General features: G+C 69.7%; 53 protein-coding genes and 1 tRNA gene (2 of these 54 only partly in view). 23 read left to right on the forward strand and 31 right to left on the reverse strand.

Annotated elements, in window-relative coordinates; translation table 11 throughout:
* Positions 1–111, forward strand: partial view of an MFS transporter gene (locus AB5J53_RS36815; protein ID WP_369252679.1) — the 3' end only. It extends 1,224 nt beyond the left edge of the window; the window shows 111 of its 1,335 coding nt (coding positions 1,225–1,335); its start codon lies beyond the left edge, outside the window; the stop codon is at positions 109–111.
* Here the strand turns inward: AB5J53_RS36815 and glgX are convergent.
* A complete protein-coding gene (glgX, locus tag AB5J53_RS36820) occupies positions 108–2,216 on the reverse strand; it encodes a glycogen debranching protein GlgX (protein WP_369249920.1) in 2,109 nt (702 codons plus the stop codon). The two genes, AB5J53_RS36815 and glgX, sit on opposite strands and share 4 nt — an antisense overlap.
* A 178-nt stretch (positions 2,217–2,394) precedes the next feature.
* On the opposite strand from glgX, the gene AB5J53_RS36825 reads away from it, so the two are divergent.
* The 4 genes from AB5J53_RS36825 to AB5J53_RS36840 all read left to right on the forward strand — a co-directional run bounded on the left by AB5J53_RS36825 (position 2,395) and on the right by AB5J53_RS36840 (position 6,780).
* Positions 2,395–3,204 (forward strand): Tat pathway signal sequence domain protein, encoded by an 810-nt coding sequence (locus AB5J53_RS36825; protein ID WP_369249921.1) that lies wholly within the window; start codon positions 2,395–2,397, stop codon positions 3,202–3,204.
* A 56-nt stretch (positions 3,205–3,260) separates the two neighbouring features.
* Positions 3,261–4,598, forward strand: a complete 1,338-nt coding sequence (locus tag AB5J53_RS36830; protein WP_369249922.1) for a copper amine oxidase — start codon at positions 3,261–3,263, stop codon at positions 4,596–4,598.
* 115 nt (positions 4,599–4,713) lie between these two features.
* Positions 4,714–5,952, forward strand: a complete 1,239-nt coding sequence (locus AB5J53_RS36835; RefSeq protein ID WP_369249923.1) for an SAV2148 family HEPN domain-containing protein — start codon at positions 4,714–4,716, stop codon at positions 5,950–5,952.
* 105 nt (positions 5,953–6,057) lie between these two features.
* A complete protein-coding gene (locus AB5J53_RS36840) occupies positions 6,058–6,780 on the forward strand; it encodes a 3'-5' exonuclease (protein ID WP_369249924.1) in 723 nt (240 codons plus the stop codon).
* A 61-nt stretch (positions 6,781–6,841) separates the two neighbouring features.
* Here the strand turns inward: AB5J53_RS36840 and AB5J53_RS36845 are convergent, their stop codons facing one another.
* Positions 6,842–7,705, reverse strand: a complete 864-nt coding sequence (locus AB5J53_RS36845; RefSeq protein ID WP_369249925.1) for a phosphotransferase enzyme family protein — start codon at positions 7,703–7,705, stop codon at positions 6,842–6,844.
* Between the two features lie 213 nt (positions 7,706–7,918).
* Between AB5J53_RS36845 and AB5J53_RS36850 the strand changes: the two genes are divergently transcribed.
* The 4 genes from AB5J53_RS36850 (at position 7,919) to AB5J53_RS36865 (ending at position 11,138) form a co-directional block, all read left to right on the forward strand.
* A complete protein-coding gene (locus AB5J53_RS36850; RefSeq protein ID WP_369249926.1) occupies positions 7,919–8,854 on the forward strand; it encodes a carbohydrate ABC transporter permease in 936 nt (311 codons plus the stop codon).
* Positions 8,851–9,684 carry a carbohydrate ABC transporter permease gene (locus AB5J53_RS36855; protein ID WP_369249927.1) on the forward strand — a complete coding sequence of 278 codons (834 nt, stop codon included), beginning with the start codon at positions 8,851–8,853 and terminating at the stop codon, positions 9,682–9,684. The genes AB5J53_RS36850 and AB5J53_RS36855 overlap by 4 nt, the downstream gene beginning before the upstream one ends.
* Positions 9,684–10,964 carry an ABC transporter substrate-binding protein gene (locus AB5J53_RS36860; protein WP_369249928.1) on the forward strand — a complete coding sequence of 427 codons (1,281 nt, stop codon included), beginning with the start codon at positions 9,684–9,686 and terminating at the stop codon, positions 10,962–10,964. The genes AB5J53_RS36855 and AB5J53_RS36860 overlap by 1 nt, the downstream gene beginning before the upstream one ends.
* Before the next feature lie 101 nt (positions 10,965–11,065).
* Positions 11,066–11,138, forward strand: a tRNA-Arg gene (locus AB5J53_RS36865).
* Positions 11,139–11,196: 58 nt separating this feature from the next.
* Here the strand turns inward: AB5J53_RS36865 and AB5J53_RS36870 are convergent.
* Together AB5J53_RS36870 and AB5J53_RS36875 are read right to left on the reverse strand one after the other, a co-directional pair.
* Positions 11,197–11,637 carry a hypothetical protein gene (locus AB5J53_RS36870; protein WP_369249929.1) on the reverse strand — a complete coding sequence of 147 codons (441 nt, stop codon included), beginning with the start codon at positions 11,635–11,637 and terminating at the stop codon, positions 11,197–11,199.
* Between the two features lie 52 nt (positions 11,638–11,689).
* Complete coding sequence (locus tag AB5J53_RS36875; RefSeq protein ID WP_369249930.1) at positions 11,690–11,815, reverse strand: hypothetical protein; 126 nt, start codon at positions 11,813–11,815, stop codon at positions 11,690–11,692.
* 186 nt (positions 11,816–12,001) lie between these two features.
* On the opposite strand from AB5J53_RS36875, the gene mgt reads away from it, so the two are divergent.
* On the forward strand, positions 12,002–13,201 hold the full coding sequence (mgt, locus tag AB5J53_RS36880; protein WP_369249931.1) for a macrolide-inactivating glycosyltransferase: 1,200 nt from the start codon (positions 12,002–12,004) through the stop codon (positions 13,199–13,201).
* A 127-nt stretch (positions 13,202–13,328) separates the two neighbouring features.
* Here mgt and AB5J53_RS36885 read toward each other — a convergent pair whose 3' ends face one another.
* Positions 13,329–15,575: an MMPL family transporter gene (locus AB5J53_RS36885; protein WP_369249932.1), complete on the reverse strand. Its 2,247-nt coding sequence runs from the start codon at positions 15,573–15,575 to the stop codon at positions 13,329–13,331.
* 396 nt (positions 15,576–15,971) lie between these two features.
* On the opposite strand from AB5J53_RS36885, the gene AB5J53_RS36890 reads away from it, so the two are divergent.
* Entirely contained in the window at positions 15,972–16,520 is a 549-nt protein-coding gene (locus tag AB5J53_RS36890; protein WP_369249933.1) for a DUF1697 domain-containing protein, read from the forward strand.
* Positions 16,513–16,887: a DUF4440 domain-containing protein gene (locus tag AB5J53_RS36895; RefSeq protein ID WP_369249934.1), complete on the forward strand. Its 375-nt coding sequence runs from the start codon at positions 16,513–16,515 to the stop codon at positions 16,885–16,887. Before AB5J53_RS36890 ends, AB5J53_RS36895 begins: the two co-directional genes overlap by 8 nt.
* Here the strand turns inward: AB5J53_RS36895 and AB5J53_RS36900 are convergent.
* Entirely contained in the window at positions 16,823–17,719 is an 897-nt protein-coding gene (locus AB5J53_RS36900) for a transglutaminase-like domain-containing protein (protein WP_369249935.1), read from the reverse strand. The two genes, AB5J53_RS36895 and AB5J53_RS36900, sit on opposite strands and share 65 nt — an antisense overlap.
* Before the next feature lie 34 nt (positions 17,720–17,753).
* Positions 17,754–18,218, reverse strand: a complete 465-nt coding sequence (locus AB5J53_RS36905; RefSeq protein WP_369249936.1) for a hypothetical protein — start codon at positions 18,216–18,218, stop codon at positions 17,754–17,756.
* A 108-nt stretch (positions 18,219–18,326) separates the two neighbouring features.
* Here AB5J53_RS36905 and AB5J53_RS36910 point away from each other — a divergent pair, with 108 nt between their 5' ends.
* The 4 genes from AB5J53_RS36910 to AB5J53_RS36925 all read left to right on the forward strand — a co-directional run bounded on the left by AB5J53_RS36910 (position 18,327) and on the right by AB5J53_RS36925 (position 23,460).
* Positions 18,327–19,364 carry a ketopantoate reductase family protein gene (locus AB5J53_RS36910; RefSeq protein ID WP_369249937.1) on the forward strand — a complete coding sequence of 346 codons (1,038 nt, stop codon included), beginning with the start codon at positions 18,327–18,329 and terminating at the stop codon, positions 19,362–19,364.
* Between the two features lie 66 nt (positions 19,365–19,430).
* Positions 19,431–20,030, forward strand: coding sequence for a TIGR03086 family metal-binding protein (locus AB5J53_RS36915; RefSeq protein ID WP_369249938.1), 600 nt, complete (start codon positions 19,431–19,433; stop codon positions 20,028–20,030).
* Positions 20,031–20,085: 55 nt separating this feature from the next.
* Positions 20,086–20,703: a DsbA family protein gene (locus AB5J53_RS36920; RefSeq protein WP_369249939.1), complete on the forward strand. Its 618-nt coding sequence runs from the start codon at positions 20,086–20,088 to the stop codon at positions 20,701–20,703.
* A 156-nt stretch (positions 20,704–20,859) separates the two neighbouring features.
* Positions 20,860–23,460 carry a fibronectin type III domain-containing protein gene (locus AB5J53_RS36925; protein ID WP_369249940.1) on the forward strand — a complete coding sequence of 867 codons (2,601 nt, stop codon included), beginning with the start codon at positions 20,860–20,862 and terminating at the stop codon, positions 23,458–23,460.
* A gap of 32 nt (positions 23,461–23,492) precedes the next feature.
* Here AB5J53_RS36925 and AB5J53_RS36930 read toward each other — a convergent pair whose 3' ends face one another.
* The 15 genes from AB5J53_RS36930 to AB5J53_RS37000 form a co-directional block, all read right to left on the reverse strand.
* Positions 23,493–24,230: a sirohydrochlorin chelatase gene (locus AB5J53_RS36930; RefSeq protein WP_369249941.1), complete on the reverse strand. Its 738-nt coding sequence runs from the start codon at positions 24,228–24,230 to the stop codon at positions 23,493–23,495.
* A 7-nt stretch (positions 24,231–24,237) separates the two neighbouring features.
* The gene (locus AB5J53_RS36935) at positions 24,238–25,140 is read right to left on the reverse strand and encodes an ABC transporter permease (RefSeq protein WP_369249942.1); all 903 of its coding nucleotides are present in this window, start codon (positions 25,138–25,140) and stop codon (positions 24,238–24,240) included.
* Positions 25,127–25,915, reverse strand: coding sequence for an ABC transporter ATP-binding protein (locus tag AB5J53_RS36940; protein WP_369249943.1), 789 nt, complete (start codon positions 25,913–25,915; stop codon positions 25,127–25,129). Before AB5J53_RS36940 ends, AB5J53_RS36935 begins: the two co-directional genes overlap by 14 nt.
* Before the next feature lie 36 nt (positions 25,916–25,951).
* The gene (locus tag AB5J53_RS36945; protein ID WP_369249944.1) at positions 25,952–27,067 is read right to left on the reverse strand and encodes an aliphatic sulfonate ABC transporter substrate-binding protein; all 1,116 of its coding nucleotides are present in this window, start codon (positions 27,065–27,067) and stop codon (positions 25,952–25,954) included.
* Positions 27,068–27,296: 229 nt separating this feature from the next.
* On the reverse strand, positions 27,297–28,652 hold the full coding sequence (locus AB5J53_RS36950) for a sulfate adenylyltransferase subunit 1 (protein WP_369249945.1): 1,356 nt from the start codon (positions 28,650–28,652) through the stop codon (positions 27,297–27,299).
* Between the two features lie 2 nt (positions 28,653–28,654).
* Positions 28,655–29,605, reverse strand: a complete 951-nt coding sequence (cysD, locus tag AB5J53_RS36955; protein WP_369249946.1) for a sulfate adenylyltransferase subunit CysD — start codon at positions 29,603–29,605, stop codon at positions 28,655–28,657.
* Entirely contained in the window at positions 29,602–30,174 is a 573-nt protein-coding gene (gene cysC, locus AB5J53_RS36960; protein ID WP_369249947.1) for an adenylyl-sulfate kinase, read from the reverse strand. Before cysC ends, cysD begins: the two co-directional genes overlap by 4 nt.
* On the reverse strand, positions 30,171–30,881 hold the full coding sequence (locus AB5J53_RS36965; protein ID WP_369249948.1) for a phosphoadenylyl-sulfate reductase: 711 nt from the start codon (positions 30,879–30,881) through the stop codon (positions 30,171–30,173). The genes cysC and AB5J53_RS36965 overlap by 4 nt, the downstream gene beginning before the upstream one ends.
* Complete coding sequence (locus AB5J53_RS36970) at positions 30,878–31,057, reverse strand: hypothetical protein (protein ID WP_369249949.1); 180 nt, start codon at positions 31,055–31,057, stop codon at positions 30,878–30,880. Before AB5J53_RS36970 ends, AB5J53_RS36965 begins: the two co-directional genes overlap by 4 nt.
* The gene (locus AB5J53_RS36975) at positions 31,054–32,748 is read right to left on the reverse strand and encodes a nitrite/sulfite reductase (protein ID WP_369249950.1); all 1,695 of its coding nucleotides are present in this window, start codon (positions 32,746–32,748) and stop codon (positions 31,054–31,056) included. The genes AB5J53_RS36970 and AB5J53_RS36975 overlap by 4 nt, the downstream gene beginning before the upstream one ends.
* 165 nt (positions 32,749–32,913) lie before the next feature.
* Complete coding sequence (locus AB5J53_RS36980; protein WP_310591794.1) at positions 32,914–32,997, reverse strand: putative leader peptide; 84 nt, start codon at positions 32,995–32,997, stop codon at positions 32,914–32,916.
* A gap of 139 nt (positions 32,998–33,136) precedes the next feature.
* Positions 33,137–33,709 carry a GNAT family N-acetyltransferase gene (locus tag AB5J53_RS36985; protein WP_369249951.1) on the reverse strand — a complete coding sequence of 191 codons (573 nt, stop codon included), beginning with the start codon at positions 33,707–33,709 and terminating at the stop codon, positions 33,137–33,139.
* Between the two features lie 96 nt (positions 33,710–33,805).
* Positions 33,806–35,173 (reverse strand): hypothetical protein, encoded by a 1,368-nt coding sequence (locus AB5J53_RS36990; protein WP_369249952.1) that lies wholly within the window; start codon positions 35,171–35,173, stop codon positions 33,806–33,808.
* 621 nt (positions 35,174–35,794) lie between these two features.
* Positions 35,795–37,093, reverse strand: coding sequence for a GAF domain-containing protein (locus AB5J53_RS36995; RefSeq protein WP_369249953.1), 1,299 nt, complete (start codon positions 37,091–37,093; stop codon positions 35,795–35,797).
* 263 nt (positions 37,094–37,356) lie between these two features.
* A complete protein-coding gene (locus tag AB5J53_RS37000; RefSeq protein WP_369249954.1) occupies positions 37,357–38,991 on the reverse strand; it encodes an acyl-CoA dehydrogenase family protein in 1,635 nt (544 codons plus the stop codon).
* A 17-nt stretch (positions 38,992–39,008) separates the two neighbouring features.
* Here AB5J53_RS37000 and AB5J53_RS37005 point away from each other — a divergent pair, with 17 nt between their 5' ends.
* Positions 39,009–40,178 carry a YihY/virulence factor BrkB family protein gene (locus AB5J53_RS37005; RefSeq protein ID WP_369249955.1) on the forward strand — a complete coding sequence of 390 codons (1,170 nt, stop codon included), beginning with the start codon at positions 39,009–39,011 and terminating at the stop codon, positions 40,176–40,178.
* 27 nt (positions 40,179–40,205) lie between these two features.
* Here AB5J53_RS37005 and AB5J53_RS37010 read toward each other — a convergent pair whose 3' ends face one another.
* Positions 40,206–41,048, reverse strand: a complete 843-nt coding sequence (locus tag AB5J53_RS37010; RefSeq protein ID WP_369249956.1) for an NAD(P)H-binding protein — start codon at positions 41,046–41,048, stop codon at positions 40,206–40,208.
* A gap of 104 nt (positions 41,049–41,152) precedes the next feature.
* Between AB5J53_RS37010 and AB5J53_RS37015 the strand changes: the two genes are divergently transcribed.
* A complete protein-coding gene (locus tag AB5J53_RS37015; protein WP_369249957.1) occupies positions 41,153–42,088 on the forward strand; it encodes an AraC family transcriptional regulator in 936 nt (311 codons plus the stop codon).
* 10 nt (positions 42,089–42,098) lie between these two features.
* The gene (locus tag AB5J53_RS37020) at positions 42,099–42,785 is read left to right on the forward strand and encodes a helix-turn-helix domain-containing protein (RefSeq protein ID WP_369249958.1); all 687 of its coding nucleotides are present in this window, start codon (positions 42,099–42,101) and stop codon (positions 42,783–42,785) included.
* Here the strand turns inward: AB5J53_RS37020 and AB5J53_RS37025 are convergent.
* The gene (locus AB5J53_RS37025; protein WP_369249959.1) at positions 42,768–43,169 is read right to left on the reverse strand and encodes a VOC family protein; all 402 of its coding nucleotides are present in this window, start codon (positions 43,167–43,169) and stop codon (positions 42,768–42,770) included. The genes AB5J53_RS37020 and AB5J53_RS37025 overlap by 18 nt on opposite strands.
* A 220-nt stretch (positions 43,170–43,389) precedes the next feature.
* On the opposite strand from AB5J53_RS37025, the gene AB5J53_RS37030 reads away from it, so the two are divergent.
* The gene (locus AB5J53_RS37030; protein WP_369249960.1) at positions 43,390–44,034 is read left to right on the forward strand and encodes a ThuA domain-containing protein; all 645 of its coding nucleotides are present in this window, start codon (positions 43,390–43,392) and stop codon (positions 44,032–44,034) included.
* Here AB5J53_RS37030 and AB5J53_RS37035 read toward each other — a convergent pair.
* From AB5J53_RS37035 to AB5J53_RS37065, 7 genes are all read right to left on the reverse strand, one after another.
* Positions 44,012–45,073 carry a LacI family DNA-binding transcriptional regulator gene (locus tag AB5J53_RS37035; RefSeq protein WP_369249961.1) on the reverse strand — a complete coding sequence of 354 codons (1,062 nt, stop codon included), beginning with the start codon at positions 45,071–45,073 and terminating at the stop codon, positions 44,012–44,014. The genes AB5J53_RS37030 and AB5J53_RS37035 overlap by 23 nt on opposite strands.
* 191 nt (positions 45,074–45,264) lie before the next feature.
* Positions 45,265–46,872 carry a glycoside hydrolase family 43 protein gene (locus tag AB5J53_RS37040; protein WP_369249962.1) on the reverse strand — a complete coding sequence of 536 codons (1,608 nt, stop codon included), beginning with the start codon at positions 46,870–46,872 and terminating at the stop codon, positions 45,265–45,267.
* Positions 46,869–47,783 (reverse strand): carbohydrate ABC transporter permease, encoded by a 915-nt coding sequence (locus tag AB5J53_RS37045; RefSeq protein WP_369249963.1) that lies wholly within the window; start codon positions 47,781–47,783, stop codon positions 46,869–46,871. The genes AB5J53_RS37040 and AB5J53_RS37045 overlap by 4 nt, the downstream gene beginning before the upstream one ends.
* On the reverse strand, positions 47,783–48,667 hold the full coding sequence (locus AB5J53_RS37050) for a carbohydrate ABC transporter permease (RefSeq protein ID WP_369249964.1): 885 nt from the start codon (positions 48,665–48,667) through the stop codon (positions 47,783–47,785). Before AB5J53_RS37050 ends, AB5J53_RS37045 begins: the two co-directional genes overlap by 1 nt.
* Positions 48,668–48,678: 11 nt before the next feature.
* Positions 48,679–50,013 (reverse strand): ABC transporter substrate-binding protein, encoded by a 1,335-nt coding sequence (locus tag AB5J53_RS37055; RefSeq protein WP_369249965.1) that lies wholly within the window; start codon positions 50,011–50,013, stop codon positions 48,679–48,681.
* Positions 50,014–50,288: 275 nt separating this feature from the next.
* On the reverse strand, positions 50,289–51,374 hold the full coding sequence (locus AB5J53_RS37060) for a LacI family DNA-binding transcriptional regulator (RefSeq protein ID WP_369249966.1): 1,086 nt from the start codon (positions 51,372–51,374) through the stop codon (positions 50,289–50,291).
* A 171-nt stretch (positions 51,375–51,545) separates the two neighbouring features.
* Entirely contained in the window at positions 51,546–52,559 is a 1,014-nt protein-coding gene (locus tag AB5J53_RS37065; RefSeq protein WP_369249967.1) for a hydroxyacid dehydrogenase, read from the reverse strand.
* 447 nt (positions 52,560–53,006) lie between these two features.
* Between AB5J53_RS37065 and AB5J53_RS37070 the strand changes: the two genes are divergently transcribed.
* The 3 genes in view from AB5J53_RS37070 to AB5J53_RS37080 are tightly spaced (each overlapping or abutting the next) and all read left to right on the forward strand, a layout consistent with a single transcriptional unit that may run on beyond the window.
* Positions 53,007–54,356 (forward strand): extracellular solute-binding protein, encoded by a 1,350-nt coding sequence (locus AB5J53_RS37070; protein WP_369249968.1) that lies wholly within the window; start codon positions 53,007–53,009, stop codon positions 54,354–54,356.
* The gene (locus AB5J53_RS37075; protein ID WP_369249969.1) at positions 54,353–55,354 is read left to right on the forward strand and encodes a carbohydrate ABC transporter permease; all 1,002 of its coding nucleotides are present in this window, start codon (positions 54,353–54,355) and stop codon (positions 55,352–55,354) included. Before AB5J53_RS37070 ends, AB5J53_RS37075 begins: the two co-directional genes overlap by 4 nt.
* Positions 55,351–56,043 carry the 5' portion of a carbohydrate ABC transporter permease gene (locus AB5J53_RS37080; protein WP_369249970.1) on the forward strand. It continues 189 nt past the right edge of the window, so the window shows 693 of its 882 coding nt (coding positions 1–693); the start codon lies at positions 55,351–55,353; the stop codon falls past the right edge of the window. Before AB5J53_RS37075 ends, AB5J53_RS37080 begins: the two co-directional genes overlap by 4 nt.

Below are 56,043 nucleotides of genomic sequence, written 5' to 3' on the forward strand. Positions count from 1 at the left end.
ACCGAAAACGACCCGCACGCACGCGTGCACCCGGAAGACGAGCCCCACGCACGCGTGCACCCCAAAAACGAGCCCCACGCACGCGTGCCCCAGAAGAACACGCCCGCCTAGGCAGGCCGCTGCAACACCGTCAGGCTCCGGTCGATCAGCGTCAGCCGGTCCCCGGCTTCGACCTTGGCGCCCGTCCCCGGCGCCACCCCCTCCGGGCGGGCCGTGTCGACGACGACCTGCCACTGCCGCCCGTGGTTGACCGGCACCACGAATTCCAGCGCCTTCGGCGAGGCGTTGAAGAGCAGCAGGAAGGAGTCGTCGGCGATGCGTTCCCCGCGCGGGCCCGGCTCGGAGATCGCGTTGCCGTTGAGGAAGACGGACAGCGCCCGCGCCTGCGCGGAGCCCCAGTCGCGCTGGGTCATCTCCTCGCCCTCCGGGGTGAACCACGCGATGTCGGACAGCTCGTCGTGCGTGCCCTGCACGGGCCGCCCGTGGAAGAAGCGGCGCCGCCGGAAGACGGGATGGTCGCGCCGCAGCCACACCATCGCGCGCGTGAAGTCCAGCAGCTCGTCGCCGTCCTCCGGCCAGGACACCCAGGCCAGCTCGCTGTCCTGGCAGTACGCGTTGTTGTTGCCGCCCTGGGTGCGCGCGAACTCGTCGCCGTGGCTGAGCATCGGCACGCCCTGGGAGAGCATCAGCGTCGCGATGAAGTTGCGCATCTGCCGGGCCCGCAGGGCAAGGACGGCCTCGTCGTCGGTGTCGCCCTCGGCGCCGCAGTTCCAGGACCGGTTGTGGCTCTCGCCGTCGCGGTTGTCCTCGCCGTTGGCCTCGTTGTGCTTGTTGTTGTACGAGACGAGGTCGTGCAGCGTGAAGCCGTCGTGGCAGGTCACGAAGTTGATGGAGGCGAGAGGTCGGCGGCCGTCGTCCTGGTAGAGGTCGGAGGAGCCGGTCAGCCGGGACGCGAACTCCGCCAGGGTGCGCGGCTCACCGCGCCACAGGTCCCGTACGGTGTCGCGGTACTTGCCGTTCCACTCGGTCCACAGCGGCGGGAAGTTGCCCACCTGGTAGCCGCCCTCGCCGACGTCCCACGGCTCGGCGATCAGCTTCACCTGGGAGACCACCGGGTCCTGCTGCACCAGGTCGAAGAACGACGACAGCCGGTCCACCTCGTGGAACTGCCTCGCCAGCGTGGCCGCGAGGTCGAAGCGGAACCCGTCGACGTGCATCTCTGTGACCCAGTAGCGCAGCGAGTCCATGATCAGCTGGAGGACGTGCGGGGAGCGCATCAGGAGGGAATTGCCGGTCCCCGTGGTGTCCATGTAGTAGCGGGGGTCGTCCGCCAGGCGGTAGTACGAGGCGTTGTCGAGGCCCCTGAAGGACAGCGTCGGGCCCAGGTGGTTGCCCTCGGCCGTGTGGTTGTAGACCACGTCCAGGATGACCTCGATGCCGGCCTCGTGCAGCGCGCGGACCGCCGACTTGAACTCCAGGACCTGCTGGCCGCGATCGCCCCAGGAGGCGTACGCGTTGTGCGGGGCGAAGAAGCCGATCGTGTTGTAGCCCCAGTAGTTGCTGAGGCCCATGTCCACCAGACGGTGGTCGTTCACGAACTGGTGCACGGGCATCAGTTCCAGCGCGGTGATGCCCAGTTCCGTCAGATGTTCGATGATTGCCGGGTGTGCCAGCGCCGCGTATGTGCCGCGCAGCTCGTCGGGCAGCTCGGGATGCTGCATCGTGAGGCCCTTCACATGGGCCTCGTAGAGCACCGTGTGGTGGTACTCGGTGCGCGGTCGCCGGTCGTCGCCCCAGTCGAAGTACGGGTTGACCACGACCGACGACATGGTGTGCGGCGCCGAGTCCAGGTCGTTGCGCTTGTCGGGGGCTCCGAAGGGATAGCCGTACACCTCCTCGCCCCACTTCACCGAGCCGCTGATGGCGCGCGCGTACGGGTCGAGGAGCAGCTTCGCGGAGTTGGCGCGCTGCCCGCGCCCCGGCGCGTACGGTCCGTGCACACGGAAGCCGTACCGCTGCCCGGGCATGACCCCCGGCAGATACGCGTGCCGGACGAACGCGTCGGTTTCGCGCAGCTCCACGGCCGTTTCCGAGCCGTCGTCGTGCAGCAGACACAGCTCGATACGGTCGGCGGCCTCCGAGAAGACCGCGAAGTTGGTACCGGCGCCGTCGTACGTGGCACCGAGTGGATATGCCTCTCCAGGCCAGACCTGCATGGATACGACTCTTCCAGTAGTGCCGTGCCCCTGGGGGCGACTCCGAGCCGAGTCTCCCCGAAAGTGATGGAACCTCCTATGACTTACGTCCCTCTTACCCGATGACCAGGCATACGTCGTATGCCGAACCAGTGGGGCTCAAACGACTCCTGACGACATGGGGGGAGTAGGGGGAAATGTGCGCAAGATAGTGCACCGCCATCTGGGCAAGGTGGTGGCAGGTGCGGCCATAGCGGTGGCCGGGACGGCCGTGATGGTCGGCATCACCCTGCCGGGCACGGCGGGGGCCGACGAATCGGGCGGGGGCCAGGGCGGCAACGGGACCTCGCAGCAGGCCGGGCAGCAGGGACAGTCGGACGTGCAGCCGGGTGTCGTCGAGGAGGCACCGGCCCAGGGCGACAAGGGCAAGGGCCGCGACCCGCTGACCGACGACGAGATGAAGCGCGTCGAGCGGATCGCGCGGAACCAGCAGTCGTTCGCCGCCAGTGAGAACGTCGAGGGCAAGCGCGGTCCGCAGCGCATCAGCGTCGACCTCGCCGAACCCGAGACGAACGAACTGGACGACCCGAACGCGCCCCGGCGCGCGGATGTGTCGTTCTACGACTACAAGGACGACACGCTCGTCACCAAGACCGTCAATCTCGACACCGGGAAGGTCGAGAAGACGGGCACCCAGCACGACGTCCAGCCGCCCATCAGCCGCGACGAGATGATCGAGGCCGCCAAGCTGCTGATCGCCGACCCGCTCGGCGCGGGCCTGAAGGCGGACTTCAAGGACGCCACCGGCAAGGAACTGACCTCGCCCGACCAGCTGATGCTCAACAGCATGGTCTACCGCGCGACGTCCGGCGCCCAGCCCGCCGTCCTCGACGCCTGCGGCGAGCACCGGTGCGTACGGCTCTTCCCGAAGGTCAAGAACGGGCCCTGGATCGACAGCCGTGACCTGGTGATCGACCTGAGCGCCCGCAAGGTCGGCAAGCTCGGCTGAGCGCCGTCTTCTCTCACCTCCCACCTTCACTGCTTTCCGCAAGGAGTCACTTCTTCATGCGCGTCAACAGAAACAGCCGTGCCCGCAGCCGGACGGCGGTGGGCCTTTCGGTGCTCGCCCTCGCCGCCGGTGCGACGACGGCAGCGGGACCGGCCGTCGCCCAGCCCAAGGCCGCTGCCCACCCCAAGGCCGCCTCCGCGGCGGCCGCCGACTGCAGCGCGGCGTACAAGATCGAGCAGAAGCTCTCCACCGGCACCACCTGGCGGATGTGCTGGCACTACGAGAGCGAGGCCGGGCTCGTCCTGGAGAACATCTCGTACCAGCCCCCCGGCGAGGCCCACCCGATCAAGGTCCTCAGCAGCGCGAAGCTCGCCCAGATCGACGTCCCCTACGACGACGGCTCGGTCGAGTACAGCGACCTCACGGGCGCCGGCTTCGGACAGGGCCTGATGGACATGGCGCCCGGCGAGTGCCCCGGCGGCACCATCAAGACGGTGAAGGTCCCCGAGGCCTGGGACCCGCAGCACGCCAACGTCAAGGGCCTGTGCACCACGACCCGTTCGCGTGGCCACGCCTACCGCATGCAGTCCGACTCGGGGAACAAGGTGTTCCAGAAGCAGGGCAAGGACCTGCTGATCTACACCGTCAACAAGGTCGGCTGGTACGAGTACATCACCGAGTGGCGCTTCCAGGACGACGGCACCCTCAACATGAACATCGGCGCCACCGGCAGCCTCTCGCCCGGTGACTACGACGCGGGCGACGGCCGCGGCTGGCCGCTCGGCAAGGGCGCCAAGGCCTACGCCACCAGCCACAGCCACAACGTCTTCTGGCGGCTCAACTTCGGCCTCGACGGCTCCTCCAAGGCCAAGGTCGAGCAGTACGACTCCGTGGTCAGCCCGCCCGCCCACGGCGCCGAGGCGCCGAGCAACAAGACCACGCGCACGAAGATCACCAAGGAACTCACGGGCGACGCCAAGAACATGCGCTGGTGGCGCGTCGTCAGCAACACCGGCAAGAACAAGGACGAGCACGCCCGCTCGTACGAGATCGTCCCGGGCGCGACCACCAAGTACCTCGGCCGCACCTTCACCAAGCACGACATCTACTTCACCGAGTACAACAAGTGCGAGCAGTTCGCCAGCGACAACCTGCGCAACTGCGGCGCCGGACACGGTAAGTCCGTCGACAAGTGGATCGACGGACAGACGCTCACCCACCCTGTGGTCTGGGTCAACGTGGGCTTCCACCACATCGCGCGCGACGAGGACCAGCAGCCCATGCCGGTCCACTGGCAGGGGTTCTCGATCGCCCCGCGCGACGTCACCGCTATGAATCCGCTCACTCCGCCGGAGCTCGCGGACCAGAACGGCCATGTGGAAGAAGGTCGTTGAGAAACGACCCTGTCCATCGGGCTGCATCGCCGACCGCTCCCGGAGTACCCTTCCTTGATCGTTGATAGGGGTCTGGCCCCTGGGGTGGCTCGGGGGAGCGGAAGGCGGTGCGCGGGTGGGCTCGGGAGGGCTGGAGTTGCCTCCTGGTGACGAGGGTCACGAGGGGAACTCCACAGATGTCCCACCCGGCGCGGTGTCCCTGGCACGGCCGATGGAAATGGGATCCATTGGACCGGAGTTGGACTGGGGCGCCGACGCCTGGCGCGAGGTGCGTACGCGCGCTCAGCGAGCCGGGCGTGCCTACATCTGGCTGAACCTTGTCGAACAGCGGCTGCGCGCGGTCGTGGCCGCTGTTCTCCGTCCCATCTACGAACCCGTCCACGGCGACGACTGGGTGGTCGCCGCCGCCGGGCCCGCCGGACAGGAATGGGTGCAGCGCGCGGTCGCCGTGCGCGAAGTCAGCCGCCGCAAGGGGTACTTGCTCGACCCCGCCGACGACAACGTGCTCAGCTTCCTCACGTTGCCGCAGCTGCGCGAGCTGATGGTGCAGCACTGGCCGTGCTTCGAGCCCTACTTCGACGAGCGCCGGGACGTCGAACTCGCCCTGGACGAGCTGGAAGTCACCCGGAACGTGGTCTCCCGCAACCGGGCCCTGTCCGAGGCGGTCCTCAGCCAGGCCGAGCGGGCCGCGGCGAAGCTCCTGGAGATACTCGGCGCCGGCAGTGATGTGCCCTCCGCGCGCCGACTGCCCGTGGACGCCGTCGAGGATCTGGTCGGCGACCGGTACGCGGACGTGGTCGGCGTCCACTCCGACCGCGTACGGCTGCTGCGCCAGTTCCCCGCCGAGGACCTCTTCGGCGGCGCCCGCCGCCTCGACGCCATCGGCATCGGCCTGAACCTGCTGGTGCAGAACTTCTCCGGACGGCGGCTCGTACGCCTCGCCGAGTCCGGCTGCCGGGCGCGGCTGCTGTTCCTGAACCCCGCCTCCAGCGCGGTGAAGCGGCGTGAGCGCGAACTCGGCATCAAGCGCGGGGAGTTGAGCCGCGCTGTCGAGATGAACATCCTGCACATGCGCCGGGTGCGGTCCAAGTTGCGCGACCCGGGCGCCTTCGAGATCCAGGTCTTCGACGAGACGCCCCGTTTCACGGCCTACCTCGTGGACGGGGACGGCTCGGACGGTATCGCGGTCGTGCAGTCGTATCTGCGGCGTACGCGCGGCATGGAGGCGCCGGTGCTCGTGCTGCGCGGCGGGGGCCGTGTGGTCAAACCGGATGACACCACCGAAGAGGGGCTTTTCCCGACATACCGCGAGGAGTTCGAGGTGGCCTGGGCGGATTCGCGGCCGGTGTCCTGAAATGCCGCCCCTCCCGGTAAGCGGAACGCGGTCCTCGGATTGTCAGTGGCTCATGGGATCGTGGAGACCACTGGGGGAAAGCACCACGAAGAAGGGGGGCCGCCCATGGGCTGGCACCGGGAGCTGCTGATCGGCTTCGACCTGGAGACGACCGGGACCGATCCGCGCGAGGCGCGCATCGTCACGGGTGCCGTGATCGAGGTCAGGGACGGAGAGCCGATAGGGCGCCGTGAGTGGCTGGCCGACCCGGGCGTGGAGATCCCGGCGGACGCTGTGGCGGTGCACGGGATCAGCAATGAACGGGCGGCGGCCGAGGGCAGGCCCGCCGACGAGGTCGCCGACGCGATCGCGGGCGTCCTCGTCGCGTACTGGAAGACGGGCGTCCCCGTCGTCGCGTACAACGCGGCCTTCGACCTGACCCTGCTCTCCGCCGAACTGCGGAGGTACGGACTGCCGTCGCTGCGCGATCGGCTCGGCGGCATCGACCCCGCCCCGGTCATCGACCCGTACACCATCGACCGCTCCGTGGATCGCTACCGCCGCGGCAAGCGCAACCTCGAAGCGGTCTGCACGGAGTACGGGGTTGCACTGGACTCCGCCCACGACGCCTCGGCCGACGCGCTCGCCGCGGCCCGGCTCGCCTGCGCGATAGCCGGCCGCCACCCGAAGGTCGCGGCCCTCGGCCCGGCGGAGCTGCACCGCCGCCAGATCGAGTGGTACGCGCAGTGGGCGGCCGACTTCCAGAGCTTCCTGCGCCGCAAGGGGGAGGCGGACGCGGTGGTCGACGGGACGTGGCCGCTGCGGGACCTGACGGACGAGAAGGTCTGACCGGGCCTCCGGTTCAGCGGAACGGGGGTTCGGCGCAGGGCCGCAAGGGGCCGCCGCGCGGTCAGAAGGGGTACCAGCGCACCGCCTCGTCCCCGTCCCGCAGTGATGCCACCCGGCGTTCGAACTCGGCTAGGGCCTTGGGGTTCGTCGGCGCGTGCTGGGCGACCCAGGCGCAGCTGGCGGTCTCGCGTGCTCCCCGCAGGACGGAGCAACCCTCCCACTCGCGGACATCCCAGCCGTAGGCCTCGGTGAACGAGTCGTACGCCTCGGCCGGGAGCCCGTAGCGGTCGCGGGAGAGGGCCATGACCACCAGGTCGTGCTCGCGCAGGTCGGCGGAGAAGGTCTCCAGGTCGACCAGGACCGGGCCGTCGGGGCCGACGTGGACGTTGCGGGGCAGCGCGTCGCCGTGGATCGGGCCCGGCGGCAGATGCGGGGTGAGCGCGGCCGCGGCATCCGCGAAGCCGTCGCGCCGTGCCCGCAGATACGCGGCGTCCGCGGGGTCGATCGCGTCGCCGGCCAGGCGCAGCCAGCGCTCCACACCGCCCAGCAGCTCGCGGGGCGGCAACGGGAAGGAGGGGGAGGGCAGTGCGTGCACCACCCGTAGCAGTTCGGCCAAATCCCGCGGTTCCGCGGGGCGTACGGGATCGGGCAGCCGGTGCCACACCGTCACCGGGTGCCCCTCCACCAGCAGGGCCTTGGCCTCGGCGGCCCGCACCGCGGGGACGCCCGCGTCGGCGAGCCAGGCAGCGATGTTCAGTTCCCGTCGCGCACGGTCCAGGAGTTCGGCGTCGCGCCCCACCTTGACCACCAGGTCACCGGCGGCGAACACCGCGTTCTCGCCGAGGGCGAGGAGCGTGACGTCCCGCACCGGCCCCGGCAGCACACCCGCCGCGGCCAGTACGTCCCGTGCCCGTGCCTCGTCCATCCTTCGCCTCCGCGTTCTCGCGCAGTGCTCGTGTGCGGTGCCCGCACAGTCCTCGCCTGCGGCGTCGTGTTCACGCCATTCATCGGTCAGTGTCGCATTCCCACAGGTCGGACGGCATGCGCAGTGCCTTGACGCCGTAGACCACCTTCACGACCATGGCGGGGGCCGCTCGGGCGGCCAGACCGTCACGAGCCGCCCAAAGGAGCCGATTCCATGACATTGGCGACCGCGACGAGGCGGTCGGTGAAGCAGGCACCCGGCAGGGGCGGGGACCGGCGTCCCGTCGACCACGGGGCCTGGTTCCTGGTGCTGCCCGCGCTCATCCCGATCCTGGTGCTCAGTGTGGGACCGCTGCTGTACGGGATCGCGCTGGCGTTCACCGATTCACAGTCGGGGCGGACCGCGGCGACGCAGTGGATCGGGGTCCTCAACTTCCAGGACCTGCTGCACGACACGCTGTTCTGGGACTCGTTCCGGATCGGTCTGCTGTGGGCGGTCGGGGTGACCGTGCCGCAGTTCGTGCTCGCGCTGGGGCTCGCCCTGCTGCTCAACCAGGAGCTCCGGTTCCGCTGGCTGGCGCGGGCGCTCGCGATCGTCCCCTGGGCGATGCCCGAGGTCGTCGTCGGCATGATGTGGCGGCTCGTCTACAACCCGGACGCGGGCATCCTCAACGAGACCCTGCGCGACCTCGGCCTGGGCGACGGCCGCGACTGGCTGAGCGGCCTCGGCACCGCCCTGCCCGCCGTGATCGTGGTCGGCGTCTGGGCGGGCATGCCGCAGACCACGGTCGCGCTGCTCGCCGGGCTGCAGAACACCCCGCGCGAACTCCACGAGGCGGCCGCGATGGACGGCGCGGGCGCCTGGCGCCGCTTCCTGACCGTCACCTGGCCGGCCCTGAGACCGGTCGCGCTCGCCATCACGGCGCTCAACTTCATCTGGAACTTCAATTCGTTCGCTCTGGTCTATGTGCTGACCAACGGAGGACCGGGCGGCCGTACCCGGCTCCCCATGCTCTTCGCGTACGAAGAGGCCTTCCGCTACGGGCAGTTCGGCTACGCGGCCGCGATGGGCTGTGTGATGGTCGCGGTGATCTCGGTGATCCTCGCGGTGTATCTCGTGGGCCGTCTGAGGGGAGATGAGAACGCGTGAAGACCGGCAAAGGGACCCGCACGGGCCAGTACCTCGCCCTCCTCGCCTATCTCGTCTTCCTCGCCTTCCCCTTCCTCTGGCTGATCTCCACCGCCTTCAAGCCGGCGAGCGAGCTGGCGAGCCTGCACCCCACGTGGATCCCCAAGGACCCCACCCTCGCCAACTTCCGCCAGGCCTTCGACGAGCAGCCGCTGCTGCGCGCCGCGCTCAACTCTCTGCTGGCGGCGCTCGGCGCGGCGGTCATCGCCGTACTGATCGCGACCCCGATGGCATACGTCATGGCGCGCCACCGGACGCTGCCGGCCAAGGCCGCCACCGGGTGGGTCGTGGTCAGCCAGGCGTTCCCCTTCGTGCTGGTGATCATTCCGCTGTTCCTGGTCCTCAAGAACCTCCGGCTGATCAACTCACTGCCCGGACTGACCATGGTGTACGTGGTGTGGGCGCTGCCCTTCGCGCTGTGGATGCTGGTGGGCTATGTGCGGGCCGTGCCCGCCGAGTTGGAGGAGGCCGCCGCGGTGGACGGCGCGGGCCGGATGCGGACGCTGGTCTCGATCACGGCGCCGCTGCTCGTGCCGGGCATCGTGGCAACGGCGCTGTTCACGTTCATCAGTGCGTGGAACGAGTTCTTCTTCGCGCTCGTGCTGCTCAAGACCCCGGAGAAACAGACCCTGCCGGTCGTCCTCACGCACTTCATCGGGGCGGAGGGCGCGGCGGACCTCGGGCCGCTGGCCGCGGCGGCGTTCCTGGCGACCCTGCCGTCGCTGGTCATCTTCGCGATCATCCAGAAGCGGATCACGGGCGGCATGCTCGCCGGGGCGGTGAAGAGCTGATGCGGAGGAGACTGCTGGTGGTGCTGGCCGTCTTCGGCCTCTTGCTGACCGCGTGCACGGACAGCGGCGGTGGATCGAGTGGAGTGATCACCCTCCACTTCCAGTCCCTCGCCTGGCAGCAGGAGTCCGTGGCCGCCAACAAGGAGCTGGTGAAGGAGTGGAACGCGGCGCATCCGGACGTCAAGGTCGAGTATGTCCAGGGCAGTTGGGACAGCGTCCACGACCAGCTGCTCACCTCCTTCGAGGGCGGTGAGGCGCCCGACATCATCCATGACGCCTCGGACGACCTCGCGGACTTCGCGTACGGCGGCTATCTTGCCGACCTGCGCGAGCTGCTGCCCGATCGGCTCAAGTCCGACATCCCGCAGCACAGTTGGGAGACGGCGACCTTTGGGGGAGGGGTCTATGGCGTGCCGTTCCTCCAGGAGCCGCGGGTCCTGATCGCCAACGCCAAGTGGCTGAACGAGTCGGGCGTCCGCGTCCCGACTCCCGAGCAGCCGTGGAGCTGGGACGAGTTCCGTACGATCGCCAAGCAACTGAGCGGCAAGGGCAAGTACGGCGTCGCCTGGCCGCTCAAGGAGCCGGTCTCGGCGACGCTCAACCTCTCCCTCTCCACCGGCGGGCAGATGTTCCACCGGGACGCGGACGGCAAGGTGACCGTCCGCTTCGACGCCGCCGACGAAGTGGTTCCGCGGACCGTGCACGACGAGGTGAACGCGGACGGGAGCGCGTCCAGCGCGACGCTCGGAATGGGCGGGTCCGACACCCTGCCCGGGTTTTTCGGCGGCAAGTACGCGATGGTTCCGCTCGGCTTCTCCTACCGTCAGCAGATCGCGCAGCAGGCGCCGAAGGGCTTCGACTGGCAGGTGCTGCCCGCCCCGGCCGGCGCGGACGGACTGACCCAGGGCGTCAGCCCCCAGACCCTGTCCATCGCCCAGGACAGCCCGCACAAGAAGGAGGCCGCCGAGTTCATCGACTTCCTGCTTCAGCCGAAGAACATGGTCCGGCTCGCCCTCGGCGACTGGATGCTGCCGACAGGGACACAGGCCCTGAAGGACCCCGCCCTGCACACCACCAAGGACGACTGGGCGACCGGCACCGCACTCGCCGCCCACCTCCGCTCGGCGCCCGCCCAGTCCGTACGCGGCTACCCGGAGTGGAAGGACAAGGTCGCGACGCCCGCGTTCCAGGAGTACTACAGCGGGGCGATCGGGTTGAGCGAGCTCCGCAGACGGCTGGTGAAGGACGGCAATCTGGTGCTGGCCCGCTATCAGCGCTGAGGCGACGGGCCGCACCGTGCGGCGGCCCATGGGAGCGGGCCGCCATGAATACGCTATGATTGATCTTGAGCGAACCGCCGGAACTTTCCGCGGTGAGCCCGGCGTTGGTGGTCCAAGGAAAGACGTCCCGCTTCCTGCGGGGAGATGCAGGTGCAAGGCCTGCCCGGCGCTCCACACAGCCCCGCCCCCGGTGTTTCCGGGGGCGGGGCTGGTTTTTTCTTGCGCCCTGGCGCTAAGCCCCTGCCTCCCACAGCTCCGGACCTTTCCACCAGAGAGACTCCGGGGCGGCCTCGAAGGCCCGTCGGCCGAGTCCCGCCATCTCCTCACGCACGGCCAGCCCTTCGCGGCGCCGGCCCAGCTCGAACAGGGTTCCCTGGTACCACTGCAGGGCATCCAACAGGAGCGGCGCGTACTGGGGATCGGACTCGTCCAGCCCCCGCGCCGCTTCCACGGCCTCCGTGTGCAGCACCAGCCTGGCCTCGGGCAGCTCGCGCACCGAACAGTCCCAACTGAGGCGCACCAGCGCTCTCGACAGCCGGGGCAGATACGTCGCCGGGCTCACCTGCGCGAGCACTCGGCAGGCGTCGATCTCCTGACGGGGACTCGGCCGCCCCGAGCTCAGCAGTACGTTCCGTGCTCGCAGTATCGCGTCCTGATCCACGTTCCCGTTCATGGCCCCGCCCCCAGTAACGCCCGCTCGGCCACTTGGCTCGAACGTGTATACGTCATTCGAGCCCGGGATGCGGCCCCGCCGGCACACGCGGCCGTGTGGCGAACTCGGACTCCGCCCCGAAGCGGGACTCCAGCGCGTCCGCGAGGTCGTTCAGCGCCCCCATCGGTGTACGGGGCATGCCGGGCATTGCTCCGACTTCGCGCGTGACGGCGCCCCACCAGCGCTTGGCGGACAGCGTCCCACCGGCCTGTCGCGGCAATCGTCCCGCCGGCGTACCGCGGACAGCGTCCCGCAGCCGTGCGCGTCACGCCGTGCGTGGGAAATCAGATTGCACGAGACGTCTCGTCTCGTCTAACCTCATCGCATGACCACCCGACGCGCCCATATCGCCATGTTCTCCATCGCTGCCCACGGCCATGTGAACCCGAGCATCGACGTGATCCGGGAGCTCGTGGCACGCGGGCACCGCGTCACGTACGCGATTCCGCCCGCCTTCGCCGAGAAGATCGCCGAGACCGGGGCCGAGCCGAAACCGTGGAACTCGACGCTGCCCACCGGCGACGACCCGGATGCGTGGGGGACCGAGCTGATCGACAACATCGAGCCGTTCCTGACGGACGCGCTGCAGGCCGAGCCGCAGCTCGCGGCGGCGTACGCCGGCGACGAACCGGATCTGGTGCTGTACGACATCACGGCGTACCCGGCCCGGGTCCTCGCGCACCGCTGGGGCGTCCCGATCGTGCAGCTCTCGCCGAACCTCGTGGCCTGGGAGGGGTACGAGGAGGAGGTCGGCAAGCCGATGTTCGAGCCGCTGAAGCGGACCCCGCGCGGCAAGGCGTTCTACGAGACCTTCGCCCGCTGGATCGCAGAGAACGGCATGGACCTGAGAGTCGAGGACTTCATGGGCCGACCCGACCGCTGCCTCGTCCTCATCCCCAGGGTCCTGCAGCCGAACGCGGATCGCGTCGACGAGAAGCGCTACACCTTCGTCGGCGCCTGCCAGGGCGACCGCGCCGCGCAGGGGGACTGGCGGCGGCCCGTCGACGCCGAGAAGGTGCTGCTCGTGTCGCTGGGTTCCAGTTTCACCAAGCAGCCAGGCTTCTACCGCGAGTGCGTCAAGGCCTTCGGCGATCTGCCGGGCTGGCATGTCGTGCTGCAGATCGGGAAGTTCGTCGATCCGTCAGAGCTGGGTGAGGTGCCCGGCAATGTGGAGGTGCACCCGTGGGTGCCACAGCTGTCGGTGCTGCGGCAGGCCGACGCGTTCATCACGCACGCGGGGGCGGGCGGCAGCCAGGAGGGGCTGGCCACCGGCACGCCGATGGTCGCCGTACCGCAGGCCGTCGACCAGTTCGGCAACGCCGACATGCTCCAGGCGCTCGGCGTCGCCCGCCACGTACCGATGGAGGAGGTCACCGCCGACACCCTGCGCGAGGCCGTCCTCGCCGTCGCCGACGATCCCGAGGTGGCACGCCGCCTGCACGAGATCCGGGAACAGATGGCACAGGAGGGCGGCACACGACGGGCGGCCGACCTCATCGAGGCCGAGCTGCCGACGGGGGAGTAGGACCTCATCGGGGCCCAGCTGCCGACCGGGCCGTAGGCCCCACCTCGAGGCCGGGCTGCCCCCGGAGGCATGAGGAAAGGGCCTGTTGGCCCCCGGGGGGATCCAACAGGCCCTTTCGCGGCAGGAGTTACACCCCGGCCCGCTCACCCTCCCGGGCGGCCGGCGGCAACACGGCCTCCGGCGCCTCGTCGTGCGTGAGGTCCGGCAGCCGGTTCAGCCACTTCGGCAGATACCAGTTGCGCTCGCCGAGCAGGGCCATCACGGCGGGGAGCAGCACACCCCGGATGATCGTCGCGTCGATGAGCACCGCGGCGGCCAGGCCCACACCCATCTGCTTCATGGACTGCATGGACAGCGTCCCGAAGATGGCGAACACGGCGACCATGATGACCGCGGCGCTGGTGACGACACCGGCCGTGGTCACCACCCCGTGCCGGATCGCCTCCTTGGTGCTGCGGCCGCGCAGCCGGGCCTCACGGATCCGCGAGACCACGAACACGTGGTAGTCCATCGAGAGCCCGAAGAGGATCACGAAGAGGAACAGCGGCAGCCAGGTGACGATGGCGCCCACACCCTCCGCGCCCACCAGCGACGCGCCCCAGCCGTGCTGGAAGACGGCGACGAGGATGCCGTAGGCGGCGCCCACCGACAGCAGGTTGAGTGCGATCGAGGTGATCGCGACCGTCAGAGAGCGGAACGACAGGAGCATCAGCAGGAAGGCGAAGACCACGACGAACGCGAAGACCGGGACGACGGAGCCGACCAGCTGGTCGTTGAAGTCGTGCGATCCCGCGACCTGTCCGGTGATCGGCGCCTGGACCCCGTCGACCTTGCCGAGCGTGTCGGGCCGCACCTTGTCGCGCAGCAGCCCCAGGCTCTTCTCCGCCTTGTCCTGATCGGATCCGCCGACCAGCGGCACGTACACGAAGGCGACGTTCTGCGCGTCGTGCACCTTGATGTCGACCGGACCGCGCGAGGCGCCCGAACTGATCGCCTGCTCACGGAAGTCGGCGAGCGCGGACTTCACGTCGGCGGCGTTGATGTCGTTCGCCTTGACGATCACCTCGGCCGGCTCGGAGCCGCCGGGGAAGGCGTCGTTGACGCGGTTGTACGTACCCACGATGGGCAGCGAGTTGCCGAACTCCTGGTCCAGCGTGAGGTTCTGGGTCTTCATGCCGACCGCGGGAGCCGCGATGGCGAGCAGCGCACCGGACGCGACCACGACGGAAACAACGGGCTTGGCCAGCACGCCCCGCAGGACGGCCGTCCAGAACCGGCTCTCTCCGTTGCCCTTGCGACGCCGCCGCCGGCTCAGGAACGGAATCCGCCCCTTCTCGACCCGCTCGCCGAGCAGCGAGAGCAGCGCGGGCAGGACGGTGACCGAACCGACCATGGCGACCGCCACGACCATCAGCGAGGCCAGGCCCATCGCCTCGAACTCGGCGAGCCCGGTGAAGAGCATGCCCGCCATCGCCACGCACACGGTGACACCGGAGACGATGATGGCGCGGCCACTGGTCGCGGCGGCGATCCGCAGCGCGGTACCGGCGTCCCGCCCCGCTTCGCGCTCCTCGCGCTCACGGCGCAGATAGAACAGGCAGTAGTCGACGCCGACGGCCAGACCGACCAGGAGCATCACGGAGTTGGCGGTGTCGCTCATCGGCATCACATGGCTGACGACGCCCATCAGGCCCATCGTCGCCATGATCGCGGTGATGGCCAGCGCCACCGGCAGCAGCGCGGCCACCAGCGCGCCGAAGGCGATCAGCAGAATACCGAGGGCCACCGGCACCGCAGAGAGCTCGGCCTTCTGGAAGTCGTCGCCGAACGCGTCGTCGTACTGCTTCATCATGCTGGCGCCGCCGATCTCCTCGATCCGCAGCCCCGAGTGGTCCTTCTGCACGCCCTTGACGGCGTTCAGTACGGGCTCGACCCGGTCGCCCGCGGTCTCCGAGTCGCCGCGCATGTCGAACTGCACGAGCGCGCTGCGGCCGTCCTTCGAGATCGTCTTCGTGTCGTACGGCGACGTCACGCCCGTGACCTTGCCGGTGGACTCGACCGCCTTGACGACGGCGACGACGGCGTTCTTGAACTCGGCGTCCGTGGCCTTGGTGTTCGCGTCCTTCGCCTGGATCAGGACGGTCTCACTGGCCGGTTCCTTGATGTCGGCGTCTTCGATGATCTTGGCGGCGGTGTGCGTCTCGCCCTTGAGCTGGTCGCTCTCCTTGACGTCGACGCGGCCCGCCGCCGAGCCGAGCCCCATCGCCAGGACGACGAACAGCACCCAGATTCCGACGGCCGCCCATCGGTGCCGGGCGCTCCAGCCGCCTGCCCGGGCGGCGATGCCCCGCACCCGTGTATCTCCGTTCCCCATGACGGGCCAGCCCCCTTGTGCGCGGTGACAGCCCCCTGCCGCCACCTTTCGTTATGAAGGTATGGGCCGGATAAGAGCGTCTCGTCGTGCTGCCTGGTGAACCCCCGAAGCTGCGACTCCTCCCCTCGGACCCCGGCGTCTCCGCACTGGGGAGGATGGAAGCCCCTTACACGTAACGGGACTTCTCGGGGATGTGGATCAGGGTGTCCGTTCTGTCGGGTGGAGTCCTCTTTATTATTTCGAAGGGTTGTTGATTAAGTCACAGCTCTATGTAGGTGTTGAACTGTGCGGGCCGATCGGCCAAGGTTTCGTGCCAACCCGCAGGTAACTTTCGGTGCGGGCCGCGGTCGTCGCGCCCACCCCCACGGGGCGCGACGACCGCTTTATGGTGTGCGGATGACGACGACGTACGCGGCGCTGTTGCGCGGGATCAATGTGGGCGGCGCCAAGAAGGTGCCGATGGCCGAACTGCGCACCCTGATCGAGGGACTCGGCCTCGGCGACGTACGCACGTATCTCCAAAGCGGCAACGCGGTGTTCAGCAGCGACCACGGCGACGAGGAGTCCCTCGCCGTGGAGCTCGCCCACGCCATCGAGAAGCACTTCGGCTTCACCGTCGGCGTGCTGGTGCGCGACCACGCCTACTTGAAGGCCGTACGGGAGGCATGCCCGTTCCCGGCCGCCGAACTGGAGGCCAAGCAGCTGCACGCCACCTACTTCTCCGGTCCCGTCGACGCCGAGCGCTTCGCCTCGGTCGACCAATCGGCCTTCCTCCCGGAGGAGTTCCGCCTCGGCGACCGCGTCCTGTACCTGTACGCCCCCGACGGCCTCGGACGCTCCAAGCTGGCGGAAGCCTTGTCGAAGCCGCGACTGCTGAAGGGCATCACCGCCACCACCCGCAACTGGAACACCGTCGTCAAACTGGAGGAGATGACCGGTGCTTGAGCGCGACGCCGCGGTCGAGGCCGCCATCGAGGGCGAGCTGCGTCTGCTCGACCCGGAGATCCGCCGCTCGCCCGAACTCGTCGGCGCGCTCCTGCACCCCGACTTCCATGAGTTCGGCGCTTCGGGCCGGATCTGGGACCGCGCCTCGATCATCGCCTCGCTGGCCGGCGAGAACGAATCCGGGGCCCGGCCCAGCACCACCTCGCACATGAAGGGTGTCCAGCTCGCGTCCGACCTGGTCCACCTCACCTTCGACACCGACAACAACGGCCTCCGGGCGCACCGGAGTTCACTGTGGCGGCTCACCGAGGAGGGGTGGCTGCTGTACTTCCACCAGGGGACGCCGCACGGCTCCGACGCAGCGTGACCTTTCGTACGCCGGCGTAGGTCGTGTACGAGGTGATCTCGTCCGGGACGGTGAGACGGGGGTCCTTGTACAGCTGTCGCAGCTCGTCCTCGGATCGGGTCGCCGCGACGGTGTCGGTCAGGGTGATGTCGGCCTCGGTGAGGGCCGTGTCGTCGAGGATCTCGGGGCCCCAGCCGTCCCAGGGGAGCACCTCGACGCCGCCCAGGGCGGCCAGGTCGTGCAGGACGTTGCCCCGCACGAACCACAGGCCTTTGAGGCCGAGCCAGCTGACCCCGAAGGTGGCGGGGTCGGCGCGCCCGGCCCGGCACTCCCGCCAGGCCTGACCCGCCACGACGAACCGGTCCCTGGGCACGTCCAGCGGGTCGAAGTCCACGTCGTACGGGCCGTACGCGATCTGCGCGTCCGCGAGCCGCCAACTGCCGTCCGGCAGGCGGTACTCGGTGACCCAGTGGTCCTCGTGGAAGCCCTCGGTGAAGTACGTGGCGAATCCGCAGCGCAGCCGGGCCGGTGTACCGGTCGCCCGCAGCAGCGAGCACAGCAGCAGGGAGAAGTCGCGGCAGGTCCCGACGAACCGTTCCTCCGGCTCCCGCCGCTGGTTCAGGGGCCGGTCGGCGCGCTCCCGCAGGATCCGCAGCACTTCCGTCACGTACCGTGACTCGGCGTCCTCGGCCAGTCGCGGCTCGGGGATGGCGTACGCGAAGAGGTCGCCCTCGCCCCGGTGGATGATCACATCCCTTACGACATGGGCGAGTCCGCCGAGATCCCTGGGAAGCCCGCTCACATCGAGGTCACCGGGATCGCTATACGCGCTCTGCGTCAGATAGAGGTCCATGTCCAGGACCCTCGGGTCTGCCCCAGGGGCAAGGTCAAGCCGGCCGGCCCAGCCGGGCCACGTCCTGTTCGTGAGGCGCACGACGTGCGCTGGTGACGAGGTACCCGATGACGAACAGCAGCCCCGCCGTGCCGAACACCGTCACCAGAATGTAGACGGGGTACATGTCGTCGCCCTGCGGATAGCGTTCCCCGCACATCCGGACCACGTCGGGATGCGTACGCGACGCCTCCAGGCACACCCGGTGCCCCGGCTTCGGACGGCTGAGGTCGGTGTCGAGATTCCGCACCGTGGTGTGGCGGCCCCCGTCCACCGTGTACGAGATCTCCTGCTTCTGGTACTTGGTGCCGGGGTCGGCGATCCGGGACACCACGCCGGTGACCCGTACCCCCGTGTCGTCGATCAGTTCCGCCCGCTGCCACTGAAACGCCGCCGAGCACCCTGCGAATACGGCGATCACCAGGAACAACGCACCCAGCAGCAAGGTCCATTTGCGCACGGCGGACAGCCTGACATGTGGGGCGGCAGGGGACCAGGGCCGGGACGGCGTGCGGAGTTTGCGGAATCGTCCATGGCCGCTACACCCATCTGTGCGAGGCTCGTGGGTATGCGCTACATCATCATCGGAGCAGGAGCGGTCGGCGGCGCGATCGGTGGTCGGCTGGCCGAGGCGGGGCACGAGGTCGTGCTGGTCGCGCGGGGCGCGCACTACGAGGCGTTGTGTGCGAGTGGGCTGCGGTTCATGACCCCGGAGGGGCTGTGCACGCACCGGCTGCCCGCGGTCGACGGGCCGGCGGCGCTCGGGGAGTTGCGCGCCGACGACGTGCTGGTGCTCGCCGTCAAGACGCAGGACAGCGAGGCCGCACTGGAGGCGTGGGGCCCGAGCCCGGTCGCGGGTGGCGGTACGGCGGCCGAGCGGCTGCCGCTGGTGTGCGCGCAGAACGGAGTGGAGAGCCAGCGCCTGGCGCTGCGCCGCTTCCGCCGGGTGTACGGCGTCTGCGTCTGGCTGCCCGCCACCTTCGTCGAACCGGGCGTCGTGTCGGCCGCCGGCACCCCGCTCACCGGCATCCTGCACCTCGGGCGCTATCCGCACGGCACGGACGAGACGGCCCGCCGTATCGCCGCAGACTTGGAGAAGTCCCGCTTCGAGGCGCCGGTGGTCCCCGACGTGGCCCGCTGGCAGTACGCCAAACTCCTCGGCAACCTCGCCAACTCGATCGAGGCGGTCACGGGAGTACTCACCAGCGAGGAGGGCCTGGCGCTCTTCGAGCGTGTGCGCGCGGAGGGCGAGGCCGTGCTCGACGCCGCCGGCATCGCGTACGTGGGCGAGGAGGAGCAGAAGAGGACCCGCGGCGACAAGATCCGCTTCGAGCCCTTCGACGGCTCCGAACGCAGCGCCGGTTCCTCCTGGCAGTCCCTCAACCGCGGCACCGGCACCATCGAGGCCGACTATCTCAACGGCGAGATCGCGCTCCTGGGCCGGCTGCACGGCGTACCGACCCCGCTGAACGACCTGCTCCAGCGGCTGGCGAACACGTTCGCACGCGAGCGCAGGGAGGCGGGCTCGCTGTCGGTGCCTGAGCTGGTGCGGCTCGCCGACGAGGCGGTGGCGTCGTACGACGCGGTCGTGACGACTGCTGAATGAGTCCCCGTCCGCGAGGTGTCGCGTTTCTTCAAGAGTCCTGGGCACGCCGTTCCTACCGTGAGGCGCATGAAGAACGACGACATGCACTCGTACATGAGCGAATGCGCCGCCGAGGCAGCGCGTCTCGCGCGCGGTGTCACGACGGAGCAGTTGACCGGCCCCACCCACTGCCCGGGCTGGGACGTCCGCACCCTCGTCAACCACTGGGTCCTCTACACCTCGCACGGCCTGGAGCACCGGGCACTGCGCAAGCAGCTCTCGGAAGAGCTGACCGGGCGTGACTTCACGGCCGATCCCGACTGGGCCGAGGCGTACGCGGCTCAGCTCGACCGCGCCGTCGCCGCATGGGACGACCCGGCCGTGTGGGAGGGCGAGGTCGACCTCGGGATGGCGAAGATGCCTGCCGCCGAACTCGCCCCGATGATCATCAAGGAGATGGCCGTGCACGGCTGGGACGTCGCGACCGCCACCGGTCAGGAGTTCCGCGTCTCGGACGGCGCCGCCCGGCTCGTCCTGGACGTGGTCGACACGCACGGCGAGCTCTACCGCCGGTACGACGGCTTCGCCGACCCGGTTCCGGTGTCCGACGACGCCCCTGTCTTCGAGCGCGCCCTCGCCCACAGCGGCCGGGATCCGCGTCTGGCCCAGGTCAAATTGGACCACTGACACCGGCAAGAATTGGACCGTGTTTCTGTGCCATTGAGTGGCTAGCCTCGGCGGCATGACGAACACTTCGCCCACCCGCGTCGACTTCTACTTCGATCCCGCCTGCCCCTTCGCCTGGATCACCTCCCGCTGGATGCTGGAGGTCGAGCGGAAGCGGCCGCTCGACCTCCGCTTTCACCCGATGAGCCTGTACCTGCACAACATCGGCAACGAACTCCCCGACTGGTACCGGGAGTTGGTCGACAAGTCCATCGGTCCCGTACGCGTCGCGGTGGCCGCCGCCGAGCAGCAGGGCGAGAAGGTGCTGCGTGACCTCTACACGGCCTTCGGCACCCGCATCCACGAGCGCAAGGTCGAGGACTTCGACGCCGTGGTCGCCGGCTCCCTCGCCGAACTCGGACTCCCGGACGAACTGGCCGCCGCGGCCCATGACTCCTCGTACGACGAGGCGGTGCGCCGGAGCCATGACGCGGGCAAGGAGCGCGACTCCGACGCCTATGTGGGGACACCGACCATCCATGTCGACGGAACGGTGTGGTTCGGGCCGGTGCTGCGGGCCATTCCGCGCGGCGAGAAGGCGGCGGAGCTCTTCGACAGTTTCCGCGTCCTCGCCGCGCATCCGGACTTCTTCGAGCTCAAGCGGACCCGGACGGGCGGGCTGTCGTTCGACTGAACCATGGTCCGGAATCTGAACGCTGCTCGGATGAATCAATGCCTTACGGAAGGGAGTTGCGTCGTTCTTTGCGTCATTCATTGACGGTGACGCGTCATAGATCCTACCTTTCTCGGCGTTGGGTACCGGCTGATCCCACGGGAAGGGAACATGCCCATGCGCCGAAGAGCCGTCCTGGTCACCCTGATCTCCACGCTCCTGGCCCTCGGAGTTCCGGGCGCCTCCTCCGCCGCCGAGTCCGCGTCCCCCGACCTCTACGTGTCCCCGGCCGGGGACGACCACGCGAACGGCACCGCCCGCCATCCCGTACGCACCCTGGACCGCGCCCGCGACCTGGCCCGCGCCCGCGTCGCGGACATGAAGGGCGACCTGACGGTCCACCTCGCGTCGGGCACCTATCGCCGCACCGAGCCGCTCGTCCTGAACGCCCGCGACTCGGGAACCGGCGGCCACAAGGTGATCTGGCAGGGGACCGGCCGGACGGTCATCAGCGGTGGCCGCCGGGTCTCCGGATGGCGGAAGGTCACGGGCAGGCCCGGCCTCTGGTCCGCCCCCGCGCCCCAAGGACTCACCGACACACGGCAGGTGTACGTCGACGGGGTCCGCGCCCAGCGTGCTCGCGGCGCCGTCCCCGTCGACCTCACCCAGACCGCCACCGGCTACACGGCGTCCTCCGACACACTCGCCCACTGGAAGCACCCGACCGACGCCGAGTTCGTCTACACCAGCGGCGAGGCCCTGTGGAACATCGAGCGCAACGGGCTCGGCCAGTGGACCGAGCCACGCTGCCGCATCGCCGCCGCCGAGGGCACCACCATCACGATGGTCCAGCCGTGCTGGGACAACTCCAACAAACGGGTCGAGTTCCCCGACATCCCCGGCCGGACCGTCAGCATGGTCGGCCCCGGCCATCTCACCAACAGCGGCAGGGCGACGTACATCGAGAACGCGTACGAACTCCTGGACCAGCCCGGCGAGTGGTATCTCGACCGCGCCGCGCACCGCGTCTACTACCTGCCGCGCAAGGGCGAGAACCCGGCCCGGGCGGATGTCGAGGCGGCGCAGGCCGAGAAGCTGATCGACGGACAGGGGACCGCCTCCGCTCCCGTACACGACATCGCCTTCCGGGGACTGCAGTTCAGCTATGCCACCTGGCTCACCCCGTCGAGGCCTGAGGGCTTCTCCGAGATCCAGGCGGGATACACCATCACCGGGGAGAAGGGCTGGGCGACGCAGGGGCTGTGCCAGTACGTCGAGGGCGGCACCTGCCCGTTCGCGTCCTGGACCAAGATGCCGGGCAATGTCTCCCTCACGTACGGGCAGCGCATCGAGTTCGGTGACGACGTCTTCGCCCATCTCGGGGCGTCCGGACTCGACTTGGGCACCGGTTCCACGGACTCGAGGGTCAACGGCTCCGTCTTCACCGACATCTCCGGCAACGGCCTCGAGATCGGGGGAGTCGACGGACAAACCCCCGCCTCAGGTGAGCAGGTGACGAACAATCACCTCTACGGCCTGCCCCGTGAGTTCCACGGTGGCGTCGCGATCCTCAACGGCTACACCCAGCACAACACCATCGCCCACAACCAGATCGACCACGTCGGCTACAGCGCGATCTCGCTGGGCTGGGGCGGCTGGCCCGACAAGATCGGCGACCCGGCGACCCCGAACCCCAGCCACGACAACGCCGTCCGCGACAACCTGATCTTCGACTACATGCAGATGCTCGACGACGGCGGTGGCATCTACACCCAGGGTCTCACCGGCACCTCCATGGCCGACGGCGAGAAGGTCACGGGGAATGTCATCCACGACCAGTGGGGCCTGGGCAAAAACGTCTACACCGACAACGGCTGCACCTACGAGACCGTCGAGGGCAATGTCCTCTACAACGCCTCGTACGCCAACGTCGCCTCCCGCCACACCGACTACCGTGACGACCTCGGCAACAACGACCCGACCCTCGTCAAGGACAACTGGTGGGAGGAGGGCACGTCCGACGGCGACAACAAGGGCCTGGTGACGAGCGGCAACAAGATCATGGCGGGTCTGTCCGACGTACCGTCGGAGATCCTCGACAACGCGGGACTCGAGCCCGCCTACGCCCCTCTCCTGGACCGCCGTATCGGTGCTCCCTCGGCGCCCGAGGCACCCTCCCGTGTCGGCACGAGCTCGGCGGGCGCCGACGCGCTGTACGCCACCTTCAACCCGAGCTTCGTGGACGGCGGTTCGCCGGTGACGGGGTACACGGCACGGGCCTACGACGCGTCGGGCCGGCAGGTCGGCGAACAGACCGTCACGGCGGCCGAGTTCAAGCGCACCGCGATCGTCCGCATCGGCGGACTCCCCTCGTCCGGCGGCCCGTTCACGGTCACCGTCACCGCGAGCAACGCCCATGGCGGCAGCGCCCCGTCCCTGGCCTCGCTCCCGCTGACACCGGCCGCCGTGACCGCGCTCCCGGGCGCACCCACGAGCCCCAGGCTCCGTACGGCATCCAGCGCGGCCACCGTCGCCTGGACCCCGCCCACGGCAACCGGCGACGCCAAGGTCATCGGCTACCGCGTCACCGTCTCCGACGGCCGCGATCCGATCGAGGTCATGGGCCGGGACGTCCTGGTCACCCAGCCCTCCGCCAAGGGAATGTTCCGGGTCATCGGCGGACTGAAGCCCGCCACCTCCTACACCGTCACGATCGCGGCGGTCACAGCGGCGGGCACGGGACCGACGGCCACCACGACGGCCACCACCAAGCCCTAGCCACCGACTGTGCTCGGGGGCCGCCGGTGCCGTCAGGCGCCGACGGCCGCCAGCGCCGGTACGCGCGCCTCCTCGTACCGCTCCAGCAGGACCCGCGCCACCTCCGGCGCGGAACCGAGGACATCGGCCAGTACGTCGGCCTCGGCGGCCCCCCGCGCGATGCGGTCCGGCAGGAAACCGGGTGCGAGGACATAGGGGGCGACCGCGACGCGTGCGCAGCCGAGGGCACGCAGCTCGCGTACGGCGTCCTCGGTGCGCGGAAGGGATGCGGAGGCGAACGCAGGTCGCACGGCGCACCAACCGGTGTGCCGCCACTCCCGCGCGATTTCAGCGATCACTGCGATCGCCTCCGGGTCCGTGGACCCCGCCGAGGCCAGCACGACCCCGGTCGAGGACTTGTCGGCGGGGGTCAGCCCCGCCTCGTACAAACGACGTTCCAGGGCGGCGGTCAGCAGGGGGGACGGGCCGAGCACCTCCGCCTGGCGGATGCGCAGCCGCGACGGTGCCTCCCGCAGCACCGCCGGGATGTCCGACTTCGCGTGGAAGGCGCGCGTCAGCAGCAGCGGGAGCGCCACCACGTCCCGTACGCCCTCCGCCGCCAGGGATTCCAGCACCCCCTGCACCGAGGGGATGTTGAAGTCGAGGAAGCCGGTCTCCACCCGCAGGCCGGGGCGCTGGGCCCGTACCCGCCGCACCAGGGCATCCACCGTCGCGGCATGGCGCGGATCGCGGCTGCCGTGGGCGATGACCAGAAGGACCGGCTGACTCATGACGGGCTCAGCTCTTCACCAGGAGACCGCGGCTGCGCAGCACCCACCGTTCCACCGGGGTGAAGATGAGCAGGTCGATGGCGATGCCGACGAACAGGATCAGGAAGATGGCGAGGAAGACCATCGGCATGGAGCTGGCGTTGCGGCCGTTCTCCAGCAGCTGGCCGAGGCCCACGCCCAGGTCGGGAGAGGAGGCGATGATCTCCGCCGCCATCAGGGAACGCCAGGAGAACGCCCAGCCCTGCTTCAGGCCGGCCAGGTAGCCGGGCAGCGCGGCCGGCATGACGATGTGCCAGGTCCCCCGCAGGCCCGTCGCCCCCATCGTGCGGCCCGCCCGCAGGAAGAGCGGCGGCACCTGGTCGACACCCGACACCAGGCCGTTCGCGATGGACGGGACGGCGCCGAGCAGGATCACCGCGTACATCATCGAGTTGTTCAGGCCCAGCCAGATCACGGCCGGCGGGACCCAGGCCACCGAGGGCAGGGACTGCAGGCCCGACAGGATCGGGCCGATCGCGGCGCGGACGAACTTCACCCGGGCCACCACCAGACCCAGCGGAGTGCCGATCGCCAGCGCGAACAGGAAGCCGAGCAGACCGCGCGAGATGCTCGTCCAGATGTAGTCGAGCAGCGTGCCCTGCAACCAGGCGTCCTCGACCTCGCCCCACACGTCGGACGGTGAGGGGAGCTTGGTCGGGTCGTCGACGATCTTGAAGGTGATCAGCGCCTGCCAGGCCACCAGCACCACCGCGAACGCGACGAGCGGCGGCAGCACCTTCTGCTTGAAGGTCACCCCGAAGGACCGGCGGCCCGTGACGGAGACCTCCAGCGCGTCGAGGCCCGCCTCCAGACCGCCCAGCTCGGCGTTGTCCTTGACGGCGGCGTCGGCCTTCGTCTCAGTGCTGGCCATGGCGGCGGATCTCCCCACGCAGTTGTTCGGTGATCTCGATGGACAGTTCCGCCACCGGGGCGTCTTCGATGCGGCGCGGCTGCGGAATGTCCACGGTCCACTCGCGGGCGATCCGCCCGGGACGGGAGGACAGCAGGATCACGCGCTGCGCGAGCCGCACCGCCTCGCGCACGTTGTGCGTGACGAAGAGGACGGACAGGCCCGTCTCGCTCCAGATCCGGGTCAGTTCGTCGTGCAGCATGTCCCGGGTGATGGCGTCCAGCGCCGCGAACGGCTCGTCCATCAGCAGGATCTGGCTGTCCTGCGCGAGCGCCCGGGCCATCGCGACCCGCTGGCGCATACCGCCGGACAGCTCGTGCACCCGCTTGCCGTACGCGCCCTTGAGCCGTACGAGTTCGAGCAGCTCCTCGGCCTTGCCGCGCCGCTCTGCCTTCGGAACTCCCCGGAGCTTCAGGGCGAGTTCGATGTTCTTGCCCGCGGTCAGCCACGGGAAGAGGGCGTGCTCCTGGAACATCAGGGCAGGGCGCCCGTGCGTCGTGATGTTGCCCGCGGTCGGGGCGTCGAGGCCCGCGACCAGGTTGAGCAGCGTCGACTTTCCGCAGCCCGAGGCCCCCAGGAGGGTGACGAACTCGCCGGGCGCGACATCGAGGGTGATGTCGTCGAGGACGAGCTGCTGTCCGGCGGGACCTGCGAAGGACTTCGAGACGTGCTCGATTCGCGCGGCGTACTCGACCGACGTCGTGGCGTCGGCGGCCTTGGCGAGGGCGGTTGCCATGGTCGTCACCTCCTGGGAACTCTTCGGGATCCGGGCTTACTTGACGCCGAGACCGGCGTCGTCGACCGTGCTCTCGCCCGCGGCCTTGAGGACCTTGTTCAGGAGCGTGAGGTCGTAGATGCCCGTCAGGTTGGGCTTCTCAAGGAGACCCGCCTTCACCGCGTGCTCCGCCTCGGTGTTGAGGGTGGAGGCCAGCGGGTCATTGGTGATCTGGATGGACTTCCAGGCCGGGTCGAGGACGTCGGCCGGGAGCGCCTTGCCGGAGTCCGCCTCCAGCTGCTTGTTCGCCGCCGCCTTCGCGTCGTCCGGGTTGGCGTTGATCCACTTGTTGGTGTCGACCGAGGCCTTCAGCACGGCCTCGACGGCCTTCGGGTGCTCCTTGAGGAACTTCTGCGACACGATGATGTTCGTGATCACGAACTTCTTGTCGGGCCACAGCGTCGACTCGTCGAGCAGCACCTTGCCGCCCTCGGCGACCAGCTTGGACGCGGTCGGCTCCGGCACCCAGGCGCCGTCGATGGAGCCCGACTTGTAGGCGTCCGGGGTGATCTTGTTGTCCGTGCGGACGACCGAGACGTCGCCCTTGCCGCTCTGCGCGTCGACCTTCCAGCCCTGGTCCGCGATCCAGTTGAGGAACGCGACGTCCTGCGTGTTGCCCAGCTGCGGGGTCGCGATCTTCTTGCCCTTGACGTCCTTCAGGGACTTGATCTTCTTCGGGTTGACCACGAGCTTCACACCGCCGGACGCCGAACCGCCGATGATGCGCAGGTTCTTGCCGTCGGACTTGGTGAAGCCGTTGATGGCCGGCGAGGGACCGATCCAGCCGATGTCGATGGAGCCCGAGTTCAGCGCCTCGATCTCGGAGGGCCCGGCGTTGAAGGTCTGGTACTTCGCCTCGGTGGCGCCGAGCTCCTTCTGGAAGAAGCCCTTCTGGTTGCCGACCAGCGCGGTGGCGTGCGTCAGGTTGCCGAAGTAGCCGATCTTCACGGAGTCGAGACCGTCGATCTTCTTCGACCCGGCGGCGACCTTCGCCTTGGTGTCGTCCTTCGCGTCGGAGCCGTAGCTGCAGGCGGCGAGGGCGAGGAGGGGGAGAGCGGTGACCACGGCGATGCCGCGGCGGACAAGCGTGGAGCGCGAGCGGATGGCAGGCACGGGAGGGGTTCCTCTCGTTGGCCCGGCGGTCACGATTTCAGTCGTGGCCGGGAAGGTCGGCAGGTCTTCGTCTCTTCCGGGACGGCGGGTGGGGGGACGGGGCGCGCAGGCAGTGCGCGTACGTCATCGCGCACATCGCGCCACTCCGCCCTGCCCGCTGCCGAGTGCGCCGCTGCCGACGCGGCCGCCCTCCTTCGCGAACGTGGAGTAGAAGTCGGTGGACGTCATGTCAGAAGTCCCACCCGTCGTCGTCGCCGTCGTCCTTGACCGGTTCCGGCGCCGCGAACGACTCGCCGACCATGCCCGCGGTGAGCGTGGTGCCGTCGTTCGGGTCGATCAGGATGAACGAACCGGTGCGCCGCGAGTCGGCGTAGGAGTCGACCGGCAGCGGCTCCGCGGTGCGGATCTTCACGCGGCCGATGTCGTTGGCGACGAGCTGTCCCGGGTGCGGGTGCAGGGAGAGGTCGTCGAGTGTGAGACGGGAGGGGATGTCCTTGACGATCGCCTTGACCGTGCGGGTGCCGTGCTTGAGCAGCACGCGGTGGCCGACGGTCAGCGGCTGGTCGGCCACGTGGCAGACGGTCGCCTCGATGTCCTGGGTGGTCGGCGGCGCGTCCTTGCTGGGCACGATCAGGTCGCCGCGCGAGATGTCGATGTCGTCCTCCAGGAGGACGGTGACCGACTGCGTCGTCCACGCGACGTCGACCGGCTTGCCGAGCAGATCGATGCCGGAGATCTTCGTGGAACGGCCGGACGGCAGGACCGTGATCTGCTCGCCGACCCGGAAGGTACCGGCCGCGATCTGACCGGCGTACCCACGGTAGTCGGGGTGCTCGGCGGTCTGCGGGCGGATCACGTACTGCACGGGAAGGCGGGCGTGGCAGTGCGCCAGGTCGTGGCTGACCGGCACGGTCTCCAGGTGCTCCAGGACCGTCGGACCGCCGTACCAGTCCATGTTCGCGGAGGCTTCCACCACGTTGTCACCGGCGAGCGCCGAGATCGGGATCGCGGTGATCTCGGGGACGCCCAGCTCGGAGGCGTACGCCGTGAACTCCTCGGCGATCGCGGCGAAGACGGACTCCTTGTACTCGACGAGGTCCATCTTGTTCACGGCGAGGACGACGTGGGGGACGCGCAGGAGCGCGGCGACGGCGGCGTGCCGACGGGTCTGCTCGATGACGCCGTTGCGCGCGTCCACGAGGACGACGGCCAGGTCGGCGGTGGAGGCGCCGGTGACCATGTTCCGTGTGTACTGCACGTGACCGGGGGTGTCGGCGAGGATGAAGCGGCGGCGCGCGGTGGCGAAGTAGCGGTACGCGACGTCGATGGTGATGCCCTGTTCGCGCTCGGCGCGCAGGCCGTCGGTGAGGAGGGCGAGGTCGGGGGCGTCCTGGCCGCGGCTGGCCGAGACGCGCTCGACGGCCTCCAGTTGGTCCGTCAGGACCGACTTGGAGTCGTGCAGCAGACGTCCGACGAGCGTGGATTTGCCGTCGTCGACGGAGCCTGCCGTGGCGAAGCGCAGCAGGGTGGTCGCCGACAACTGCTCGACCGACAAGGGCTCGGTGGGTTCGGTGGTGCTGGTCATGTCTAGAAGTACCCCTCGCGCTTGCGGTCTTCCATCGCGGCCTCGGACATCTTGTCGTCGGCGCGGGTGGCGCCGCGCTCGGTGAGGCGGGAGGCGGCGATCTCGGCGATGACGGCGTCCAGCGTGGTCGCGTCGGAGTCGACGGCTCCCGTGCAGGACATGTCACCGACGGTGCGGTAGCGGACGAGCCGCTTCTCGACCGTCTCGCCGTTCTTGGGGCCGCCCCAGTCACCGGCGGTCAGCCACATGCCGGACCGCTTGAAGACCTCACGGTCGTGCGCGAAGTAGATCTCGGGCAGTTCGATGCCCTCGCGGGCGATGTACTGCCATACGTCGAGTTCGGTCCAGTTGGACAGCGGGAAGACGCGGACGTGTTCGCCGGGGGCGTGGCGGCCGTTGTAGAGCTGCCACAGTTCGGGGCGCTGGCGGCGTGGGTCCCACTGGGAGAACTCGTCGCGCAGTGAGAAGACGCGTTCCTTGGCGCGGGCCTTTTCCTCGTCGCGGCGTCCGCCGCCGAAGACGGCGTCGAAGCGTTCGGACTGGATCTTCTCGGTGAGTGGCACGGTCTGCAGCGGGTTGCGGGTGCCGTCGGGGCGCTCGCGGAGTTTGCCGGCGTCGATGTAGTCCTGTACGGAGGCGACATGGAGGCGCAGGCCGTGCTTTTTGACCGTGCGGTCGCGGTATTCGAGGACTTCGGGGAAGTTGTGTCCGGTGTCCACGTGCAGCAGTGAGAAGGGGACCGCCGCGGGGGCGAAGGCCTTCAGCGCCAGGTGCAGCATGACGATGGAGTCCTTGCCGCCGGAGAAGAGGATCACCGGCCGCTCGAACTCGCCCGCGACCTCGCGGAAGATATGAACGGCCTCGGACTCCAGCGCATCCAGGTGCGACAGCGCGTACGGGCTGGACTCCTCGGAATTACCGGCTGCCTCGGAGACAGTGGCGGCGGTCGTCATGCGAGACCCCTTTCGGTGAGCAGCGCATGCAGCGCGGCCGCGGACTCCTGCACGGTCTGGGTGTGCGACTCGATCCGCAGATCGGGCGACTCGGGCTCCTCGTAGGGGTCGTCGACTCCGGTGAGTCCGGAGATCTCGCCCGCGGCCTGCTTGGCGTACAGGCCCTTCACATCGCGTACGGAGCAGACCTCGACCGGGGTGGCCACGTGGACCTCGATGTACGGCGTGCCGCCCGTCTGGTGGCGCCCGCGCACCGCCTCACGGCTGTCCGCGTAGGGCGCGATCACCGGGACGAGCGCCTTGACCCCGTTGCGCGAGAGCAGTTCGGCGAGAAAACCGATGCGCTGCACGTTCGTGTCGCGGTCCTTGCGCGAGAAGCCGAGACCCGACGAGAGGAACTCGCGGATCTCGTCGCCGTCGAGCACCTCGACGCGGTGGCCCTCCTCGCGCAGCCGGCCGGCCAGCTCGTACGCGATGGTGGTCTTGCCGGCGCTCGGCAGACCCGTGAGCCAGATGGTGGCTCCGGTCGTCACTTGCTGCTCCTGAGAAATCTGAGTGGTCGTGGTCATCCGTGCAGCCCGCACTCGGTCTTCGCGCGACCCGCCCAGCGGCCCGCGCGCGCGTCCTCGCCCTCCAGCACACGCCGGGTGCAGGGCGCGCAGCCCACGGAGGCGTAACCGTCCATCAGCAGCGGGTTGGTGAGGACCCCGTGCTCGGCGACGTACGCGTCCACGTCGTCCTGCGTCCAGCGGGCGATCGGCGAGATCTTGACCTTCTGCCGCTTCTCGTCCCAGCCGACGACCGGGGTGTTCGCCCGGGTCGGGGACTCGTCGCGGCGCAGGCCCGTCGCCCAGGCGCTGTACTTGGTGAGCCCCTCTTCGAGCGGCTTGACCTTGCGCAGCGCGCAGCACAGGTCCGGGTCGCGGTCGTGCAGCTTGGGGCCGTACTCGGCATCCTGCTCGGCCACCGTCTGACGCGGGGTGAGCGTGATGACATTGACGTCCATCACGGCCTCGACGGCGTCCCGGGTGCCGATGGTCTCCGGGAAGTGGTAGCCGGTGTCGAGGAAGACGACGTCAATGCCGGGCAGTGCGCGGGACGCGAGGTGGGCGACCACCGCGTCCTCCATGGAGGAGGTCACGCAGAAACTCTTGCCGAACGTGCTTGCGGCCCACTGGAGTATCTCCAGGGCGGACGCGTCCTCAAGGTCGCGCCCCGCCTGCTCGGCGAGGCGCTTCAGGTCCTCGGCCGTACGCTCGTCCTGAACCGTCGTCATATCTCGTCCCCTCCACCTTCGGTGCGCTGAACTCCCCGGGCGAGCAGCCCGAGGAACTTCAACTGGAAGGCTCGGTTGCACGCCGCGCATTCCCACGCGCCGTGGCCCTGCTCGCTCGGACGAAGGTCTTCGTCACCGCAGTAGGGGCAGTAGAAAGGGGCAGCCCGCTCGCTCATGACAGCGACTCCTCGCTGGCGCGCGAGGCCCAGGTGGCGAAGCGCTCGCCGTCCTCGCGCTCCTCCTGGAAGCGCTTCAGGACCCGCTCGACGTAGTCGGGCAGTTCCTCCGAAGTGACCTTCAGGCCACGCACCTTGCGGCCGAATCCGGCCTCCAGGCCGAGCGCTCCGCCCAGGTGTACCTGGAAGCCCTCGACCTGCTCGCCCTGGTCGTTGAGGACCAGCTGGCCCTTGAGACCGATGTCCGCGACCTGGATACGGGCGCAGGCGTTCGGGCAGCCGTTGATGTTGATGGTGATGGGCTCGTCGAACTCGGGGATGCGGCGCTCGAGTTCGTCGATCAGCGAAGCACCGCGCGCCTTGGTCTCGACGATCGCGAGCTTGCAGTACTCGATGCCGGTGCAGGCCATCGTGCCGCGCCGGAAGGTGGAAGGCTTGACGGTGAGGTCGAGCGCCTCCAGGCCCTCGACGAGGGAGTCGATCTGCTCCTGCTCCACGTCGAGCACGATCATCTTCTGCTCGACGGTGGTGCGTAGGCGGCCCGAGCCGTGCGCCTCGGCCAGCTCGGCGATCTTCGTGAGGGTGGCGCCGTCCACGCGGCCGACGCGCGGGGCGAAGCCGACGTAGTAGCGGCCGTCCTGCTGGCGGTGCACGCCGACGTGGTCGCGCCAGCGGGCGACGGGCTGGTCGGGGGCCGGGCCGTCGACGAGCTTCCGCTTCAGGTACTCGTCCTCAAGGACCTGGCGGAACTTCTCGACTCCCCAGTCGGCGACCAGGAACTTCAGGCGGGCGCGGGTGCGCAGCCGCCGGTAGCCGTAGTCGCGGAAGATCGACAGGACGCCGATGTGCACGTCCGCGACCTCGTCGAGCGGCACCCAGGCGCCGAGACGCTGGCCGATCTTCGGGTTGGTGGAGAGGCCGCCACCGACCCAGAGGTCGAAGCCGGGGCCGTGCTCGGGGTGGTTCACGCCGACGAAGGCGACGTCGTTGATCTCGTGCGCCACGTCCAGGAGGGGCGAGCCGGAGATCGCGGTCTTGAACTTGCGGGGCAGGTTCGAGAACTCGGGGTTGCCGATGACGCGGCGGTGGATCTCCTCGATGGCGGGCGTGCCGTCGATGATCTCGTCCTCGGCGATCCCGGCGACGGGCGAGCCGAGGATGACGCGGGGGGTGTCACCGCAGGCCTCGGTCGTCGACAGCCCGACGGCCTCCAGGCGGTCCCAGATCTCCGGGACGTCCTCGATGCGGATCCAGTGGTACTGGACGTTCTGCCGGTCGGTGAGGTCGGCGGTGCCGCGCGCGAACTCCTGCGAGATCTCGCCGATGACGCGCAGCTGCTCGGTGGTCAGCCGCCCGCCGTCGATGCGGACGCGCAGCATGAAGTACTTGTCGTCCAGCTCCTCCGGCTCCAGGATCGCGGTCTTGCCGCCGTCGATCCCGGGCTTGCGCTGGGTGTACAGCCCCCACCAGCGCATCCGGCCGCGCAGGTCGTTGGGGTCGATCGAGTCGAAGCCCCGCTTGGAGTAGATCGTCTCAATGCGTGTCCGCACATTGAGACCGTCGTCGTCCTTCTTGAACTGCTCGTTGCCGTTGAGCGGGGTGAAGTGACCCACGGCCCACTGACCCTCACCGCGGTGACGGCTCACCTTGCGGCGGGGCGCGGCGGCGGGATTCTGCGGGGTGGCGGCCATGGTTGATACGTCCTTCGGGACTGCGGGACAAGTCTGTCAGCGGCTCTGACCTGCACATACGGGCGCATACGGAGGTATGGGCGCGTCATTGCGCAAGGGTCGCGAAAGGGGAGAGAGTCGGCGTTGCGTTGCTGGACCCGTGGCCTCAGGCCACCAACGGGTGCGTCAGCGCGCCGGACAGATGGCGCTGGACATGCGGCCGAGGTCGACGTGCCGCCGACTCACCAAGGCAATTCCAGTTCCAGACATGACGGAAGCGTGTCACGGGGATCTCGGGCCAGTCCACCGTCATCCATCATGTGGACACCCTTGTCCCGGATCGCGAGACAAGGGTGTTGTCGGTCACACGGCCGGGCCTGCGGCCGTACCGAATGGGGTCATCAGCAGGTCAGACCGCCCGCGCCCCCGGCCAGGGTCCCGGTACGGCCATGTCCGCCTCCTCCTCGACCTTGGTGTCGAAGAGCTTGAAGCCGCGCCGCAGGTAGTTGTCCATCGCGTGCTCCCCGTCCTTGCTGCATGTATGCAGCCAGACCCGCTTGGTCTCGGCCCGCCCCGGCCGGCGCTCGGCGAGGTCCCAGGCCCGCGCGACGCCGTACGAGAGGAGGTGTCCGCCGATGCGGCGTCCCCGGAAGGCGGGGATCAGCCCGAAGTAGACGATCTCCACGACGCCGTCGTCCTGGGGCTCCAGCTCGACGTAGCCCGCGGGCGTCCCCCTGTCGTAGGCGACCCAGGTCTCTACGCCCGGCTGCTCCAGCGCCTCCTGCCACTGCGCGTACGTCCAGCCGAGCCGGTCCGTCCAGCGGATGTCCCCGCCGACCGATGTGTACAGGAAGCGGCTGAACTCGGGCGAGGGGACCTCGGCGCGCACGATCCGGACGTCCCCGTCGGGAGCGATCGCGGGGAGCAGGTCGGTCGGGGCCGTCTGCTCCAGGGACCAGGTGGTCACGGTGAGGTTGCTCATGCGGGCCAGGGAACCACGGGGGCGGGTGCGCCTCCAAAAACGGCTCCCGGGGGCTCGCCGGGTGCCCTTCCCGGACAGCCCGCGGGAGCCGGGCGTCTACCCCAGCGAGCCGTCGACCGAGGACAGCGGGACCGCGTACAGCACGCGCTCAGCCCCCGCGTCGGTCCCGGCCCCGGTCAGCGTCCACAACTCGCCCGTCTCCTGCCAGTAGGAGAGGGACTCGGCGCCCAGACCCCAGCATGCGTGCGACCGGTCCGCGGTGCAGGTGGCCGCCTTGGCGCCGTGCTCGGTCTGCCGCCAGAGGGTGTCGTGCTGGGTGCCGCTGTCGGCTGTGTGGCCGACGTACCAGTCGGCCTTGTGCGCGCCGCTCGGCGTGTGCGACAGGGCGCCGGACACTCCGGCGGCCCTGGTCTCGTAGGCCTCGACGGCGTCGACGTACCCCTGGGAGTCGGCGAGCAGGCCCGTGCGGTAGGCGGCGGTGCTGTAGGAGTACCGCCAGACACGGGCCCGCTCCGCGCCGTCGGACGTGGACCGCTCGGTCGCGACCAGGCTGTCCGGCGTCGACGTGCGGTCCAGGGAGAGGGAGCCGAAGCAGGGGACCGCGCGGTCGCCCGCGCCGGCGCCGCATGCGCCGCCGCGCATGTCGTACGAGCCGATGGCCGGGAGCACGTACTGGTTGCCGTCCGCCGAGTAGCCGCCGCTCACCCTGCCGACGGCGCCGCTGTTCACGTCGGCCTTCAGGATGCGGTGCATGTCGAAGACGAGCAGGCCCGCGCCGTCCGCTGCGGTGACGATGAGCTTGTCCTGGTACCAGACCATGCCGCCCAGGTCGGAGGGGAGCGCCCTGAAGTCCTTGCCGCCGTCGCGCGGGGCGACCAGCAGGACCCAGTCGTACGTGAGGGCGTGCGGGTCGGTCGCGTCGACGAAGGCGATCCGGGCCAGGCCCTCGTCCCGGGTCGGCGCGGCGGCCTGGTCGTCGTGGTGGGTCCAGCCGGCCAGGATCACCCGGTGTTCCCCCCACTGGCCGTCGTCGTCGGCGTCGCCCGAGGTGGTGACGGACCGCGGCTGCCACTGCCGGGTCTTCGCGTCACCGCTCTCCCAGCAGTACGCGCGCGTGGCCGTCGGCTCGACGGGCAGCGCGGCGCGCTCGCCGGCGGCGCAGTCCGCCTCGTCGCGCATCGAGCGGTCGGCGCTCCTGAGGACGCCGTCGACGCCGACGTTCCCGCCCATGTCCTTGGTGAGCGTGTCGAGGGTGTCCCGGGCGACCAGGTTCTCGTGGAGGCGCAGCGTGCCGGTCGCGGCCGCCGAGGTGAGCGGGGTCAGGCCGCCCGGCGTGCCGCTGCTCGTGGCCTGGGAGGTGCTGATCAGGGTGGCGGCCGCGGTGAGCGCGAGGGCGGTTCCGGCCAAGGTGGCGCGCAGCGCCTGTCCCCTTCTACGACGACGGTGCCTGCCGCGGTGCTTCATGCGTCCTCCCGACGAAGGCCAACTGCCTCTCACGCTCCGGGCGTTGACGGAGAGACGGGTGGGGTGGCCTGTGAGGGGATGCTACGGCAGAGACCCGCGGGCCTGGTCGAAGACCCCGGAAGATGCTCACGAAATACGCACGCGAGGGCACTCGTTGGGTACCGGGAGGATTCCTTCGCCCCCGCCGCCCGTGCCCGTCCCCTCCTTCCGGGGCTGCGCTCCAGACCCTGCCAGGGGGCGCTGTCCCCTGAACCCCTGCCCGGGGTTGCGCTGCAGGCCCTGTCCGGGGTTGCGCTGCAGGCCCTGCCTGGGGTTGCGGCCCAGGCCCCGCCTGGGGTTGCGGCGCAGACCCTGCCCGGGGCTGCGCCCCAGACCCTGCCCGGGGCTGCGCCCCAGACCCCGCCCGGGGCTGCGCCCCAGACCCTGCCCGGGCTGCGCCCCAGACCCCGCCCGGGGGGCCCGCTGAACCCCTGCCCGGGGCTGCGCCCCTGGACCCGCCGGGGGGCTCCGCCTCCTGGGCCCCTGCCCGGGCCCCTCGCCCTGGACCCTTGTCCGAGGCTCCGCCCCCAGGCCCCCCGTTCGGCCCAACAAGCCCCCCGTTCGGCCCACCCGGCCCCATCCTCAAATGCCGCCCGTGCCGCAGGCCCCCGCCCGTGCCCCCACCACCGCCGGTGCCGTCGAATGCGGCAGCAGGTCCAGTGGGTCGTTCGGCAGCAGGACCTCGACCTCGACCTCTTCGCGGTAGCGGTACGGACGGTGGTCGAGGAGGCCTGTGAGGCGGCGGCGCAGGCGGGAGAGTTCGGCGCGGACGGTCACCGTACGGGTCGGGTCGTCGAAGAGGTCGACCGCGAGCTGGGCCGCGCTGCGGCCGTGGCGTTGCACGGCGAGGACGTACAGCAGCTCGGCGTGGCGCGGGGTCAGGTCCTGTGTCCAACTGCCCGCCGCGCCGGTGATGGTGGCGCGGGGCCGACGGGACTCGCTCAGGTCCACCACCACACGGCTCGCGTACCCGGAGGTGTCGGTCTCAGTGACCCGTAGCAGCCAGCCGCCGGGCATCGGCTCCGCGACACACGTCCCGAGGGACGGAAGCCAGACCCGGCCCGCGCCGAGAGAGCTGGGCAGCGCGACCCGGTCGACGGGCGGCATCCCCGTGACGGCCGCGAGCCAGCCGTTCGCGTCCACCACCAGTGCCTTGCCGCCCAGCCGGCACAGGATGGGCGCGGCCACGGCGCGCAGCCGCTCGATGGCCGTCAGATGCCTGCTGCGCAGCTCGCTTTCGGCCAGCTGGGACACCGAGTCGACCAGGGCGAGCGTGGCCGGGTGAAAGGTGTTGTCCGGGCCGCTGACGTCGATGATGCCGAGCAGCCGCCCGTCGCGCGGGTCGTGCACGGGCGCGGCGGCGCAGGTCCAGTCGTGCAGCGTGCGCACGAAGTGCTCGGCCGAGTGCACCTGGACCGGCGCGCCCGCCGTCAACGCCGTACCGATCGCGTTGGTGCCCGTCGTGTCCTCGCTCCAGGCGGCCCCCTCCTCCAGGCAGATGGTGTCGGCCCGGCGCAGCACCCCCGCGTTGCCCTCGCGCCACAGCACCCGGCCCTCCGGATCGGTGACCACCATGATCTGCAGGGACGCGTCGGCGACCGAGCCCAGCCCGCCGCTCAGGACCGGCATCACGTCGGCGAGGGCGGTGGATGTACGGCGATGTTCGAGTTCGTCCGTCTGCAACAGCTCGCTGTCCGTGCTTTGTTCGGGATCGACTCCGAAACGTTTCACTCGTTGCCATGACTGACCGATGACCGGCCGGGGAGCGATCGGGGAGCGTTCACCTCTGAGCGTCGCGGCCCAGGTCTCCTGGAGGTGCCGGACCGTCTCGGACGCGTCCGGCGGAGCGAAACGGGCGGGGTTGAACGAGGTGGTCTTCACAGGGCACTCCCCAAACCAGTACCGCGTACGAGCTGTGACGCCGCCGTCACCCCACATCGTGCCTGCTCTCGGCCCGGGACGCCGGAAGTTCGCACAAGGAGCACAAACGAATGCAACGGTCTGCAACTCTCGCCAACGGTCACAAGGTTCCTTGAAACTGACAACGACGTCGCCCGCGCGGCGTCCGAGCTCCTCAAACGGGGCCAGAAAGCGGGGGTGGTGCCGTGTCGGCGCAGCACCACCCCCGTCTCGGCCCAGGCCTGTCACGACACGGGCCGCGCCCGCTCCACCACCGTGGCCAGATCCAGACTGTGCGGCAGCGTGCCGAAGGCCGAGCCCCAGTCCCCGCCCAGCCGTGAGGCGCAGAACGCGTCGGCGACCTCCGGGGGAGCGAACTGGACGAGCAGCGACCCCTGCAGCACCGTCGCGATGCGCTCGACGAGCCGGCGGGCGCGCCCCTCGATGCCGTCCAGGTCGGCGAGTTCGGCCAGCAGGTTCTTGATGGCCCCGTCGAGGCGGTGGTCGGCGCCCCGGGCCCGGCCCACCTCCCGCAGATACGCGTCCAGGGCCCCCGGCTCCCGCTGCAGCGCGCGCAGCACGTCCAGTGCCTGCACATTGCCCGCGCCCTCCCAGATGGAGTTGAGCGGCGACTCGCGCAGCAGCCGGGGCATGCCGGACTCCTCGACGTACCCGTTGCCGCCCAGGCACTCCAGCGCCTCCACCGCCACCGGTGTACACCGCTTGGTCACCCAGTACTTGGCGGCCGGCACCGCGAGCCGCAGGAAGGCCCGCTCCTGCTCGCTGCCGTCGTCGTACGCGGCGGCCAGCCGCAGCGCGAGCGTCGTCGCCGCCTCCGACTCCAGTGCCAGGTCCGCCAGTACGTTCCTCATCAGCGGCTTGTCGATGAGCTTGCCGCCGAACGCCTCGCGGTAGGTGCTGTGGTGGACGGCCTGCGCGACGGCCTGCCGCATCAGTGAGGCGGAGCCGAGGACACAGTCCAGGCGGGTCGCCGCGACCATCTCGATGATGGTCCGCACCCCGCGGCCCTCGTCCCCGACCCGGCGCGCCCAGGTCCCGTCGAACTCGACCTCGCTCGACGCGTTCGACTTGTTGCCGAGCTTGTCCTTGAGCCGCTGGATGCGGAATACGTTCCGGGTCCCGTCCTCCAGGACGCGCGGGACGAGGAAGCAGGTCAGCCCGCCCGGGGCCTGCGCGAGCACCAGAAAACCGTCCGACATCGGCGCCGAGCAGAACCACTTGTGGCCGGTCAGCTCGTACGTTCCGTCCTCGGCGAGCGGTCGCGCCTCCGTCGTATTCGCGCGTACGTCGCTGCCGCCCTGCTTCTCCGTCATGCCCATCCCGAAGAGCACGCCGGCCTTCTCGGAGGCGGGCCGCAGCCCCGGGTCGTAGACCGTGGACGTCAGCCGCGGCTCCCATTCGGCGGCCAGCGCCGGGTCGGTGCGCAGCGCGGGGACCGCGGCGTGGGTCATCGACAGCGGGCAGCCGTTGCCCGCCTCGACTTGCGTCCAGATCACGAAGGCGGCGGCGCGCCTGAGGTGTCCGCCGGGGCGCGACCAGGCCGCGGTCAGCCCCGCCGACACGCCCTTGCCGAGCAGTCGGTGCCAGGCGGGATGGAACTCGACCTCGTCGATCCGGTTGCCGTAGCGGTCGTGGGTGCGCAGCTTGGGCGGGTTCTCGTTGGCCAGTACCCCCCACTCCTGCACCTGCGCGGAACCGGACGTGCGTCCGAGCGCCGACAGCTCCTCGCGTGCCTCGTCGAGGAGCTCTGGATCGAGATGCCGGTCGACCGCCTCCACAAGGGCCCGGTCGGCGGCGAATACGTCATATCCGACCAGGGGCGGAGCCTGGTTGGTCACGGTGTGGGTGCTGGCTGCCATACGGATACGGTAAGGAGGTGCACCAGGCAAAAGAAACACCTGAACGGCCTCCCTCGGGCCGCTTCCACCGCGCTCGCGCGCTGTACCGGAACGTATCGAAGCGCAGGACCGCCTGGCTGCTGCTCAAGGACACCGTCAACTCGTGCATGGAGTACCGGATCCTGGGTCTGGCGGCCGAGGCCGCCTTCTTCACGCTTCTGTCCGTGCCGCCGCTGCTGCTGAGCATGATCGGGCTGCTCGGATACGTGGACGACTGGACCGGCGCCGACACGATCGCCAGCCTCGAGTCCAACATCCTCGAGGCGTCCCGTACGGTCCTCACCGAGAAGGGCGTGCACCAGATCGCCGAGCCGATCCTGCACGACGTGATGAAGGGCGGCCGCCCCGACATCATCTCCCTCGGCTTTCTGTTCGCCCTGTGGTCCGGCTCGCGCGCGGTGAACGTCTTCATCGACACGATCACCGTGATGTACGGGCTCGACGGCACCCGCGGGATCGTGAAGACCCGCGTGATGTCGTTCCTGCTGTTCATCGTGGCGCTGCTGATCGGCTCGGTCGCGCTGCCGCTGATGGTGGCGGGCCCGGACGCGGTGGTGAACTTCGTGCCGTGGTCGACGACCGTCGTACAGGTCCTGTACTGGCCCGTCGTCATCGTCCTGTCGATCGTCTTCCTCACGACGCTCTACCACGTGTCCGTGCCCGTGCGCTCCCCGTGGGTCGAGGACGTGCCGGGTGCCCTGGTGGCCCTCGCCATGTGGGTGCTCGGCAGTTTCCTGCTCCGCATCTACCTGACCAACACCGTCGAGGGCCCCACGATCTACGGCTCGCTCGCCGCGCCCGTCGCCGTCCTGCTGTGGATCGGTGTGTCTGCCTTCGCGGTGCTGGTCGGCGCCGCCGTCAACGCCGCCATCGACCGCGTCTGGCCGGCCGCCGCCACGGCCGCCGCCCGCGCGGCGAACGAGCGCCTGCGGGAGGAGCAGGCGGCCGAGTACGTCGCCCGCGCGGCCGCGGCCCGCTCGTACGACGCCGACATCGACCCCGACAACCCGGACATGCCCTCCGAGTTCCCGGAGCGTTGGTCGCGCTTCCTGCCCCCGGAGGACGTGACGTCCCGGCTGCGCACACATGCGAAGAGCACGCATCACCATCCGCACCGTAACGGGGACGCACCGCCTCCGGAGGAGTGACTTTCTTTCTTGGGGCCCTCTCGACGGTTACGCCTTCCAGACCCCGGCCGCCGCGGCCTCTCGCGCGAATTCCATGAAGTCGCGCGGCTCGCGGCCCAGGATCTGCTGGACGCCGTCCGACAGATAGGAGTTGCGGCCGTCGAGGAGGCTCTCGAAGAGCTCGACGAGGAACTCGACCTCCTCCGGCGGCACCCCGAACCCCGCCAGGTTGTCGCCGTACTGGCGCGCTGTCACCGGGGTGTACGTCAGCTCACCGCCCGTCGCCCCGGAGATCTCCGCGACCGCCTCGCGGAAGGTCAGCAGCCGGGGCCCCGAGATGGCGAGCTCCTGTCCGACGTACCGGTCGCCCGACGTCAGCGCTGCCACGACGACGTCCGCGATGTCACGCACGTCGATGAACGGCTCGCGCACCTCACCGGCGGGGAAGACCAGCTCCCCGTGGCGCAGCCCCTCCACCAGCGGACCCTCGCTGAAGTTCTGGGCGAACCAGGCAGCCCGTACGATCGTCCAGTCCGCGCCCGACGCCTTGAGCGCCTCCTCGGTGGGCCGGGCCCGCTCCTCGCCCCGCGACGACAGCAGCACGAGCCGCCGTACACCGTGATCGACCGCCTGCCGCCCGAGCGCGCCGATGGCCGAGGCGGCCCGGGGGGAGCCCACGTCCGAGGGGTAGACGAGATATGCCGCGTCCGCGCCCCGCAGGGAGTCCGCCCATGTCGTGGGGTTCTCCCAGTCGAAGCCCTGGGAGCGGGACGCGGCCCGCACCGTGAGACCGGCCGCCCGAGCGGCCTCCGCGACCCGGCTCCCTGTCCGCCCCGAAGCCCCTGTGACCAGTACCGTCATGTCCTGCGTACGTGCCGTGTTGTCCGTCATGCAGCCAGTGAACTGCCGTGCGCGGCAAGGGACCATCGCTGAACGGCTCATTCCCATAAGCGCACGTCTACGACAGGGTCCGGGAGGGCGTTTACGCTGACGCCATGGACGCACTCGCAGGCCTGTTGGAGGGCCCACGCGCGCGTGGCGCCTTCATGATCCGTGCGTGCTTCGACCCGCCGTGGTGCGTACGCGTCGAGGACCGCGCCCCCTTGACGATCATGCTGGTGGTCCGCGGCGACGCCTGGGTCGTACCGGACGGGGGAGAGGGGATGCGGCTGCGGGCGGGCGACATCGCCATCGCGCGCGGCCCGGACCCGTACATCTGCGCCGACGACCCGGGTACCGCGCCACAGGCGGTGATCCTGCCGGGCGGCGAGTGCACCTACCCCGACGGGCGCTCCCTGAAGGGCCACTGGGACCTCGGCGTACGCAGCTGGGGCGACCGGCTGGACGGCTCCACGGTGCTGCTGATCGGGACGTACATGATGCAGGGCGAGGTCAGCGGCAGGCTGCTGGACGCCCTGCCTCCACTCCTCTCGCTCACCTCGGACGTGTGGGAGTGCCCGCTGACGCCGATCCTCGCCGAGGAGATGGTGCGCGACGAGCCCGGGCAGGAGGTCGTCCTCGACCGGCTGCTCGATCTGCTGATGATCGCCGCGCTGCGGGCCTGGTTCTCCCGCCCCGAGGCCGCCGCCCCCGCCTGGTACCAGGCTCTCGCGGACCCCATCGTGGGCCGGGTGCTGCGACTCGTGCAGGACGACCCGGCCCACCCCTGGACGGTGGCGACGCTCGCCGCCAAGGCCGGGGTCTCGCGGGCCGCCCTGGCCCGCCGCTTCAGCGAACTCGTGGGCGAGCCCCCGATGACCTACCTGACCGGCTGGCGCCTGGCCCTGGCCGCCGACCGCCTGCGCGAAACGGACGACACCCTCGACTCGATCGCCCGCCATGTCGGCTACGGCAGCGCGTTCGCGCTGTCCAGCGCGTTCAAACGGGTGTACGGAGTCAGCCCCCAGGAACACCGGACGCGGGCGGCGTAGCCTGACGTACGTGTACGTGGAGCGTGCGTCCCGGCTGGCGGGCGCGGTGGTGTGGTCCCGTGCGATCGCCGGTCCGTCGGTGGCTGCCGTCCTGCCCGACGGCTGCATGGATCTGCTGTGGACCGAGGGGCGGCTGCTGGTCGCCGGTCCTGACACCCGGGCGTACGTTCCCGACGGCGTGCCCGGTGGCTGGGCGGGCGTCCGGTTCTACCCCGGTACGGGGCCCGCGTTGCTGGGCGTACCCGCGCATGAACTCCGCGACCGGCGCGTCGAGTTGGCCGACCTGTGGCCCGCCGCACGGGTGCGGCGCCTCACGGCGAGGGTCGACAGGGCCGCCGATCCCGTGAGCGCCCTCGAGGAGGTGGCCCTGGAGCGCGCGGCGGACGCGGAGCCCCCGGATCCGCTGCTGCGGGAGGTGGTCGGGGCCCTCGACTCGGGCCGACCGGTCGCCGCGGTTGCCGATGAACTGGGCGTCAGCGCACGGCAGTTGCACCGCCGGTCGCTGGCCGCCTTCGGCTACGGGCCGAAGATGCTGGCCCGGGTGCTGCGGCTGCAGCGGGCCCTCGCGCTCGCGCGGGGCGGGGTGCCCCTCGCGGAGACGGCGGCCCGCGCCGGGTTCGCCGACCAGGCCCACCTGGCGCGGGACGTACGGGAGTTGGCGGGGTTGCCGGCGCGAGAGCTACTGGGTCTCCGGTAGCCGCGCGAACAGGTCGACGCCGTTGCCGTCGGGGTCGTGCACGACGGCGTACCGCATGCCCCAGAAGGCGTCCCACGGCTTGAGCTCGCCGTGATGACCGGCGCCGACCAGGTCCTCGTACACGGAGTCGACCTCCGCCGGGCTGTCGCAAAGAAACGCGAGCGACACTCGGCCGCCGCCGCTCGGCGGCCGCCACCCGGCGTGGAACGACCGGACCGTCTCCTCCGTGTCGAGCGCGAGGCGCAGCCCACCGGGGAGCTCGGCCTCGACGTGCGGCTGCTCCTCGGAGCCGTCGGGGAAGACGAGCCCGAGGCGGCGGTAGAAGGCGAGAGATGCGGTCATGTCGGAGACGACGAGGCCGATTACGTCGAATCGTGGAGTCATGGGGCCACGGTAGGCAGAGGCCCGGCGGCGGGTCTTGAACGAATCGGACACGGCCGGGTGCCTGCGGGGTTTTTCGCCCCCTCCGCCCCCAAACCCTTCAGCCCGTCAGGCGTTTGAGGACGAGCACGTCAGCGCGCGATACGGGGGTCCGTGGGGGCGCCCCCCCGGGCCTGCCGCCCGCGGGCCTAGCGCTCGCCCCACCACGGACTAGGCTCGGCCCATGCCCCCGCGCCTGCTCGTCTACACCCGCACCACGGGCTACCGGCACGACTCCATTCCGGACGCCATCGCCGCCGTACGCACTCTCGGAGGGTTCGAGGTCGACGCCACCGAGGACCCCGCGGCATTCGAGGTGCCCTTGGACGCGTACGCCGCCGTCGTCTTCCTCTCCACGAGTGGGGAGGTACTGACGCCTCCGGGGCGGGACCGTCTCGCGGCGTACGTCGAGGGCGGTGGAGGGTTTGTCGGGGTGCACGCCGCCGCGTGCACCGAGTACGACTGGGCCTACTACGGTGAGCTGCTCGGCGCGCGCTTCGACCGGCACCCGGAGTATCAGCCGGGGAAGGCCGTCGTCGAGGACCGGGGGCATCCGGCTACCCAACACCTGCCGCCCGTCTGGGAGTTCACGGACGAGTGGTACGACTTCCGGGCCAGCCCCCGCGGTGCGGTGCGTGTGCTCGCCTCCGCGGACGAATCCTCGTACGAGGGCGGGGGGATGGGGGAGGACCATCCGCTGGTGTGGTGCCGCGAGCAGGGCGCGGGAAGGGTCTTCTACACCGCTCTCGGGCATGCCTCGGAGGCGTACGAGGAGCCGGACTTCCGCGCCCATCTGCTCGGCGCTCTTACGTGGGTGACCAGGACGTAACCGGTGCGGGGCCCGTGCTCGACCGCTCCACCAGGCGGGTCGACAGCTCCGTACGCGTGCCCTCCGGCTGGTCGCCCGCCATCATGCGGACGAGCAGGCGCAGGGCCGTCGCGGCCATCTCGGAGAGCGGCTGGCGCACGGTGGTGAGCGCCGGGGTGGCCCAGCGGGACTCGGGGAGGTCGTCGAAGCCGACCACACTGATGTCGTCCGGGACGCTCAACTTCCGCTCGGCCAGGGCCTGGTAGACGCCGAGCGCCATCTTGTCGGAGCAGACGAAGACGGCCGTGGGCGGTTCGGGCAGGTCGAGGAGTTCCAGCATGCGGCGGTGGGCGCCGGTCTCGTCGAAGCTGCCGTAGCGGACGTACTCGGGGCGGTACCGGATCCCGGCGGACGCGAGGGCCGAGCGGTAGCCGGCGATCCGGTCGCTGCCGCATATCTTGCGGCGGTAGCCGCCGATGACGGCGACGCGCTCATGGCCGAGGGAGAGCAGATGCTCTGTCGCCAGCAGTCCTCCTTGCCAGTTCGCCGCGCCCACCGACACGACACCCGGCGGCGGTTCGAGGACCGGGTCGATCATCACGAACGGAATGCGGTGCTGGGCGAGCCGGGCGTACTGGGAGGGAGCCAGCTCGGCCAGGTTGAACAGCACTCCGCAGGAGCCCCGGGTGGTGAGTTTGTCCAGCCAACCCCGCTGCGGGCGCCCGCCCCCGGTCCGGGGCAGCCCCGTCGAGACCACGATCTCCAGGCCCGCGTCGTGCGCCGCGCCCTCCACGCCGTGCAGTACCGCGCCCGACCAGGAGCTCTCGAGCGAGTGCATCACGAGGTCGACCAGGCCCGGCGCCTTCGACGCCTCGAAGCGCGGTCTGCGCACATAGCCGAGCCGGTCGAGGGCCTCGGTGACTCGGCGGCGGGTCTCCGGGGCCACGTCCTCCCGGCCGTTGACGACCTTCGACGCCGTCGGCACGGACACTCCCGCCTCGCGCGCGACGACGGCCAGCGTCGGTCCGGCCGCCATGCTCGCGCTCCCGGTACGGGCCATCGAGAGACCACCTCTCCGGCCCGCCCGAGGGCCATCGAAAGTTTCGCGTCACCCGGCTCACACAAAAAGGGCCGGACCGCCGAGTAGTAAGCGCTTCCTACAGTAAGCCCGCCTCAACGCGGCGTGAAGACGCTGGAATTCAGAGGATCGCGCAGCTCAAAACTTTCGAAACTTCGAACGTCGGCTGGAGTCTACGTGGGCGTGCACATGAGCCGGAAGCCGGCGAAGTCGGCGGTGAAGGAGGCGTCGACGAGGTCATGCGCGCGGATCCCGGCGAACGCGCCGGTGAAACGCAGCCGGGATCCGTAGTCGTCGGACAGGCGGCTGAAGTCGAGCGGCGGCCCGACCGGAGTGCGCACCCCGTCCCGGAGGAACCAGAATCGCGCGTCGGCACCGTCGACGGTCGCACCCAACGTGACCGGGGCGCCCTCGTCGACGTCGACGAGGGCCACTTGGCGCAGGCCCTCCGCGTCCCGTTCCTGGAGGCTGAGCACGGTGCGGCCGGCGCCCCGCCACTGCTGGCCGCGCTGCGGCTCCCCCTCGGGCTCGGCCCAGGTCAGGTCGAGGGCGAGAGAGGACTCCGTGTTGTACCAGAGCACCAGACCGGCGGCCTGGGTGAAGGTGCGGGGGCGGGCCTCGACGGTGACCTCTGCCTCCGCCCGGTGCTCGGTGATGCGCCGGGCGAGCAGGCTCTGCGCCCACAGGGACTCGGGACCGTGACGGCCGCTGAGCCGGATCCAGCCGGGGCGGGCGGTGGTGTCGGCCCAGGAAGGATCGGCGTACCCGCGCAGTGTGCTCCACGGCCAGGACAGGGTGTCGGTCTCGGCGGCGGGCGTCGACGTCCGGGTGTCGGGACGGGCCGGTACGTCGACCTCGACCGCGGGGTGCCAGCCACCTTGGCGCAGCCGGGGCCAGCCGTCGGCGTCCCAGGTCACGGCCTGGATCGCGGTCTCACGGCCGAGCGTGCAACGGGGGCCGTCCGCGGTCCGCAGCGGGCGGGCCGTCAGATGGCTGAGGAACCACTCGCCGTCCTGGGTCTCGACCAGCTCGGCGTGTCCGGCCTTCTGCAACGGCACTTCAGGGTCGTCCCGCGTCGTGAGCAGGGGGCGGGAGTCGAGCTCGTACGGCCCGGTGAGGGCGCGGCTGCGTGCCACCAGGACCCCGTGCTCGAATCCTGTGCCGCCCTCCGCGAGCACGAGGTAGTACCAGCCGTCCCGCTTCAGCAGTTTGGGGCCCTCGATGAGGCGTTCGTGCTGGAGGAGCAGATGCGTCTCGCCGACCGGGGCGAGGGTGTCGCGGTCCAGTTCCGTCAGGACGATCCCCGCGAACCGACGGCCCCCGGGGCGGTGGTCGCTCTGCATGTTGAGCAGCCACAGGCGGCCCTCGTGGTGGAAGAGGGCGGGGTCGAAGCCGTGGCTCGCGACCCGGCGGGGAGCCGTCCACTTCCCGTTGACGTCGGTGGCTGTGGTGACGTACGTGTCCAGGTCGAAGTAGGCGGTGCCGACCGAACGCACGATCGCGTAGACCATCCAGAACCGCTCGCCGTCCCAGCTCAGCGACGGCGCCCAGATGCCGCCCGAGTCGGGGACACCGGCCAGGGAGTCGCCGGGGACCGCGCCCCGCACATGACCCGCGTACTCCCAGTGCGCCAGATCCCGGGAGCGGTGGAGGGGAATCGTGGGGAACCACTCGAAGGAGCTGGTGGCCACGTAGTACCACTCGCCGACCCGGACCAGCGAGGGGTCGGGGGCGAAGCCGCGGATGACGGGGTTGTGCGCCACGGTTCGGGCTTCGGTCACTTGAGGGCTCCCAGCGTGACTCCGGTGCGCCAGTAGCGCCGCATCGCCACCATCATGATCGCCATCGGCACAATGGACAGCAGTGCGCCGGTCAGGACGAGGCTGGTCAGGTCGACGCCGGATTCCAGCCGCTTGCCGGTCCAGTTGTAGAGGCCGATGTTGAGAGTCCAGTTGTTCTCGCCGCGCAGCACGGTCAGCGGGAGGAAGAACGCGTTCCACGTGTTGACGAAGGCGAGCAGGAACACGGTGGCGCCGCCCGTGGTCATCATCCGCAGCACGATGCTGAAGAAGATCCGCAACTCTCCGGCGCCGTCCAGGCGGGCCGCCTCCAGCAGTTCGTAGGGGATCGTGGCCTCGGTGTAGACCTTGGCCAGGTACACGCTGAACGGGTTGATCAGACACGGGATGAGCATGGCCCAGGGGGTGTCGACCAGTCCGATGGACGAGAACAGCAGATACAGCGGGAGGGTGAGCAGGGCGAGCGGGATCAGGAAGGATCCCACCACGCACGCGAACACCACATTGCGCCCGGGGAAGTCGAAGCGGGCCAGGCCGTATCCCGTGGCGAGGGCGATGAGGGTGCCGCCGAGGGAGCCGACTCCCGCGTACAGGAAGGAGTTGGCGGTCCAGCGCAGGAAGATGCCGTGCTCGTAGGTGAACAGCTGGTGCAGGTTGTCCCAGAGGTGCATGCCGGAGAACCACAGGCCGTTGCTCTGGTACAGCCCGGTCCGGTCCTTGGTGGCGGCGACCATCAGCCAGTACACCGGGAAGAGGCTGTAGGCGCTCGCCAGGACCAGGCCGATCAGGATGAAGCGCTGGCCACCGCGTCCGCGCGAGGCGCCGTCGGGGCGGGCGAGGCGGCGGACGGGCCGCGCGGGGGGCCGCTCGATGCCCTTTTCGGTCAGCACCATCAGTCGGCCTCCTTCGAGGTCAGCCGGTAGAAGAGGAAGGAGGCGACGCCGAGGATGAGGGCGAGCAGCACCGACAGAGCCGCGGCGTAGTGGTAGTTGCCGGCGTTGAACGCCTGGTTGTAGATGATCATGATCGGGGTGAAGCTGTCGTCGACCGTCTGCGGCGTGACATTCCGGAACAGCGCGGGCTCGTTGAAGATCTGCAGCATCTGGATGATGGACAGCAGTCCGGTCAGCACCAGCGCTCCGCGGACGAACGGGATCTTGATGCTCAGCGCGATGCGGGCCTCGGAGGCGCCGTCGAGGCGCGCGGCCTCGAACAGCTCGCGGGGCACGCCCTGGAGCGCCGAGTAGATGATCACCATGTTGTAGCCGATGCCGTGCCAGGTGAGCAGGTTGCCGATGGACGGCCAGACCATCGAGGGCGCGAAGAAGTTCCAGTGGAATCCGAAGAAGTCGCCCAGCGGCGTCAGCGGGCCCACCTCGGGGCTGTAGAGGTTGATCCACACTATGGCGGCGACCACCCCGGGGATCATGTACGGGATCAGCAGCAGGATCCGGAACCTGCTCGCCGCCCGTGCGGTGAGCGCGTCGAGGAGCAGGGCGAGCAGCAGGCTGACGGCGAGCATCGCCGGGATCTGCACGCAGGCGAACAGGAACACCCGCAGGACGGAGTTCATGAACGCCGAATCGGTCAGGCCGTGCTGGTAGTTGTCCAGACCGACGAACTTCTCCGTCGCACCGCCGAGGCCGAGCCCGGACTGCTGCTCCAGGAACAGCGACTGGTAGACGGCGTAGCCGATCGGGACGAGGTACAGGAAGACGAAGCCGAGCTGGAAGGGCACCGTGAAGGCGGCGCCCTTCCAGCGCTGGGAGCGGATCATGCGGGGGTGCCTCAGCTCTTCACGCTGATGCCGCGGGACTTGAGGTCCTTGACCGTCCACTCCTGCATGTGCGCCAGCAGGTCGGTGACCTTCTCGTCCTTGTTGATGACCTTGGCCCAGCCGCTCTGCATCTCCGTGAACATCGCGGTCCAGTCCGGGCCGAAGGTCCAGTCGGTGGTGACCGTGCCCAGGCTGTCCGTCACGACCTTCTTGGCCGGCTCGTAGTTGTCACCGAGCAGCTTGTCGGAGATCGCCTCACCGACGTACGAGTCACTGTCGGCCAGCGCGGGCATGACGCCGTTTCCGGTCGTCGGGCTCGCCATCGTCTTGACCGCGCCGGTGTCGGTGGACATCCACAGTGCCGCCTGGGCCGCCTGCTCCTGGTTCTTGCACTGCTTGGTCACCAGGGTCAGCCCGCCGCTCTGGTTGGTGCCGGCCGGGGTCTTGGCCGCCTCACCCTGGAACGTCGGCCACGGTGACAGCGCCCACTTCCCGTCGGACTTGGTGAAGTTCTGCACCATGCCGGCCATCTGCCAGGTGGAGATCTGCCGGGTCGCCGTGCCGCCGTTGTCGTAATTGCGCTGTACGGCCGCGTAGTCGGCGAAGGAGAGCTTGGAGTTCAGGTCGTTGTCGATGATCTCCTGGATCACCTTCGCCGCCTTGAGAGTGCCATCGTCCTGGAAGTTCACCTTCCACGCGTTGCCGTCGATGCTGTACCAGTGCGCTCCGGCCTGCATCGCGAGCACCTCCAGGGTGCTCGGGTCCTCGCCCGCGTAGTTGGTGAGCTTGACGCCGTGCTTCTTCAGCACCTTGCCGGCGGCGATGAAGTCGTCCCAGGTCGCGGGCGCCTTGAGGCCGTACTTCTGGAAGATGTCGGTGCGGTAGATGGTGAAGGCGGGCGCGGAGCTGGTGGGCACGCCATAGACCTTGCCCTGCACCTGGGCGCCCGCCCAGGCGCCGGCGTTGAACTTGTCCTTGCTCGACTCGACGTACTTGGTGATGTCGGCGAGGGCGCCCTGCGAGACCCATGTGGTCACGTACTCGGCGGTGTTCTGCACCAGGCAGGGCGCGTTGCCCGCCTTGACGGCGTTGGTCAGCTGCTTCTGCATGGTCAGCTGGTCGGTGACCTTCGTGTACTTGAGCTTGATGTCCTTGTGGCTCGCGTTGAAGGCCTTGACGACGGCTTCCTGACCGTTGGCCCAGCCCCAGAAGGGGAGGGTGACCGGGCCGGAGGACTTGGGGTCCTCCCCGGAGCCGGATCCGCCGCACGCGGTGAGCAGACCTGTCAGCGCGAGACCGGCGACTGCGGCCCGGGCGAACCTTCTCCTGGAGGTGATGGAGTTCATCTGACCGTGTTCCTTCGGAATGTAGGGCGTCTCAGGACGAGAGAACGGCGGCTCGGTGGAGGCCGGGAACGGCGGCCGGGAATCCATCGGCTCGCGGTTGCGGGGGGTCGGCCAAGCGGAAGCTGTAGTAAGCGGTTGCCGTGAAGGTAGGCCGACAGGTCTGGCCGTAGCAAGGGGTGTGCGGGAGTTTATTACGTCAGGCTGGCAAAGCTGCTGGTAGGTGCGAGTAACCGGTTACGAAACGATCGCTTCCCGCACGGCACACCGCGGCACACTCAGCCCCTGGAAGGCGGCTGCACGGAGTTGCGTACGACGACATGGGTGCCCAGTACGAGGTGATCGCCGTCGGCGCCCTTACGACGGCCCGCGCCGCCCTCGCGCCGGTCGGCCACCGCGCGCAGCGCCACGCGGCCCATCTCCTCGTACGGCACGTGCACGGTGGTGAGTTGGGGCGTGAGCTGGGAGGCGAGCGGGATGTCGTCGTAGCCGACGATCGAGACGTCCTCCGGCACCCGCAGCCCGGCCGCGCGCAGGGCCTGCATGGCCCCCGCGGCGACCACGTCCGTGCCCGCGAGCACCGCGGTGAAGTCCGGCGTTTCGTGCAGGGCCGTCTCGACGGCGCTGTAGCCGTGCTCGTCGTCGTAGGGCCCGTGCCGCACCATGCCCGGGTCGAAGGGCACGCCGTACGCCTCGAAGGCCCGCTCAGAGCCCCTCAACCGGCCCTGGGCCGTGGTGAGTTCGGCGGGTCCCGGCAACACCAGGACCCTGCGGTGCCCGGCCGACAGCAGGTGGCTGGCCATCGCGTAGGCGCCGCCCTCGTTGTCGTAGTCGACCGTCGTGGCCGGGACGTCGCCCTCAAGAGGCGGCCTGCCCACCAGGACGAGATGGGAGCCGGCCGCGTCGAGGGAACGGGCGAAGCGGGCCATGCGCAGCTGGTACTCGTCGTAGTCGTAGGCGCCGCCGAGCAGGACCACCGCGGCCACGCCCTGCTGGCGCATGAGGTTGACCAGCGCGAGTTCCCGTTCGGGGTCGTCGCCTGTGGTGCCGACCAGGGAGAGCCAGCCGCGCAGGGTGGCGGCGCCCTCAACTCCCTTGGCCACGTGGGCGAACGCGGCGCCGGTGATGTTGTTGATGAGGATGGCGACCGTCGGCGTACCGCCGCCGGCGAGGGAGCGGGCGTGGGCGTTGGTGACGTAGTCCAGGTCCCGGACGACCTTCATCACCCGGCGGCGCAGGTCCTCCGACACCGGGTAGTTGCCGGACAGGACACGCGACACGCTCGCGACGGAGACACCCGCCCGCTCCGCCACGTCGCGGATGGTGGCCCGTCCGGCGTCACCGGACGCCTTGCGCTGACTCACCGCTGCGGCTCCTTCACCCTCACGACTGCCCCGCCGGCCGAAGGGGGATGCGGCCCCTTGCCGGACGGCCGGAGACTCCGACCCTCGCCGGTGCGGAAACCGTATCCCATTGTTTCTCCGGGGTGACGGGTCGCTTCGGCGGGGGAGCGGCGGCGCTCGTCGACGGCGGGCTCACGCGACATGCGCCAGGTCCGAGTGGCGCACCTCGTGGGCCGGGGGCAGGCCTGCGACCAGGCGTTCCAGTTCTTCCACGACGATACGGCCGAGGCGTTCCAGCTCGTTGCCGAGCGAGCCCGCGATGTGCGGGGTGAGGAAGACGTTGGGCAGGCGGTACAGCGGCGATCCGGCGGGCAGCGGCTCGGGTTCGGTGACGTCGAGGATCGCGTGCAGTCGGCCGGAGACCAGCTCGTCCGTGAGGGCGTCGGGGTCGACCAGGGCGCCGCGCGAGGTGTTGATCAGGAAACCGCCGTCCCGGATGAGCGCGAGCCGGCCGGCGTCGAGCATGCGATAGGTCTCGGGGATGTCGGGGGCATGCAGCGACACGATGTCGCTGTGCCGCAACAGGTCCTCCAGCGCCAGGAGTTCGGCACCGAGGGCGGCGGCCTCGGCGGGGCTGACGTAGGGGTCGTGGAGCAGGACCGTGAAGTCGAACGGCCGCAGCAGCTCGAGCAGTCGGCGGCCCACGCGCGAGGCGCCGATGACTCCGATCCGGCGGCCGACGTTGCCGGTGTGCGCGGTCTCGGTGTCGGTCGGGTAGGCGTGGGTGGCTCGGAAGCGCTCGCGGTGGGTGAAGGTGTCCTTTCCGGCGAGCAGGATCATCGCCAGCGTGTACTCCGCGACCGGCAGGGCGTTGCCGGTCACCGCGCTGGAGACCGTGATCCCGCGTTCCCACACGGCCTCGCCGACCAGCGAACGGATCGAGCCCGCGGCGTGCAGGACGGTGCGCAGGCGGGGTGCGGCGGCCAGCGCGCCGACGTCGAGGCGGGGGCAGCCCCACCCGGTGATCAGCACCTCTGCCCGGGCGAGAGCCTCCGCGGCCGCCGGATCGGCGAAGTCCCGTACGACGAGTCCGGGATCGAGGTCGGACGCCTGCCTCAGCCGGGCCAGGAGCGGCGGAGGGAAGAGCAGGGGGAGGTGCACCGGATCCATTGCGAACACGACCCTCGGCGGCTGGGGGTTGGGCATGGCTCTCCTGACACGCTGGATGACACGTTGAATGATCTGCGATATGGAAACAGTTTCAGAAAGCGCCTTCTATCGTAGATCTGCCGGGAAGGGGCGGTCAATCGGTGGGACGAGAGGCGTGGAACGAGGTGCGCCCGACGGGGAGCGGTCCTTGATCCCACTCTGGTGCGAAATCGTTTACTACGGTTTCCCGGGGAGGGTCGCGCCCGGCGCCTGGTGGGGCAACCGGTTGCCCTGCTGACCAGGAGCGTAGGCACTGGAACCCCATGCGCCCAGCGGGCCCACAGTTTTCGAAAGTTCGTCATGCCTCTTGACGTGCCGTGTCCTCAGAAGGAAGCTCCCAGCACCGCCATAGCAACCGGTTCCCGAAACATCGCACGCGGCATCCCATCCCCCGGCGCGTGCTCGAGTCCCGTCATCCATCTCACCGAAGAGAGTGGGTAGTTCATGCACACCCAGGCCGGTGCTCCGTTGAGCCGCCGCCGCTTCCTCGCCCTGTCGGCGGGCGGTGCCGCGGGCGGCGCGGCGGCGTTGAGCGGCTGCGCCATGCAGGTGTCCACCGGGGTCAGCGGTTCGGGCGAGACCGTCACGGTGATGGTCAAGTCCGGTGAGATCACCACGGATGACGTCAAGCAGGCCTACAAGGACCTCGGCATCAAGATCGTCCTCGTGAAGTACGACATCACCAAGCTGATCGCGATGATGACCACCGGGAGTCCACCCGATCTGGTGCGCGGCGTCGGCGCCATCGACACACCGTATTTCGCGGCGCGGCAGGTGATGGAGGACCTGGATCCCTACTTCGCCAGAAGCGGCGTCCTCAAGGAGGACGACCTGGACCCGGTCAACGATCTGTGGCGCTACGACGGCCGGACCCAGGGCAAGGGGCCGCGCTACGGCATGGCGAAGGACTTCTCCCAGGACTCCATGTACTGGTGCAACACCTCGCTCTTCGACAGGGCGGACGTCGACCAGCCGCCGGAGACGGAGCCGGTCACGTTCGAGGAGTGGCTGGAGAGTGCGAAGCGCCTCACCCGGCGCAAGAACGGCCAGACGACCGTCTACGGCGGCAGCTACAACGGCCTGATGAAGTCGAGCCTCCTCGCCTGTCTGACGGCGGCGGCCGGCGGCAACCTGTTCACCGACGACTTCTCCCGCGTCGACTTCACCACCCCCGAGGCCCGCAAAGCGCTGGGCTGGTACATCGACTACTGCAAGGCCAAGGTCGGACCGAGCCCCGTCCAGCCCGACCCCAACGCCTGGGACGGACCCACCTACCAGGCCGACCGCATGGCCATGTCGAACTCGGGCTACTGGCTCGGCGGCATGATCAACACCGATCCGAAGCTGGCGGAGGTGTCACGTCTCGCCCCCGCCCCGGTCTTCGAAGGCGCTCCGCGGCTCAGTCCCTGCCAGGGCGGCACCGGCCTGTGGATGCCGAAGAAGGCACCCGACAAGGACGCCGCATGGCGGGTCTTCGAGTGGTTCTTCGGCGAAGGTCCTGCCAAGGCCCGCGCGTCCGGCGGCTGGGGCATCCCGAGCCTGAAGTCGCTGCGCCCGCTGATGCCGGCCAAGGAGGAGTACCAGAAGCGGGCGCTGAAGGTGCAGGAGGCCGAGCTGTCCCACTTCTCCGTCATCTCCTTCACGCCGTACGCCACGGCGGACGCGCTCGACGCCCTGTTCAACCAGGCTGCCCCGGCGGCGATGACGGGCCAGATGTCCGTCGACACCCTCGCCCGGCGCCTCAACTCGGCCATGAACGAGCAGCTCAAGCGCGGGAAGGAGCAGGTGGGATGACGACCGACCAGATCGCCTCCGTGGCCGAACGGCCGGACCCGACCGCGGCCGGGGGGCGGGCGCGGGCGCCAGCGAACCGGCGCGGGACCTCCATGACCGCCCGCAGGCACCGGGCGTTCTACATGTTCACCTCGCCTTGGATCATCGGGTTCCTGTTGCTGACCATCGCCCCGATGGCGTACGCACTGTGGCTCAGCTTCACCACCTTCGACGGTCTCTCGCCCAACTGGCGCTTCGTCGGGCTCGACAACTACCGCGAGCTGCTGTCCGACTCGGTGACCTGGCAATCCCTGGGCCGCGCCGGCCTGTTCGCGGCGACCTCCGTGCCGCTGTCGATCGTCGCGGGGCTCGGCCTCGCCGTCCTGGTCAACCGGCCGCTCAAGGCCCGCGGACTGTTCCGCACCCTGCTCTACCTCCCGGCCGTGGTGCCGCCCGTGGGCGCGGGCCTGGCGTTCAAGCAACTCTTCGACCAGAACTCCGGTGCCGCGAACGGTGTGTTGAACCTCTTGGGCATCGACGCCCTCGGCTGGCTGGCCGACCCCTACGCCCGCTACGTGCTGCTGATGACGGTGCTGTGGACCGCCGGAAACATCATGATCATCTCGCTGGCCGGACTCCAGGACGTGCCCCGCGAACTCCACGAGGCGGCCCGCGTCGACGGCGCGAGCGCCTGGCGGACCTTCCGCAGCATCACCGTGCCCCTGCTCTCACCCGTGCTGCTCTTCCAGACGGTGACCGGGGTGATCGCCTCGGTGCAGACCATCATGCCGCTGCTGCTGGCCCCCGACGGCACCACGGCCGGCGTCACCCTGGTTCCGCAGTCCAACTACCTCTACATGATGCATGTGTTCGCGCAGTACTTCGCGATCGGCCGTTACGGCTACGCCTCCGCGCTGCTGTGGGTGCTCTTCGTCCTGATCCTCGTCGCGACCGGCCTCATCTTCCGGTTCACGTCCGGCGTGGTGTTCTACAACGTCGATCCGGAGGCGAAGCAGTGACCGCCACCAGCCTGTCCGCGAAGTCCGCAACATCCCCGGAGCCCGCGCCCCGGATACGGATCCGCGTCAACCGCCTCGTCCTCTACACGGTCCTCGTCGTGATCACGGGGCTGTTCCTCGGCCCCTTCGGCTGGCTGGTCGTCTCCGGCCTCAAGACCCAGGGCGAACTGGCCTCCTCTCCGGTTCGCTGGCTGCCCGGGCACGTTCAGTGGCACAACTTCGCCGACGCCTTCCATCAGATCGACTTCCTCGGCTACGCCCGCAACTCCCTCGTCATCGCGCTCATCTACGCCACCCTCGTCACCCTCAGCTCGGCCTGGGTCGGCTTCGGCTTCGCCCGTTTGAAAGCGCCCGGCAAGAAGACGCTGTTCGGCATCCTGCTCGGCTCGATGATGCTGCCTCAGCTCATCACCCTCCTGCCGACCTACCTGATCTTCGCCAAGCTCGGCCTGGTGGACACGTACTGGCCGTGGGTGCTGTGGGGTCTCGCCTCGGCCCCGTATCTGGTCTTCCTCTTCCGGCAGTTCTTCGCCGGACTGCCGCGCGAGCTGGAGGAGGCCGCGATCGTCGACGGCTGCGGCTACGGCCGGATGTTCTGGCGGATCTTCCTGCCCCAGTCCTGGCCGGTCGTCTCCGCGAGCTTCGTGATCGCCTTCACCTGGACCTGGGGGGACTACATCGCCCCGCAG

It is taken from the genome of Streptomyces sp. R41, from assembly GCF_041053055.1.
In the GTDB taxonomy this organism is placed as follows: domain Bacteria; phylum Actinomycetota; class Actinomycetes; order Streptomycetales; family Streptomycetaceae; genus Streptomyces.

Coding starts and splice junctions, on each gene's coding strand:
- glgX (WP_369249920.1), bottom strand. CDS start 2,216: ATGCAGGTCTGGCCTGGAGAGGCATATCCACTCGGTGCCACGTACGAC.
- AB5J53_RS36830 (WP_369249922.1), top strand. CDS start 3,261: ATGCGCGTCAACAGAAACAGCCGTGCCCGCAGCCGGACGGCGGTGGGC.
- AB5J53_RS36840 (WP_369249924.1), top strand. CDS start 6,058: ATGGGCTGGCACCGGGAGCTGCTGATCGGCTTCGACCTGGAGACGACC.
- AB5J53_RS36845 (WP_369249925.1), bottom strand. CDS start 7,705: ATGGACGAGGCACGGGCACGGGACGTACTGGCCGCGGCGGGTGTGCTG.
- AB5J53_RS36850 (WP_369249926.1), top strand. CDS start 7,919: ATGACATTGGCGACCGCGACGAGGCGGTCGGTGAAGCAGGCACCCGGC.
- AB5J53_RS36860 (WP_369249928.1), top strand. CDS start 9,684: ATGCGGAGGAGACTGCTGGTGGTGCTGGCCGTCTTCGGCCTCTTGCTG.
- AB5J53_RS36870 (WP_369249929.1), bottom strand. CDS start 11,637: ATGAACGGGAACGTGGATCAGGACGCGATACTGCGAGCACGGAACGTA.
- AB5J53_RS36875 (WP_369249930.1), bottom strand. CDS start 11,815: ATGCCCCGTACACCGATGGGGGCGCTGAACGACCTCGCGGACGCGCTG.
- mgt (WP_369249931.1), top strand. CDS start 12,002: ATGACCACCCGACGCGCCCATATCGCCATGTTCTCCATCGCTGCCCAC.
- AB5J53_RS36885 (WP_369249932.1), bottom strand. CDS start 15,575: ATGGGGAACGGAGATACACGGGTGCGGGGCATCGCCGCCCGGGCAGGC.
- AB5J53_RS36890 (WP_369249933.1), top strand. CDS start 15,972: ATGACGACGACGTACGCGGCGCTGTTGCGCGGGATCAATGTGGGCGGC.
- AB5J53_RS36900 (WP_369249935.1), bottom strand. CDS start 17,719: ATGGACCTCTATCTGACGCAGAGCGCGTATAGCGATCCCGGTGACCTC.
- AB5J53_RS36910 (WP_369249937.1), top strand. CDS start 18,327: ATGCGCTACATCATCATCGGAGCAGGAGCGGTCGGCGGCGCGATCGGT.
- AB5J53_RS36915 (WP_369249938.1), top strand. CDS start 19,431: ATGAAGAACGACGACATGCACTCGTACATGAGCGAATGCGCCGCCGAG.
- AB5J53_RS36920 (WP_369249939.1), top strand. CDS start 20,086: ATGACGAACACTTCGCCCACCCGCGTCGACTTCTACTTCGATCCCGCC.
- AB5J53_RS36925 (WP_369249940.1), top strand. CDS start 20,860: ATGCGCCGAAGAGCCGTCCTGGTCACCCTGATCTCCACGCTCCTGGCC.
- AB5J53_RS36930 (WP_369249941.1), bottom strand. CDS start 24,230: ATGAGTCAGCCGGTCCTTCTGGTCATCGCCCACGGCAGCCGCGATCCG.
- AB5J53_RS36935 (WP_369249942.1), bottom strand. CDS start 25,140: ATGGCCAGCACTGAGACGAAGGCCGACGCCGCCGTCAAGGACAACGCC.
- AB5J53_RS36940 (WP_369249943.1), bottom strand. CDS start 25,915: ATGGCAACCGCCCTCGCCAAGGCCGCCGACGCCACGACGTCGGTCGAG.
- AB5J53_RS36950 (WP_369249945.1), bottom strand. CDS start 28,652: ATGACCAGCACCACCGAACCCACCGAGCCCTTGTCGGTCGAGCAGTTG.
- cysD (WP_369249946.1), bottom strand. CDS start 29,605: ATGACGACCGCCGCCACTGTCTCCGAGGCAGCCGGTAATTCCGAGGAG.
- cysC (WP_369249947.1), bottom strand. CDS start 30,174: ATGACCACGACCACTCAGATTTCTCAGGAGCAGCAAGTGACGACCGGA.
- AB5J53_RS36965 (WP_369249948.1), bottom strand. CDS start 30,881: ATGACGACGGTTCAGGACGAGCGTACGGCCGAGGACCTGAAGCGCCTC.
- AB5J53_RS36970 (WP_369249949.1), bottom strand. CDS start 31,057: ATGAGCGAGCGGGCTGCCCCTTTCTACTGCCCCTACTGCGGTGACGAA.
- AB5J53_RS36975 (WP_369249950.1), bottom strand. CDS start 32,748: ATGGCCGCCACCCCGCAGAATCCCGCCGCCGCGCCCCGCCGCAAGGTG.
- AB5J53_RS36980 (WP_310591794.1), bottom strand. CDS start 32,997: ATGTCTGGAACTGGAATTGCCTTGGTGAGTCGGCGGCACGTCGACCTC.
- AB5J53_RS36985 (WP_369249951.1), bottom strand. CDS start 33,709: ATGAGCAACCTCACCGTGACCACCTGGTCCCTGGAGCAGACGGCCCCG.
- AB5J53_RS36990 (WP_369249952.1), bottom strand. CDS start 35,173: ATGAAGCACCGCGGCAGGCACCGTCGTCGTAGAAGGGGACAGGCGCTG.
- AB5J53_RS37000 (WP_369249954.1), bottom strand. CDS start 38,991: ATGGCAGCCAGCACCCACACCGTGACCAACCAGGCTCCGCCCCTGGTC.
- AB5J53_RS37010 (WP_369249956.1), bottom strand. CDS start 41,048: ATGACGGACAACACGGCACGTACGCAGGACATGACGGTACTGGTCACA.
- AB5J53_RS37015 (WP_369249957.1), top strand. CDS start 41,153: ATGGACGCACTCGCAGGCCTGTTGGAGGGCCCACGCGCGCGTGGCGCC.
- AB5J53_RS37025 (WP_369249959.1), bottom strand. CDS start 43,169: ATGACTCCACGATTCGACGTAATCGGCCTCGTCGTCTCCGACATGACC.
- AB5J53_RS37030 (WP_369249960.1), top strand. CDS start 43,390: ATGCCCCCGCGCCTGCTCGTCTACACCCGCACCACGGGCTACCGGCAC.
- AB5J53_RS37035 (WP_369249961.1), bottom strand. CDS start 45,073: ATGGCCCGTACCGGGAGCGCGAGCATGGCGGCCGGACCGACGCTGGCC.
- AB5J53_RS37045 (WP_369249963.1), bottom strand. CDS start 47,783: ATGGTGCTGACCGAAAAGGGCATCGAGCGGCCCCCCGCGCGGCCCGTC.
- AB5J53_RS37050 (WP_369249964.1), bottom strand. CDS start 48,667: ATGATCCGCTCCCAGCGCTGGAAGGGCGCCGCCTTCACGGTGCCCTTC.
- AB5J53_RS37055 (WP_369249965.1), bottom strand. CDS start 50,013: ATGAACTCCATCACCTCCAGGAGAAGGTTCGCCCGGGCCGCAGTCGCC.
- AB5J53_RS37065 (WP_369249967.1), bottom strand. CDS start 52,559: ATGCCCAACCCCCAGCCGCCGAGGGTCGTGTTCGCAATGGATCCGGTG.
- AB5J53_RS37070 (WP_369249968.1), top strand. CDS start 53,007: ATGCACACCCAGGCCGGTGCTCCGTTGAGCCGCCGCCGCTTCCTCGCC.
- AB5J53_RS37075 (WP_369249969.1), top strand. CDS start 54,353: ATGACGACCGACCAGATCGCCTCCGTGGCCGAACGGCCGGACCCGACC.